The organism is Nocardia otitidiscaviarum NBRC 14405, from assembly GCF_000308635.1.
Taxonomy (GTDB): Bacteria; Actinomycetota; Actinomycetes; order Mycobacteriales; family Mycobacteriaceae; genus Nocardia; species Nocardia otitidiscaviarum.
The window spans coordinates 1-57,671 of sequence record NZ_BAGD01000107.1; the positions used below are offsets into that span (position 1 = coordinate 1).

Genomic DNA, 57,671 nt, shown 5'->3' on the forward strand with positions numbered 1-57,671 from the left:
CTGCCCGTCCTCCCAGCCGGTCACGAAGACCACCGGGAACTCCAGGCCCTTGGCGGTGTGCAGGGTCATGAGGGTGACCACCCCGGTGCCCTCGTCGGGAATCTGGTCGGTATCGGCCACCAGCGACACCCGCTCCAGGAAGGCCGCCAGCGACCCGGGTTCGGGTTCGCCCTCGGCGGCCTCGGGCAGGATGCCCTCGGCCCGCGCCGCCTCCACGTTGTTGCGCGCCTCGGAACTGAATTCCCGTGCCACGCTGACCAACTCGTTGAGGTTGTCGAGCCGCGCCCCGTCCTGCGGATCGTCGGACGCCTCCAGTTCGGCGCGGTAGCCGGTGCGGTCGAGCACCGCCTCCACCACACTGCCCACATCCGGGAAGTCCAGATCCTCCTGCGCGCCCGCCGCCCGGATCTGCTCGAGCAGGTCCAGGAAACCCGCGATGGCCCGCTGCGAGCGGGTGTTGAGCAGCGCCACCTTGCCGTCGGCCGCATCGCGCAGCGCCTGGGCGAAACCGATGCCGCGCTGTTCGGCGTGGACGGCCACGCAGGCTTCGGCCCGATCGCCGATGCCGCGGCGCGGGGTGTTGAGAATGCGCCGCAGGCTCACCGCGTCGTTCGGATTCTCCAGCACCCGCAGGTACGCGACGATGTCACGCACCTCCTTGCGCTCGTAGAACCGGACGCCGCCGACCACCTTGTAGGGCAGCCCCATGCGGATGAAGATCTCTTCCAGCGCCCGGGAGTTGTTGTTGGTGCGGTAGAACACCGCCACATCGGCGTAGTTGGCATCGCCCTGATCCACCAGCCGGTCGATCTCGCGGGCCACGAAGGACGCCTCGTCGTGCTCGTTGTCGGCGACGTATCCGACGATCAGGTCGCCGTCGCCCCGATCGGTCCACAGCTTCTTCTCGCGCCGGTTCTCGTTGCGGGCGATGACCGCGTTGGCGGCGGCCAGAATATGCTGGGTGGAGCGGTAATTCTGTTCCAGCAGAATGGTTTCCGCATCCGGGAAGTCGCGCTCGAACTCCTCGATATTGCGAATGGTGGCACCGCGGAAGGCGTAGATGGACTGATCGGCGTCACCCACCACGCACAATTCGCTGGGCGGCACCTCGGAGTCGGCGGCGAGATGATGGCCCACCAGCTCGCGCACCAGGATGTACTGCGCGTGGTTGGTGTCCTGGTATTCGTCGACGAGCACGTGCCGGAACCGCCGCCGGTAGTACTCGGCCACATTGGGATGCTTCTGCAACAGCGCCACGGTCTCGCCGATGAGGTCGTCGAAGTCGAGGGCATTGGCCGCGCGCAGCCGCCGCTGGTACTCGGCGTAGACGCGGGCGACCACGCGCGGGAACTCGGTGTCGTCGGTCTCGGCGTCGGCGGCGGCCTGATCCGGGTCGATGAGCTCGTTCTTGAGGTTCGAGATGGCGGTGGCGAGCAGGCGCGGGGTGTACTTCTTGGCGTCGATATCGAAATCGCGCCCGACCATGGCGAGCAGGCGGCGCGAGTCGTCGGCGTCGTAGATGGAGAAGTTGGAGTTGAGTCCCGGCACCAGTCCGGCCTGGGTGCGCAGGATGCGCACGCAGCTGGAGTGGAAGGTCGACACCCACATGCTGGCCGCGCGCGGCCCGACCAGACCGGCCACCCGTTCCCGCATCTCGGCGGCGGCCTTGTTGGTGAAGGTGATGGCGAGGATCTGCCCGGGATGCACGTCCCGCGCGGCGAGCAGATAGGCGATACGCCGGGTGAGCACCGCGGTTTTGCCCGAGCCCGCACCCGCCACGATCAGCAGGGGCGACCCGGTGTGCATCACCGCGGCGCGCTGTTGCGGGTTCAACCCCTCGAGCAACCGCTCGGTCTTCTGTTCATCCTCAGCCACCGTCGCGTTCATCGTCTGTCCACGCTACCGGCGGGCACCGACACCACGACATCCCGCTGGCCCAGGTGTCCGAATAATGCCGGTAGCGTGCGCGTCCGCTCAGGTGGCGGCGCGGACCTCCGAACCCGCGTCCGCCCCGGCCCGCGCGCTCCGGCGGGCGAGCAGCCAGGCCGCCACCGCCGCCGGGCCGAACATGACGATCCCGTACATCGCCCCGGGGATCGCCATGGTCTCGTCCTCCAGCACCGAGACCGCCACCGCGATGGCGAGTGTCGCGTTGTGGATGCCGATTTCCATTGCGGAGGCGATGGATTGGCGCGCGTCCACCCGGAACAGGCGTGGCACGAAGTAGCCGATGAGCAGGCTCAGGATCGACAGCAGCAGGGTGATCGCGCCGAGACGGCCGATGTTGTCGGTGAAGGTGCCGAACTCGCTGATCGCCGCGACCACGATGACCAGCACCAGCACCACGATCGACGTGATCTTGACCGGTCGGCGCATGCGCTCGGCCCAGGCGGTGAAGCGGCGGCGCACCACCATGCCGATGGCGACCGGGATCAGCACGATGGCGATCACCTGGAGGAACTTGTCCGGTTGCAGCCCGATGCCGCTGTCGTCGTCGAGGAAGGCCGCCAGCGACAGCGTCACCACCACCGGCATGGTGAACACCGCCAGCACGGAATTGATGGCGGTGAGGGTGATGTTCAACGCCACGTCGCCGCCGGCCACATGGCTGAACAGATTCGCCGAGGTGCCGCCGGGCGAGGCGGCCAGCAGCATCATGCCCACCGCGAGCGCGCCGGTGAGCCCGAACAGGTACACCATCCCCAGGCACAGCAGGGGCAGCACCACGATCTGGCAGACCAGGGCGATGGCGGCGGCCTTCGGATAGCGCAGCACCCGGGCGAAGTCGTCGACGGTCAAGGTGAGACCGAGACCGAACATGACCAGGGCGAGAGCGAGCGGTAGGAATACCGCGAAAATCGAGGATCCCAAGGGTATCTCCTGACAACAGCATGTCCCGGCCGACCGGATGGCACCGGGATACGCCGAATACTGACGGATGCGCGCCCGCCGCGAACTGTGTTCTCCGACGAAGAACCCCGCCCGTATTGTGCCCGGCGACAACCGCGCCGTGGGACAGTGGGCGAACACGGCAACGAGACCGAGGGGTGCGCTTGAACAGGCAACCGGTAGCCGATCCCGTGATCATCGACGGCAGGCCGCTGGCCGACCAGCTGGCGCAGCGCACGCACGCCATCGTGACCGCGACCGTCGAGCACGTCCGCGGGCAGGTGGCGTTCTACCGCACGCTGCCGACCGAGGTGATCCGCCGCGACGTCACCGCGATCGTGCGGCGCAATCTCGAACTCTTCGTCACGACGCTGCACGAGAACCGCGATCCGGAGCCGCACGAACTGCTGCCCATCGAGCAGTCCGCCCGGCGGCGGGCCGAGGAGCGGGTGCCGCTCACCGATGTGATCAGCGCCTACCACCTCGGGGTGCAGCTGTGGTGGCGGACCATCGCCGAATTGGCCGGGCCGGACGACGCCGACGCGCTCGCGCGGGCGGGCGTGCTGCTGCAACGGCACCTGCAATCGGCGACCCGGGCGGTACTGGCCGGATACGGCGCGGATCAGGCCCCGATTCCGCCGCAGGACCACGACCGCCGCCGTCTCTACCGGGCGCTCACCTCGGGTGAGGACGTGGCCGAGGCGGCGCGGTCGGTGGGCCGCACGCTCGCGCCGCGGTACTGGGTGGTGGCGCTGCGGGTGGCCGCGCATCCCGACGAGCGGGTCGAGGGCATCGACGCCACGGTGGCCTCCCGGCGCAAACTGCGGCGGCTGGAGTACGCGCTGGACCGGCTCGGTCGCGGCGAGACACTGCACATGGTCACCGAGCAGGGCGGCGGCGCGCTGGTCCCGGCCCCGGAGGTCGATCCGGAATCGCGGTTCGAGGAGTTCGCCGCACACCTGGCCGAGCTGGGTCGAGATATCGGGGCCGAGACCGTGTGCGCGGTGGATTCGGCTGTACCGCAGGACATTCCGGAGGTCGCCCGGGAGGTGGATGAGCTGCTGGTGGTGGCGCTGCGCTATCACCGGCGCTCGGGTGTGGTGCGTTTCGCCGATCTGGCGGTGGAATACCAGCTCACCCGCCCCACCCGGGTATCGCGGATCAATGCCGCCGCCCTCGCGCCGCTCGCCGGTGATCCGAGCCTGCGGCTGACGCTGGAGACCTACCTGGCCCACGATTCGAGCACCACGGCGACCGCGGCGGCGCTGCACGTGCACTCGAATACCGTGCTCTACCGCTTGCGCAAGATCACCGAACTGACCGGTCTGGACACCACCAAGACCCGGGATCTGCTGCGCATGGCGGCGGCGTTGGCCGCCGCGCCGCGGGAGTCGCCGTGACCGCCGCCGATCGCAGTCATCCGGGAGACCGAGGGGTCCGAATACTGCGAGTGGAGCGAACATCCGGAGGATCGGCGTGCGGAGGAAACTCTCAGGAGATTCCAAACGTATTCGTTTTGCATGACCCCTGGCCCGTGGCAGACTGGCCAGGTGACCAGCGCTCCACGAAGACCAGTTACCTGAGCGCGCCCATTCGGGGGACAATGTAAGACCGACCAGGTCGGCTTTCCACGTTGCAAGTCATGGTGAAGAACCGATCGGTAACGCTGCGGGTCTGCCCGCCGATCGACGTTCTGACCACGAGGAGAAGAAGTATGAGCATCTCGACGACGGGACAAGACAAGCCTGCGACCGGCTCCGACTCCGCGCTGCCCACCGAGGCGGAGATCGACAAGCTCCGCAAGGAGATCGACAAACTCGACGCCGAGATCCTGGCGGCCGTCAAACGCCGCACCGAAGTATCCCGCCTCATCGGCCGCACACGCATGGCAAACGGCGGCCCCAAGCTGGTGCATTCGCGCGAGATGAAGGTGCTCGAGCGCTTCAGCGAACTCGGCCAGGAAGGCCACACCCTCGCCATGCTCCTGCTCCGCCTCGGCCGCGGCCGCCTCGGACACTGAGCTGTGTTTGATTTGCCCTCCGCTTCGCTCCGGGCGGATTCGCGGCGCGAATCGGGAGGGTCGAGGTTAGGGGTCTGGTGGCTGGAGTTGGGTGCTGGTGAGCGGTAGGTAAGACTTCGCGGCGTTCGACGAGCTCCGGGTTCGACGGGCTCCGCGTTCCCCAGGCCGCCCCGGGTGACTATTCACCCCGGGGCGGTCGATTTTTCTGTGCGCGGCTGTCTACGGGAGAGCGATGTACTTGGTGTCGAGGTATTCCTCGATGCCTTCGAAGCCGCCCTCGCGGCCGAAGCCGGATTGTTTGACGCCGCCGAAGGGGGCGGCGGGGTCGGAGATGACGCCGCGGTTGACGCCGACCATGCCGGTCTGCAGGCCCTCGGCGATGCGGAGGGCGCGGTCCAGGTCGCGGGTGTAGACGTAGGCGACCAAGCCGTATTCGGTGTCGTTGGCGGCGGCGAGGCCCTCCTCCTCGGTGTCGAAGCCGACGATGGGGGCGACGGGGCCGAAGACCTCCTCGCTCAGGATGCGGGCGCGCGCGGGGACATCGGTCAGGACGGTGGCCGGGTAGAACCAGCCGGGACCGCCGGGGGCCTTGCCGCCCAGGGCCACGGTCGCCCCGGCCGCGACGGCGTCGTCGACGAGTTCGGTGACCGTGGTCAACTGATCCTCGTTGATGAGCGGGCCGAGGGTGGTCGTGTCGTCGGTGCCGGGACCCAGTTTGGCCTCGGCCATGGCGGCGACCAGTTTCTCGGTGAACTCGCGCCGCACCGAGTTCTGCACGTGGAAGCGGTTGGCCGCGGTGCACGCCTCGCCGCCGTTGCGCAGCTTGGCCAGCAGCGCGCCCTGCACGGCGGCGTCGATATCGGCATCGTCGAACACCACGAAGGGCGCGTTCCCGCCCAATTCCATGGAGGTGCGCAGCAGGCCGTGCGCGGAGGACTCCACCAGCTTCTTGCCCACCGAGGTGGAGCCGGTGAAGGTGAGCTTGCGAAGGCGCGGATCCTCCAGCAGCGGCGCGGTGAGGGCGCTGGAGCGGCTGGTGGTGACGACCGACAGCACCCCCTCGGGCAATCCGGCCTCGGCGCACAGCTTGGCCAGCAGCAGCATGGTGAGCGGGGTCTCGCCCGCCGGTTTCACGATCATGGTGCAGCCCGCCGCCAGTGCGGGACCGATCTTGCGGGTCCCCATGGCGAGGGGGAAGTTCCACGGCGTGATGGCCAGGCACGGCCCGACCGGCTGCTTGTGCACCATGATGCGGCCGGTACCGGACGGAGCGGTCTGGTAGCGCCCGTGCACGCGCGCCGCCTCCTCGCTGAACCACCGGAAGAACTCGGCCCCGTACTTGACCTCGTTGCGGGACTCCGGCAGCGCCTTGCCCATCTCCAGGGTCATGAGCAGCGCGAACTCCTCGGCCCGCGCGGTAATGGCCTCGAACACCGACCGCAGGATCTCTCCGCGCTGCCGGGCGGGCGTCGCGGCCCAGTCGGCCTGCGCCGCCACCGCGGCGTCCAGCGCGCGGACCCCGTCTTCGGGCGTGGCATCGGCGATCTCGACGAGGACCTCGCCGGTGGCGGGATTACGCACCGGGAAGGTGCCGCCACCGGTGGCGTCCACCGGTCCGCCGATCCAGAGCTGGGTGGGAACGGATTGAAGTAGTTCGCTTTCGGACACCATGTCCCCAGCCTAGGCCGGGGTCGAGGTGCCCCGGCCGTGCTTCGCCGAGTTCATGGTTTCGGATTCGAGTCCGGCGATTCGGCGTTCACCTGGTGTTACCTGCGCGTAGGTGCGGAGGGTTGTAGTGTCGGCGGACGTGAGCAGCGACATCACCGCGACGGCGGCCTGGCGGAAACTGCACGATCATCATGCGGCCCTGGCCGACCGTCACCTTCGTGAGTTCTTCGCCGACGATCCGGAGCGCGGGCGTGAGCTGATCGTGCGGGTCGCGGACCTGCACATCGACTACTCCAAGCACCGCGTGACCCGCGAAACCGTGGACCTGCTGGTCGAATTGGCGCACACCGCCGACGTGGAGCGCCACCGCGACGCCATGTTCGCCGGGCGGCACATCAATACCTCCGAGGACCGCGCGGTCGGCCACTGGGCACTGCGCGCACCGGCCGGGCGGCGTGCCGAGATCGACGGCGCCGACGCCACCGCCGAGGTGCACGAAGTGCTCGGGCGCATGGGCGAATTCACCGATGCGCTGCGTTCGGGGCAGTGGCGCGGCGCGACCGGTGAGCGCATCGACACGGTGGTGAACATCGGCATCGGCGGCTCGGATCTGGGTCCGGCCATGGTGTACCGCGCGCTGCGGCATTACGCGGATGCCGGAATCTCGGCCCGGTTCGTCTCCAATGTCGACCCCGCCGATCTGGTGTCCACGCTCGCGGGCCTGAATCCGGCGACCACGCTGTTCATCGTGGCGTCCAAGACCTTCTCGACGCTGGAGACCCTCACCAACGCCACCGCCGCCCGCCGCTGGCTGACGGCCGCGCTCGGCGACGACGCGGTGGCCAAGCATTTCGTGGCGGTGTCCACGCACGCCCAGCGGGTGGCGGAGTTCGGCATCGACACCGCGAACATGTTCGGCTTCTGGGATTGGGTGGGCGGCCGCTATTCGGTGGATTCGGCCATCGGCCTGTCGATCATGGCGGTGATCGGCAAGGAGCGCTTCGCGGAGTTCCTGGACGGCATGCACCGGGTGGACGAACACTTCCGCACCGCGCCGCTGGGGCAGAACGCACCGGTGCTGCTGGGCCTGCTCGGCGTCTGGTACTCGAACTTCTTCGGCGCGCAGTCGCGGGCCGTGCTGCCGTATTCCAATGACCTGGCCCGCTTTCCGGCGTATCTGCAACAGCTGACCATGGAGTCGAACGGCAAGTCCGTGCGCGCGGACGGCACGCCGGTGACCACCTCCACCGGAGAGATCTTCTGGGGCGAGCCCGGCACCAACGGCCAGCACGCGTTCTACCAGCTGCTGCATCAGGGCACCCGGTTGGTGCCCGCCGATTTCATCGGATTCGCCCGTCCCACCGATGATCTGGCGACCATGGACGGCACCGGCAGCATGCACGACATCCTGATGTCGAATCTGTTCGCCCAGACCAAGGTGCTGGCCTTCGGCAAGACCGCCGCGGAGATCGCCGCCGAGGGCACCGACCCGAACCTGGTGCCGCACAAGGTGATGCCCGGCAACCGCCCCACCACCACCATTCTCGCCCCGATGCTGACCCCCTCCGTGCTGGGCCAGCTCATCGCCCTCTACGAGCACCAGGTGTTCACCGAGGGCGCGATCTGGGGCATCGACAGCTTCGACCAGTGGGGTGTGGAACTCGGCAAACAACAGGCCCTGGCCCTCGAACCGCTGCTCACCGCGTCGGAAGACCCCGAGCCCGGCGCGGATTCCTCCACCGACGCCCTGATCGCCTGGTACCGCGCCAACCGCTGACGGCACCCGCCGGTCCGCACCGGCCGTGACGTCGCGCGTACACGCTCCGGGCAGCGCGCCTCCGGGGCTCGCCACCCGTCCGGCTCACTCCGACCAGGCGGTGCGCAGTGTCGCGCGGTCGTCCACGCCGAGCTTCCGGCAGGCCGCGTCCAGGTGGTGCCCAACGGTTCGCACGCTGCGGAACACCTTGGCGGCGATATCCCGTTCCGTGAGTCCGGCGGCGGCCAAGCGCACCACCTGTAGTTCGAATGTGGTCAGCGGCTCCCCCGGCACGCGGTGTGCCTCGGCGACACGGTGCTCCTCGGCGCGCCGGTCCGCGGCGACGCGCTGTACATCGACGACGCGGAGCTCCCCCGGTGGCCGAGACTCTCGCGGCGCGCCGGTCTCGGCCCCCTGTTCCACCAGCCCACGCAACTCCGCGCGGGCTCGATCCGCCCACGGCACCGCCCCGAGCCGCTCGAACGTCTCCAGTGCTTCCACCAGCGCGGCCCGCGCCTGGGCCTCCCTGCCTTCCCTGCGCAGCCATTCCCCATAGAGCAGCCCGGTGCGCGCATGGTCGTACCAGCGCTGCGCCGCAGCGTGCAGCCCGAGCGCCTTGCCGAACAGCTCCCCGTCACCACTCAGCAGTCCCCGGCACCGCAGGGCGATCCCCTCCGCCCACGGCTTGTCCAGGGCCGCCGCCCAGGTGTCGATCTCGGACATGGCGGCGCTGGCCCGATCGGGTCGCCGTGCCCGCACTGCCGCCTCGATCAGGTCCGCGAGCAGGTCGGTCCAGTGCCCGCGCGCCTGCTTCGGCTGCTCGTACAGTTCCCGCAGCCGGTCGAGCGCCTGCCGGTAGCGTCCGTAGCCGAGATCCAGCAGCGCCAGTGCCCAGTGCCCGTGGGTGACGTCGATGGCGTTGAAGTCGCCGGGCTCGTGCCGCAGCGTGCGCCCCGCCAGCTCCCGGCACCGCGCCTCGTCGCCACGCACGGCCGCGATCATGGCGAGCAGCGCCTCCGCCGTCGCCACCCGCCCCGGCTGCCCGGTGTCGGCGGCGACCCGGAGGCTGTGGGCGGCAATGATTTCCGCCTCCCGGAATCGGCCCAGGATGAGTTCCGCATTGGCCAGGACGCAGCCCACCGACGGGCACCAGGTGATCATGCCGCGCTCACACACCAGCCCGGCCAGTTCGGTGAGCTGTTCCCGCGCGACCTCCATATCCCCGATGAGCGCCGATTGCGCCGCGAACGCGTGCCGCAGCGAGATCATCTCCAGCGGCACCGTCCGCCCGAAGGCCACGTTCGCCCGGATCAGCGCGATCCCGCCGACCGGGTCGCCGGTCTGCATGACCATCGGTCCTCGCAGCGCGGACAGCAGCGGCTCCCGCATGGGGCCGAGGGCCAGCTCCGCCAGCCGGTGGTACGCCGTCCGGAAATCCGCGAGATCGCCTGCGGTCCACGCGATCCGGCCCGCGTCGATGAGCAGCCACGCGGCCCGTTGCGGGTCGAGGTCGGCGACGTGTTCGGCGGCGTCGAGCATGATCTGATAGGCCCGGTGCGGTGACCCGACCTCGAATTCGATCGTCGCCCGGACACCGAGTATCCGCGCCCGCTCCCCCGGTGCCAGGCAGAGCTGTTCGGCCGTGTCGGCGAGCCGCAGGGCCTGGTCGGCGCATCCGGCCGCGAGTGCGGTCTCCACGGCGCGGGTGAGCCTGCGGCCCCGTACGACGAGATCGGGCGTGAGCCGGGCGGCCGCTTCGAGGGCGCTGACGGCGCTGGCGTGCGCGGTGTGCGCGCAAGCGTATTCGGCGGCGGCCTCCAGTGCGGCGGCGACGGTTTCGTCCGGTGTGGTGCGAGCGTGGGCCAGCTGCCAGGCGTGGCGTACCGGATCGTGACCGAGTTCGGCGGCGAGGGCGAGGTGCACCGCCGTCCGGTGGGCCGTATCCGCCGCCCGGTATGCGGCCGTGCGCTGGAGCGGATGCCGGAAGGCCACGGTCTGCCCGGATCGGTGCAGCAGGCCGGTGTCCGCCGCGGCGGTGAGCGTGTCCCCGGTGCAGCCGAGGCGACCCAGGACCCGCTCGATCAGCTCGAGATCGCCGGTCTCCTCCGCGGCGACGACCAGCAGCGCGGTGCGCACGGCCGCGGGGTATCCGGCGATGCGATCCGCGTAGCCCGCGCACAACCGCCGCGTCAGCTCCTCCGCATCACCTACCTCGGCAGCAGTGTGCGATGAACCTCCGCCCATCCGATCCGCACGCGACAGCCCTCCGCTCGCCGCATCCCCCTGCGGCAACCCGTCCCCCCGTACCGACCCGTCGGCGGCCATGGCGGGAAATTCCGAGGCCGCCAATGGGTTCCCGGCAGCGGCCCGCACCACCCGGTCGCGCGCGTCCGGGGTGAGATCCGGGAAGCGGTGTGTGAGGAGAGCGGCGGCGGACTCGTGGTCCAGCGGTGCGAGCCGGAGTTCGGGCAATCCGTCGGCGCGGAGTTCGGTATCTCCGGCGAAGAGCAGGGCCAGGTGTTCGGCATCGAGGCGGCGGGCGGCGAACAGCAGGGCGTCCAGGCTGGGGCGGTCCAGCAGGTGGGCGTCGTCGATCAGGCACAGTACCGGAGCGGGCGCGGCGAGTTCGGCCAGCAGCGAGAGCACGGCCAAGCCGACGCAGAAGCGGTCGGCAGTGTCGCAGACCCGATGGCCGAGTGCGGTATCCAGGGCGAGGCGCTGCGGTGCCGGTAGTGCGTCCAGAGCGTTGTCGGCATTCTCCCCCACAGCCCCCAGCAACCGGCGCAGGCCCGCGAAGGGCAGGTCGGAGCCGTTCTCGATACCGGTGCAGCGCAGCACCCGCCAGCCCGCGGCGGCGTCCTCGGCCGCGTCCAACAGCGCGGTTTTGCCCAGGCCCGGGTCGGCGATCACGGTCAGCACACGACCGTGGCCCGCCCGTGCGTCGTCGAGCAGGTTGTGGATGTGCTGTATTTCTTTGACACGACCGAACAGCACATGCGACAACCTATGTCCCGGACCGGGAATCAGCAAATGGTGAACGTTCTGATTTCGCACCGTGCGCGCAGGTCGGCCGCACATACCGAAACGGTCGGTCGGTCCAAAGAGAATGACCGACTATGACCGCGCGAACACTCGACCCACCGACTCCCGACTCGCCGCGTCCCCCGGCGCCGTCCCTGGTCGGCCGCACCGCGGAAATGCACCGCATCGCGGCCCTCACCGCGGCGGCCGCCGCGGGTCGCGGTGGCGGACTCGCCGTGCTCGGCGATCCGGGCACGGGCAAATCGGCGCTGCTCGAGTACGCGGCAGCGGCGGCCCCCGACTCGGTGCTGGTACTGCGCTGCACCGGAGTCGAGAGCGAGTCCGAATTGCCGTTCGCCGGGCTGCAATTGCTCCTCCATCCGTTCCTGCACCGGCTCGATGCCCTCGCCGAACCACATCGCGGCATCCTGCGCCGGGCCTTCGGCCTGAGCGCCGCCGCGGCGAATCCCTCGAACGACCGCATCGCGGTCGGCCTGGCCACCCTGGAACTGCTGGCCGAGATCGCCGCCGAGCAGCCGCTGCTGTGCCTGATCGACGATGCGCGGTGGCTGGACTGCCCCTCGGTGGACGCCCTGCACTTCGCCGCGAATCGGCTCGATGCCGAAGCGGTGGCGCTGATCTTCGCGGCGCGACCGGAGTACCGCACCGCGCTGCCGGTACTGCGATTGGGCCCGCTCGACACCGCGCATTCCCGAACCCTGTTGGATGAGCGGTTTCCGCAGCTCGCCCCCGAACTGCGCGACCGGGTGCTCGCCGAGGCGGCCGGAATCCCGCTGGCCATCCTGGAATTGCCGCGCATGGATCTCGACGCACTGCCGGTGGAGCCCCTGCCGCTGCCCGAACGGCTCTATGCGGGTTACTGCGAACATATTGCGGCTCAGCATGACTCGACGCGGCTGGCACTCCTGGTGGTGGCGGCCGACGAGACCGGGTGCGTCACCGTGGTGCGACGCGCCCTGCGCCGGCTCGGGCTGAGCGATGACGCACTGGTGGCAGCCGAGCACTCCGGCATGGTCGTCGTCTCCGGTACCCGCGTGACCTTCCGGCATCCGCTCAAGCGCTCCGCCGCCTACCGGTTGGCTCCGTTCACCAGTCGCCAGACCGTGCACGCGGCGCTGGCCGAGGCACTGGCCGACGATCCGGACCGCAGGGCCTGGCATCTGGCCGCCGCGACCGCCGCACCGGACGAAACCGTCGCCGCCGCAGTGGAAGCCGCGGCGCTGCGGGCCGCCGACCGCAGCGCCCACGGCGCCGCCGCCACCGCCTTCGAACGCGCGGCGCGACTCACGCCCGATCCGGTGCACGGTGCCCGCCGCCTGATTCGTGCCATGGCGGCACTGGTGGAGGCGGGACGGCCCGAGCATGCGCTCGTGGTCGCCGACCGGCTGGACCCCGCGGTGCTGGATGCGCCGCGTCGGACCCACCTGCACGAACTGCGCGCACAGATCGCCGTCGAATCCGATTCGCTCGGCACGGCCTACGATCTGTTCCGCGCGGCCGCGGCGGAATCCGCTGTCGCGCAGCCCTATCGGGCCGGTCTGCTGCTGCTCGACGCCGCGCGCGCCGCCTGGGTGGCCGGTGATCTGCCGGGCCTGCTCCGCGCCCGAGAGCACCTGGCCGACCTGGCCCTCGGCACCTCCGCCGCACCGCTGCTGGCCGCCGTGGACGGTCCGATCCAGCTGGCGACCGGCGCCCAGTCCGCCGGTGTCGCGCTCATTCGCGCCGCGACGAGAACCGGGCGCTCGGCACCGGATCCCACCGCCCGGTTCACGCTGGCCCTGCTGGCCACCCTCGCCTCCGATATCGAGCAGGCGCACGCACTGCTGACCGATCTGGCCGCCGAGTACAGCACGCTCGGCATGGCCGGGCGGCTGCCCGCGGTGCATGGCGCGCTGGGCACGATCCAGCTGCTGCTCGGTCGTTTTCGTGATGCCGAGGCCACCTGCCTGGAGGCGGCCCGGTTGGCCGACTGCACGGGCACGCCGAGCCGGGCGCGCCAGGCCCGGTCCATCCTGGCCGTCCTGGCCGCGGTGCGCGGCGACACCGATCGCTGCCGGGAGCTGGCCGGCCGGCAGCCGCGGCACCCGCGCCGCGCGGTGAACACCATCGACGCCGCGCACACCGAATGGGCACTGCTGCACCTGGATCTGGCACAGGGCCGATACGAGGCGGCGGTAGCGCGGGGTGAGGCGCTGGCCAGCAGCCCGCACCGGCCGCTGGCCCAGTGGCCGCACCTGCTCGCGGACCGGGTGGAGGCGGCCGTGCGCCAGCGACAGCCGGAGCGGGCCGCCGAACCGCTCGCGGCACTCGTCGAATTCGCCGCCGCGACCAAGAATCCGTGGGTGCGGGGCCTGGCGCTGCGCTGCGGCGCGCTGGTGGACGGCAACGCCGACCGGTACGAGGAAGCGCTGCGCCTGCACGCCAAGGCAGAGCGCAGGTTCGACCACGCGCGCACCGCACTGCTGTACGGCGAATGGCTGCGGCGGGAGCGCCGGGTGCGGGAGGCACGCACCCGGCTGTCGACGGCGCTGGCGGACTTCGAACGGCTGGGCGCGCGGCCCTGGGCGGAGCGGGCACGGGCCGAGTCGCGGGCGGCAGGCGGGGCCGAGTCCACCGATACCGCAGCGCCCGCGCCGAATGATCATCGCGTGGGACTGCTCACTCCGCAGGAACTCCAGGTGGTTCGCCTGGCAGCTCTCGGCGCGACCAACAACGAGATCGGCGCACGCCTGTTTCTCAGCCCCAAAACCGTTGGGCACCACCTCTATCGGGCCTTCCCGAAGCTCGGGGTGCGCAGTCGCGTCGAGCTGGCGCGACTGCTGGCCGACGAACCCTGGTGAGCCGTCGCCGGGCGGAGGAGTGAATTGCGGCCCGATCGCCCGAGCGGCAAAGTGCTGGTAATGCTCTACGGCCGCGCGACCGAACAACATCGCATCCGGACGCTGCTCTCGGACGCCCGCGCGGGGCGCAGCGGGGCGCTGGCGGTGCTCGCCGGTCCCGGCGAGGGCAAATCCGCACTGCTGCGCCGGGCCGCCGAACTCACCGATCCGAGTTGGCGGATCCTGCGCTGCACCGGCATCGAGACCGCGGCCGAACTCCCCTTCACCGCCCTGCGGCAGTTGCTGCAACCCGCGCTGCCCCACCTGGATGTACTGCCGGAGCCGCAGCGGGAGGCGCTGAGCTGCGCGCTGGGACTGCGGCCGCTGGCGAATCCGGAACGGTTCCTGGTGGGCCTGGCGACGCTGTCGCTGCTGACGGAACTGGCCACCGACGCCCCCGTGCTGTGCCTGATCGACGACGCGCAGTGGCTGGACCAGTCGTCGCTGGACGCCCTGCTGTTCACGGCCCGCAGACTGGGCACGGAGAGCGTCGTGCTGCTGTTCGCGGGTCGAGCGCCGTTCCGCGCGCCGGGGCTCGAGCGCCTGTGTCCGGCCCCGCTGGATTCCGAACAGGCGCGAACGCTGCTGGCGGACCACTTCCCGATGCTGCCGGTCGAGGTGCGTGACCGGGTGCTCGCGGAGGCGGCGGGCAACCCGCTGGCACTGCTGGAGCTGCCGGGCATGAATCCCGGGATGTCGCAGGTGGGTCCGCTGGCGCTCAGCGATCGGCTGCTGGCCGGATATCAGCAGCACATCGCGGCCTTGCCGGAGGCGGCGCGGCGGGCCCTGCTGGTGGCCGCCGCCGACGACAACGGTGAGCTGGCCACGGTGCTGCGGGTGCTGGCCGCGCTCGGGGCCGGACCCGATGCGCTCGCGGCGGCGGAGCACGGCGGCCTCGTCGACGTCTCGGGGCAGCGCGTGCTGTTCCGGCATCCGATCATGCGGGCCGCGGCGTACCGCAGCGCGCCCGCCGACGCGCGGCGCGCGGTGCACGCGGCACTCGCCACGGCGCTCGCCGACGATCCGGACCGGCAAGCCTGGCACCTGGCCGAGGCTGCTCGAGAGCCGAACGAAACCGTCGCGGCCGCACTGGAATCGGCTGCGCTGCGGGCGCGGGAGCGCTGTGGGCACGGGGCGGCGGCCAGCACGTGGGAGCGCGCCGCACAGCTGTCACCGGCTCCGCGCGAACGCGCCCGGCGTCTGGTCGAAGCCTTGGAGAACGCTGCCGGCGCCGGGCGTTTCGACAGCGCCGAACGGCTGGCCGACGAGCTCACACCGCTGCCCGTCGATCCGGTGTGGCGCGCCCGGATCGCCAGGGTCCGCGCGTACACGGCGATCGAACGCGGCGCACCGGAGCGGGCGTATCGACTGCTGCGCGCGGGAGCGGCGGCCGTGGCGGCGACCGATCCCGAGCGTGCGGCGGTACTCCTCCTCGAGGCCGGTCGATGCGCCTGGGCCGCAGCCGATCTGGGCGCACTGCGGGAGGCGCGCGACCAGCTGCGGGAGCTGCCGCCGAGCCCGGACCGCGACCGCTTCCTGCTCGCCTACGAGGGCGCGTTGGGTCTGTACGCCGACGATCCGACCGATGGCATCGCGCTGTTGCGCCGCAACCGGGCCACCGCATCCGAGCTGCGGCAGCGGGATCCGGTGGTGCGCCTGGTGCTGTCGACGCAGGCGATCGTGCTCGGCGATACCGACGCCACCCGCGACCTGCTCTCCGAACTGGCCGAGGACTGCCGCGCCCAGGGTGCGGCGGGCTGGCTGGTCACCGTCGAATCACGCGTGGCCCAGGTGGAATTCATGGCCGGTCGGTTTCGCGAGGCGGAGCTGCTGGCCACCGAGGCCGCCCAGCTCGGCGACCATGCCGACCAGCCGGTGCGCGGCACCCACGCGGCCGCGGTACTGGCGCTGACCGCCGCCGCGATGGGCGATGCCGCACGCTGCCTGAAGCTGGTCGAGAGGTACCGGAAGGGGCCACCCATCGCCGCCATGCACCGCACGCAGTTCGATTGGGCGGTGGCAGTACTGGATATGGCCCGCGGAGATTTCGAATCCGCACTGGACCGGATGGAGGCCCTGGACCGCACCCCGATGAATCGGCACGGCCAGTGGCTGTCCGTCTACGCCGACCGCATCGAGGCCGCGGCGCGCACCGGCCGGCCGGAGCGGGCCCGGGAACCGCTGGAAGCCCTACGGATCTGGGCCGCGGCACTGGATGCCCCGTGGGCGCAGGCGCTGCTGCTGCGCGGGCGGGCGGTACTGACGGGTGACCCGGATGCCTACGCCCGAGCCCTCGAGCTGCATACCGCCGCGGGCCGCTGGTTCGACCGGGCCCGCACCGGGCTGCTGTACGGCGAATGGCTGCGCCACCAGCACCGCCTCGCCGCCGCGCGCACCGAATTGCACACGGCCGCTGACTCCTTCGACCGGGTGGGCGCGAACTCCTGGGCGGAGCGGGCGCGCGCGGAGCTGCGTGCCGCGGGTGCGGTGGCGGCCACCGGCCGCGAATCCGTCGCGGCTTTGACACCGCAGGAATTGCAGGTGGCGCGGCTCGCCGCGACCGGAGGCACCAATCGGGAGATCGCGGCCCGCCTGTTCCTGAGCCCGAAGACGGTGGGGCATCATCTGTCGCGGGTCTTCCGCAAGCTCGGGGTCGCCAATCGAGTGGAACTGGCCCGCCTGGAGCTGGATTGAGCCCGTGACGGTCCGGACGGAGCCCGTGGTGACGAGGCGGACGTCGAATTCGGGGGAGGCCGCCTCGCCACACCGGCCGTCCACGACCGGTGACGGTCGCGGACGGATCGGCGGTACAGCGAGGGATGCCGTACCGCCGATCACCAGACTAGGAAGACGGCGGTCGCGCCGGTATCGGGCGAATGCCCTAATCGGCTGCGGCGGCAACCGCCCACAGCGGAGTCGGCAACGCTCAGCGGGGTGGATGCCAGTCGAGCGTGGGCGCCAGTGAGTTCAGCATCACCCGGCCCGGGAGCAGCCGCAGTGCCAGATTCCGGGCCGCGACGGCCGGGCGCGAATGCCGGTGCGCGAGTGCGCCCATGAGATGGGAGCGCTCGGCGATGCCCTGCACGCGGGGACGCCGCGCGCGGTCGTAGGCGGCGAGTGCGGCGGCGGTCTCGGGGTGTGAGTCGAGCGCGGCCGCCAGCGTGAGGGCGTCCTCCAGGGCCTGATTCGCGCCCTGGCCCAGATTCGGTGTCATGGCGTGCGCCGCATCGCCGAGCAGCGCGATCCGGCCGTCGGCGAAGCTGTCCAGATGCGGCAGTTCGAGAATGTCGTGCCGCAGCACCGCCGACTCGGTGGCGGCCGCCAACAGTTCGGGAATGGGGTCGTGCCAGGAACCGAAGCGACGTCGCAGCTCCGCCAGCTCACCCTCGTCGCCGCACTGTCCGGCCGGAACACTCGCGGCGGCATAGAGATAGACCCGCCCGTCCGGCAGCGGCGCGAGCCCGATCCGTTGGCCTCGCCCCCAGGTCTCCCCGCCGGAGCGCACCGGCCGCGGCGGGGAGACAACCAGCCGCCACGCCGTGTATCCGACGTAGCGGGGGCGCGGCGCGTCGGGCCACAGACGCGTGCGGACCGGGCTGTGCAGACCGTCGGCGGCGATCACCAGATCGGCCCGCGCGGTACCGCGGCGGTGCACCACCTCCACTTTGGCTCCGACCGTGCGCACCTCCTCCACCTCGGTGTCCACGTGCAGGGCGTGATCGGGGACGGCGGCCCGCAGGCTGTCCAGCAGATCGGCCCGATGCAGGACGACGAGGGGACCGAAGCGGCGCTCGAACTCGCGGGTGTCGGTGCGCGACAGCCAGCGGCCCGAGGGGGTGCGGATGCCCGCCGTGGTCTCCGCCAATGCGCGCGCCCGGACGACAGCGCCGAGCCCGAGGGCGTCCAAGGCGCGCAGACCGTTGGGGCAGATGGAGATTCCCGCACCGACCGCACCGAAGTCACGGGCCTTCTCCAGCACCGCGACCTCCCACCCTCGCAGCCCCAGCGCGCGGGCCGCCGCCAGCCCCCCGATACCGCCACCGACGACGATGGCTTCCCTGCCCATTGCGACTCCCTCCGACGAACACACCAACGCTAGGGACGGGTGTGCCGTGGCGCTATCGGGCGATCGCCCGTATCCGGTTCAGCCCGGCAGGATTTCGGCCAGAGCTTCGTCGAGCGTCGGATAGCGGAAGCGGAATCCGGCCTGCCGCAGTACCTCCGAGGTGGCATGGCGGCCGGTGAGCCCGAGGGCCGCGTCGGTGCGCAGTACCACCGCGCCGATCCGCAGTACGGCCGCCGGGGTGGGCGGTGCGGGCGGCCGGTGCAGGCGACGCCGCAGCGCGGCCATGAGTTCCCGGTTGCGCACCGGAAAATCGGTGGCGGCCACCAGGATTCCGTCGGGCAGCGTGACCTCCGGGGTCATTCCGAGGGCGGCCCGGACGATGGCCAGCCAGTCCTCGCGGTGGATCCAGCTGAACCACTGCTCGCCACTGCCGACCCGGCCGCCCAGCCCCGCCTTGGTCAGCGCCGCCAGCCTGCGCACGGCGGGGGCGTCGGGATCCAACACGATGGAGGTGCGCAGAATCGTCCGGTGTTCGGCCGCGGCCCCGTCGAAGGCCCGCTCCCACGGTTCGGCGACGCCCGTCATCTGCGGCAGGCCGACCGGTAGCGGCGTGCGCTCGGTGCAGCGGGTCTCCCCCGCATCCGACCAGATGGCCGTGGTGCTGGCCTGCACCCAGTAGTCGAGCGGCCGGTCCAGGGTTTTCGACGCCGCGACCAGTGCGGCCGTGGAATCCACCCGGCTGTCGCGCAGTACGGCGATATTCCGTTCGGTCGGACGGCAGTCCACCAGCTTGCCCGCCAGGTTCACCAGCGCGGTCCGCCCCGGACCGCGCAGCGCCGCGACCCACTCGCCCTGGCTGCGGCCATCCCACTCCACCTGGGTGAACGGCGAGCTCGCGTCCGCGCGCCGGGTGAGTACGGTCACCCGCTGCCCCCGGCACACCAGATCCGTGGCCAGGCTCCGGCCCAGCGCACCGCTGCCCCCGGCGATCACCACCGTGAGCGCGTCCGCGGCGGGTTCCAGTCCGGCGGCCCGAGCCAGGCGCGCGAAACCGACGCGGGCGTCGGCCTCCAGCAGACCGCCGACCACCGTTCGCGCCACCGCCGCCGACGCGCCGACGAAGGTGATCCGCTGCCCGACCACCGTCCCGCCGGCCCGCGGTGTGAGCGTCCACTCCACCCGCATGGTCCCGGCGGGTTCGGGCTGCTCGAGCACCAGGCGTCGGCCCGGCACCATCGTGGTGATCGTGAACGGACCGGCGAAGCGTTTGTGCACCGCCTCGTAGACCGGCCCTCGCGGCAGGTACCCACCTGTCACACCCACCTCGGGCGGCCCCGCCAGCGTCACCGACGTGACCGCCGGATTCCACCGCGGCCACTGTCTCGGGTCCCCCACCACTTCCCAGAGCCGTTCCGCCGGAAGTGCGATGAACTGCGTGTACTCACCCATCGAACGCCGTCCTAACCCCGCATTGCCGCGCTCCCCGTCGAGCGCGTACCCCCAATCTATTGCCGCCCGCGCGGTCGGCACAGCGCCTACGGGCCGTGCTCTTCCTCACCCGGCGAACCGGCCATCGAGGCAGTCCGCGAGGTCTTTGTGCCCTGGTCGGACACGACGCCACCGGGGACGATCGGATCGTGGACACAGCGCCCCACACCTCGAACTTCGATGTGGTGGCCATCGCGTCATCCGCGGGCGGCCCCGCCGCGCTGACCCATGTCATCGGCAGCCTGCCCGCCGACCTGCCGGTGCCGGTGCTGCTGGTGCAGCATCTCGACCCGCGCCATCCCACCCTGCTCACCGGCATTCTCGCCCGCAGGTCCCGGCTGCCGGTCCGGCTGGTGCGCGGTGGGGAGCGGATCGAGCCGGGCACGGTGTATCTGGCTCCGCCCGCTCATCACATGCGGGTGGGGTCGAACGGGGAACTCTCGCTGTCCGACGAGAAACCCGTGCATTTCGTGCGTCCCTCCGCGGATGTGCTGTTCGAATCCGTCGCGGACCGCTACGGATCCCGGGCCATCGCCTGTGTGCTGACCGGTTCGGGCAGTGATGGCGCGACGGGTGCCAAGGAGGTCCGCAACCGCGGCGGCACCGTCATCGTCGAGGATCCGCGCGCAGCGCGCTTTCGCGGAATGCCCGCCGCGACGATCGCGGCGGGCGCGGCCGATCTCGTACTGCCGCTGGACGAGATCGCCGCCACCATTCGGAGACTTGTCGGGCTGGAGTCCACCTGAGCGGAACACCATCGAATCCTGTCCGGCAACGAGAAAGCCGATGCCCGACCGCCTACCGCCCGGATCAGCTCACGTAGGCGCGTTGCAGGATCGCCTCGGTATCGATGCCGGTCGGCAGGGTGCCGAACGCGACGCCCCAGTCACCGCCGAATCGGGTGGCGCAGAAGGCGTCCGCGACCGCGGCGTTGCCGTGCCGCACCAACTGCGCGCCCTGGAGCACCAGCGCCATCGACTCCACCACGCGGCGCGCCCGGTACTCGATATCGGCGAGATCGGTGAGTTCCTTGCCGATTCGGTCGATGGCCGCGTCCAGGTGCGGATTGGCCCCGCGCGCCCGTGACACCTCGTCGAAATACGCCTCGACCGTTTCGGGCTGACGTCCCATGGCGCGCAGGGCATCCAGGGCCGCCACATTGCCGGAGCCCTCCCAGATGGACATGAGCGGGGCCTCCCGGTACAGCCGCGGCATCCCGGAATCCTCCACGTAGCCATTGCCGCCCAGGCATTCCAGCGCTTCGGCGGCATGCGCGGGGGCACGCTTGCACACCCAGTACTTGGTGACGGCCAGGGAGATCCGGCGCAAGGCGGCCTCGGCGGGATCGGTCGCGGCGCGGTCGGTCGCACCCGCCAGCCGCATCATGACGGTGGTGGCGGCCTCGGATTCGACCACCAGGTCGGCCAGCACATTGCGCATGGCGGGCTGGTCGATCAGCTTCTTGCCGAAAGCGTCCCGGTGGCGGGCGTGGTGCACCGCGTGCACCACGCCGGCGCGCATGCCGGTGGCCGAGCCGATCACGCAGTCCAGGCGGGTCATATTGACCATTTCGATAATGGTCTTCACGCCCGCGCCCTCCGCGCCGACCAGCCAGCCGGTGGCGTTCTCGTACTCGATCTCCGAGGAGGCGTTGGACTTGTTGCCCAGTTTGTCCTTGAGCCGTTGCAGGCGAAGGGGATTGCGCGAACCGTCCGGCAGCACGCGCGGCAGCAGGAAGCAGGACAGACCGCCGGGGGCCTGCGCGAGGGTCAGGAACATGTCCGACATGGGCGCGGAGGTGAACCACTTGTGGCCGACGATGCGGTACGTGCCGTCGGATTGCGGTGTGGCCGTGGTGGTGTTGGCGCGGACGTCGGAGCCGCCCTGCTTCTCGGTCATGGACATGCCCGCGATGAGACCGGCCTTGCCGGACGGCTCCCGCAGGCCGTAGTCGTACACCCGTGACGCCAATAGGGGTTCGTACTTCGCGGCGAGTTCCGGATTGTGCCGCAGCGCCGGAATCACCGCGTAGGTCATGGAGATCGGGCACATATGGCCCGCGTCGGCCAGACCCCAGGTGTAGAACTTGGCGGCGCGCGCGACGTGCGCACCGGCGCGGTCGTCCTGCCAGGGCGTGCCGTGCAGGCCGTGTTCCACCGCCACCCGCATCAGATCGTGCCAGTGCGGATGGAATTCCACCTCGTCCACCCGGTGGCCGTAGCGGTCGTGGGTGCGCAGCACCGGCGGATAGTCGTTGGCCAGCCGTCCCCACTCCTGCGCCCGCGCGCCCCCGGCGAGCGCGCCGAGCGCGCGCACCTCGTCCTCGGCCCAGCCCGCGCCCTCGCGGTGCAGGCCCTCGAGCAGCGCGGGATTGCGAGAGTTGTCGAAGGGGACGATGTCCGGCACCTGGTTGAACACGTCGTGGGTGTGCATGGGTGACTCCTATGTCGAGGATGCCCGCACGCCGAGGGCGCGCAGTGCGAAGGCGACGAGATCGGGCAGCACCGTCTCGCGTGGCAGTTCCTGGGCCAGCGGACCGACCAGCACCTCGCCGATCGCGCCGACCAGTGCGGTGGCGCTGGTGCGTGGATCCTGCGGTGGCAGTTGGCCATTGGCGACGCCGTCGGCCACGGCGGTTTCGAAGGTGTCGGCGAAGGCCCGGCGGAAACGCAGGCGCTCGGTGTCGACGGCGGTGTCCACCGGTTCGGCCAGCAGTACGTAGGCGAGTTTGGGATTCTTCAGGGCGCGTCCGGCGAAGGTCTCCACGGCGGCGGTGACCCGCTCCACCACGCCGCCGTCGGCGCTGGCGTCGGCCACTGCGCTGACCTCGCGGGTGACGACCTCGCGGAAGACGGCGGTCACCAGTTCGGCCTTGCCGCTGAAGTTCTTGTAGACGGTGCCGGTGGCGACACCGGCCGCGGCGGCGACGGTGGCCATGGACAGTCCGGCGAATCCCTGTTCGGAGAGCACCTTCATGGCGGCCCGCACGATCGCCCCGGCCTGGGCGTCCAAGCGGGCCTGCACAGCGGGGGTTCTGCGATACGCCACGAAAGAAGTGAAGCACGGATTCATTTCTTCGCGCAAGGGTGTGTGCACGGCCGTGTGTACGGCGTATGGTCGGTCCCGTGAGCGTACGAGTCGAACGCAACGGCCCCGTGACCACCGTGATCCTGCACCGCCCCGAAGCCCGCAACGCCGTGGACGGACCCACGGCCGCGGCGCTGGCCGACGCCTTCCGGGAATTCGACGCCGACCCGACCGCCGCCGTGGCGGTGCTGTGGGGCGAGGGCGGCACCTTCTGCGCCGGGGCGGACCTGAAGGCGCTCGGCACCGAACGGTCCAATCGCGCGGCCGAGGACGGCGACGGACCCATGGGTCCGACCCGCATGCGGCTGTCCAAGCCCGTCATCGCCGCCGTCTCCGGCTACGCCGTGGCGGGCGGGCTCGAACTCGCGCTCTGGTGCGATCTGCGAATCGCCGAGCAGGACAGCACCTTCGGCGTGTTCTGCCGCCGCTGGGGCGTACCCCTCATCGACGGCGGCACGATTCGCCTGCCGCGCATCATCGGCACCGGCCGCGCCATGGACCTCATCCTCACCGGCCGGGCCGTCGGTGCGGCGGAGGCCCTGCAGATCGGCCTGGTCACCCAGGTCGTCCCGCCCGGCGAATCCCGCCGCGCCGCAGAGGAACTCGCCGCCCAGCTCGCCACCCTCCCGCAAACCTGCCTGCGCTCGGACCGCATGTCGGTGCTGGAACAGGACGGCCTCGACGAGACCGCCGCCCTCCGCAACGAGTTCCGCCACGGCATGACCGCCCTCGCCGACGGCGCGCTCGACGGAGCCCAGCGCTTCGCCGCGGGCGCGGGCCGCGGCGGCCGCCCGGCCTGACCGACCGCGCCGTGCACCGCCCCGGCCACCACCGACCGACGGCGCCCAGTCCAGGCAAACCGACGCGGACGCGCCGGGCGAGTGCGTGACCGCGAGGCGATCCGACACCCTCCGAAGAAGCCATGCACGGCGAACACACCAGCACCACACCCCGGGCGCACGCCGATCCGCTGCGACGGCCCCGCCGACCGATGCGACTACCGAACGAACCAGCGCGCGAACCAGCCAACCACCGCACCAACGGGTGCGGCCACCGTGAACCGACGCGCGAACCCACGTGGTCGCCGCGCCAATCGGTGCGGAGATCACACCGACAGGCACCGTCGGGCTAGTCGGACACGCCGACGTCATGTGGGCCGGTGCGATCGGGGTTCGGCGGCACCGATCGGCGCGGCCGGAATCGAAGCTCGCCGGTTGTCGGTACCGGTCGGTACGCTGCCTGCGATGAACCGGCTGACCGTGGTGGACGAGATGTTCCTGCGGGCGCATCGGGGTATGGGTACGCCGATCGCGCTGCAGGGGATTTGGCGTACCGCCGACCGGGTGGGGTCGGAGTTGCTGCGGGATGTGCACGAGGCGTTGCGGACGGGGCCGCTGGGGCGGCGGGTGGTGCGGTCGCGGATTCCGGGGGCGCGGCCGCGCTGGCAGGTGACCGGTTGGGCGCATCCGCTGGTGCTGGCCGGGGAGCCGCTGGCCGCGCACACCCTGCTGGAGTGGGCCGACGGTCAGGGCGCGGACCTCGATCCGGAATTCGGTCCGGGCTGGCGGCTCTCGGCCGCACCGCTCGACGACGGCGGATCCGTTGTCGCCCTGACGTGTTCACACGCCCTGGCCGACGGCCGCGCCCTCACCCTGGCCGTGGACAACGCGCTGGCGGGCACACCGCTGGCGACACCCGCGGCACCCCACTCGGATTGGGCGGACGCCCGCCGTCAATGGTCCGTCGTGCTGGGCGGCACCGCCCGCGCACTGCGCCGCGGCATCCCCCGCCGACCACCGTCTCCCCCGGCGCGAGAAACACCGTCCGACCACCCGGACGCCGCGCCGCGCAGCGCCGTACTCCAGATCCCGGCCCGCGACTGGAACCGCGTTGCCGTCGCCCACGGCGGCACCGCCAACAGTCTCTTCGTGCACGCGGTGGCGAATATGCTGTGGTCCACGGGCTTTCCCGAGCCCGAGATCGCCGTCAGCCTCCCGGTGGACACCCGCGACGAACCCCGGGTGGACAACGACCTCGCCATGACCGAGATCGCCGTGCGCCGCACCGACACTCCGGCCACCATCCGCCACCGCGCCCGCGCCGCCTACGAACACCGCATGACCAGCCCGGGCGGTATGCCCGAGGAACTGCTCCAGGTGCTCCCGGACCGCTGGGCGCACGCGCTGGCCCGCGGCGCGGGCGAGCGAGACATCCTGTGCTCCAATATCGGAACCCTCCCGGACTCGCTGCTCACCCTCGGCCCACACCAGTGCACCGGCGTGGCGGCCCGCGCCATCCACCCGGGCCTGCGCGCCGACGCCTTCCCACGCACCCGCCTCTCCGCCTACTTCACCCGCATCGCCGACACCTACACCCTCGGACTGGTCGGCCTCGACCCCCAACGCATCCCCACCGCCGCGGACCTACGCGACCTCGCCGGCACCACTCTCGGCCGACTCGGCCTCACCGCCACACCCTGGTAACACCCGACCGAACCCACTGCGTCCCAGCCCGATTCACCCTGAGCCCCTGTGTCACGGACCGGTCCGCCCCGAACTCGCGCAGCTCGGTCGCATTGGGCTTCGGCTGATCACCTCGGCTCCGCACCGCGGCACCTGCCAGCTCTATGACCTCGCCCGCACCACCGCGCGCGGCTCAGCCTCGCCACCACGTCCTTGGCCGCGCGACCGAGCCGACCGGGCCGCACCCGGTGCACCGGGCCGATTGCGCCGCAACGCGTTCCAGCGCCCCGGCACGGGTGCGGCGACCCCACGGGGCCGCGCGCCGTGACCTCAGCCCACCTCGTTGATGTAGAGCGAGTACAGGTACTCACCGAACTGCGCGACCGTCCGGATATCGGGCGGGGCGGTGAGGTAGTAGCGCCGCTCGTACTCCGCGACATCGGCCGCGGTGAGCGGCCGGGTACCCAGATCGAGGGTGAGGTCGTAGGCGGCGCGCAGGGCCTCCAGGCTGAACGGCTCCTTTCCGGAGCCGATTCGGGCCGCGGCCAGTGCGGCGGCGGACTCGGCCTCCCGCCGCGCTATGAAATCCAGCAGGCGCGTCGGCCCGCCCTCGGCGTCATCGCTATCGGGATCCATGGGGACCTCCCGGCACTAGATCGAATCACCTTCAGTGTGACCGTGATTCGATCTTTCGGCTACCCCGCCACCGGCGACCCCGCGATCCGGGCCAGCACATGGTCGGGTACCGGCACTCCCGGCTCCAGGTCGTCGGCCGGTACGGGGGCGTCCCACAGCTGCCGCAGCGGCAGCACCCCGGCCCACACCCCGCCGACGGCGACGTCCTCCGGTTCGTCGATCGGCCCGCCCTCACGCACCTTCACCGACGCCTCGGTGAGGTCGAGCGCCAGCACCAGCGTGCCCGCGAGCTCCTTCTTGGTCGGCTGCCGCACCGCGGGCCAGGCGCCGGGCGTGACATTGTCGACGACGATCCGCATGGCCCGCAGCTGCTCATCCGGATCGGTGACCGTGGTCGGCCGACCGTGGATCACGGCCGATCGGAAGTTGATGGACAGGTGCATCGCGGCACGCGCGTACACGATGCCGTCCACATGGGTGACCGATACCGACACCCCACCGGTGCTCGCGGCGCGCAGATTGCCCGATCCGGTGGAGCCGTGCAGGTAGAGCGTGTCCCCGTCGCGCCCGTAGATGGTGGGCACCACCAGCGGCGCGCCGTCGATCACCACGCCGAGATGGCAGAGGAACCCGGCGTCCAGCACGGCGTCCAGGACCGCTCGATCGCTCCGAGCACGGTGCCGGTAGCGCGTCGGAGTGCTGCGCGGCGTGGGCGACAAGGGGGTCCGATTCGACGCTGTCTGACTCATATGACCAGCATGGCCGCGCCAATGGACCAGTAGAATATCCATTTCTGGATGATTTCGACAGACCACTTTCGAGGCGGATTCTTGATGGCGACCACACCCGACGGCGCGGCACACCGCCCGACCGCCGCCGACGACCTCCCGATCACGCTCGACCGCGCGGCATCGACGCCGCTGTCGGCACAGATCGCGGACCGACTGCGCGACGCCGCCGCCACCGGGGTCCTGCACCGCGGCGACCGCCTACCCTCCTCACGGGCACTGGCGCTGCGCCTCGGCGTGAGCCGCACCGTGGTCACCGCCGCCTACGACCAACTGCACGCCGAAGGCTGGCTCGGCGGGCGACACGGATCCGGCACCTACCTGACCGCCGCCCCACGGCTGGCCCCGGAGTGGTCACCGGCCGCCTCCGATGCGGACGAGGCGACGGATCTGGCCGATCTGGCCCCCGGCGCACCGTGCGTGGAGGCCATCGACCGCGCGGCGTGGCGACGGGCCTGGCGGGCGGCCGCCGCCCCGATGCCCCTGGTCCGCCGCAACCGCGCCGGTGACCCCGGCTACCGCGCGGCGGTGGCCGAACACCTGCTGCGGCATCGGGGATTGGGCGCGTCCGGCGGCAGTGCGGTACTGGCCACGTCGGGCACCAGCGCCGCGGTGAGCGAACTGGCGGCCGCGGTGCTGCCCCCGGGCGCGGCGGTGGCCATCGAAGACCCGGGTTACCGCCGGGCCGCGGGCGCGTTCCGGGCGGCCGGAATCGAGTTGGTGCCGATTCCGGTCGATGACCACGGCCTGCGGGTGGACCTGCTGCCGGACGGCGTGAGCGCCATGTATTGCACTCCCGCGCACCAGTTTCCGCTGGGCGCACGGATGCCCGCCGAGCGGCGGGTGCGGCTCGTCGAATTCGCCCGCCGCACCGGCGCTCTGATCATCGAGGACGACTACGACGGCGAATTGCGTTACGACACCGCGCCCTTGCCGCTGCTGGCCACCCTCGCCCCCGATGTGGTGGTGCATCTCGGCACCACCAGCAAGATCCTCACCCCCGCGCTGGGCATCGGCTGGCTCGTCGCCGCGCCCGCCGTCGCCGACGCGGTGCTCGCCCATCGCGAACACACCGGCACCGGTCCGGCCGCGGCCGGGCAGCTGGTGCTGGCCGAACTGGCCGCACACGGCGATCTCGCCCGGCATCTGCGCCGACTCCGCCGCGAAATGCAGACGCGGCGCGCCATGGTGGTGGCGGAACTGCGCCGACACGGGCTCGGGGTGATCGGCGACGCCGCCGGATCACACGTGGTGGTGCCGTTGGCCTCGGCCACCGCCGAGGCGGCCGCGGTGGCGGCGGCGGAGCGGCGCGGCGTGCACCTCGGCCGCCTCGACACCCATTACGTCGGGCCGCGACGGCTGTTCGGCGTGGCGCTCGGTTACGCCGCCCTGCCGCGCGCGGACCTGGCGGCGGCGCTGCGGACCGCCGGGGAGTGCCTGGCCGCGCCGTAGCATGGACGCGTGACCCGGCCCGGGTCGCGCTGCAACCGTCGCGGAGTGGAGGCTTCATGACCGATCAGGACATTCTCGCGCGTATCAAGACACTGGTGGATCGCGAGCACGAGCTGCGGTCCAAGACCACCGGCGGTGAGCTGGACCCGGAGAGCGAGCGCGCCCAACTGGCCGAGCTCGAGGTGCAGCTGGACCAGTGCTGGGATCTGCTGCGGCAGCGCCGGGCCCGGCTCGATCAGGGGCGCGATCCCGATTCGGCCCAGCCGAATTCCGCCCAGCAGGTGGAAGGCTATCTCCAGTAGGTTTTTTCGGCCCCCGATCGGGGGCCGATTTTTTTGGGATTTGACTTATCCGAATTCGTGCGACACCATTGTCGACGTTCATGCACCTCGATAGGTGAGGCTCCTACGCGAACACAGGCCACTGATCTGACGACGTCGAGAGACGCCCAAGGTTAGGACAGGTCTTCCCGGATTAAGGGATGTACCCGAAGTGGCTTCCCGGCTCGATGCCGAGACACGTCGCGTAGTGCCGAAACTCTGACGAGAGGGGTGCTCACCAGGGAAACGTCCCTGGCCCGCTCCCTGCTGTGCTTTCGATTCGGCGTCCCCGCACGCCTCGGCCGCAAGGAGGTGAGATCCGCAGGATGACACCCGGTGGAAGTCCGTATCCGTCTCGATCACTCTGCATTGTCTCGCCCGGTCGCGGCATTCCTTCGAACTGACCGTTCGGCGAATTCAGCGCATTCTCAGGCAATTGTCATGTCCTCGACAATTGTCCATCCCAGTGTGCGCGAATTCGGTTGTAAAGAGTTCGAAGCGATGAATCGCGGCCCTGTCACCGAGGAGTTCGCCATGACCTTCATCGCACGTCGTACCCCATCCCCCCTGACCACCGCCCTGCTCGGCGGCTGCCGCCGCGGCGCGCACCGCCTGTGGGCACGCCGGAATCTCACCCCGCAGGAACGGGCCAACCTGCTGGCGGGCTACACGCCACCGGCAGTGGTCAGCGCCTCGCTGGGCTGCCACCCGAAGCGGTAGGCGGCCACGCACCGACACCCCACAGTCCCGATGCGGCTACCGCGCGAGGAGTACCTCATGACCATGTCCACTCCGCTATCCCTCCAGCGGCCGGAACCACCCACCCACCGTCCGTCCCGCCGGGAACGCCGAGCCGCCGAGCTGGAGGACCGCACCCGCGCGGTCGGCGCGAAGCTGGTCGGCATCAGTGCCCGACCCGCGAAACAGGTGCTGCACGACCTGGATTCGGTGCGTGCGGGCCTCGACCACGCCGACGCCGATCAGCGGCTGGCGCAGTACGGCCCGAACAAGATCGCCCACGAATACGTTCCGCACTGGCTGGTGCAGCTGGTGCGGGCGTTCGGGAATCCGTTCATCCTGGTGCTGGCGGGCCTGGCCGTCGTGCTCTACCTGACCGGCGATGCCGAGGGCGTCATCACCATCGGCATCATGATCACGATCAGCACGCTGATCCGGTTCTGGCAGGAGTTCCGTTCCAACCGCGCCGCCGAAGCGCTGACCCGGCTGGTCACCACCACAGCGGCGGTGGTGCGGCGCGACGCGGGCGCACCGCGCGGCCGTGCCCGGGAGATCCCCATGGCCGAGGTGGTGCCCGGCGATATCGTGCACCTGGCCGCCGGTGACCTGGTGCCCGCCGATATGCGGCTCATCGCCGCCAAGGACCTCATGGTCGCCCAGGCCGCCCTCACCGGTGAATCGCTGCCGGTGGAGAAGGCCGACACCACCACCGGCGACACCCGGCGGCACACCCGCCCCGACCCCGCCGAGGCCGACAACCTGGTGCTGATGGGCACCTCCGTCACCTCCGGCACCGGTACCGGGGTGGTGGTCGCGACCGGTTCGGACACCTACTTCGGCTCCATGGCCGACATCATGGTCGGCGCGCATCCGGAGACCGCGTTCGACACCGGGGTGAAGCGGGTCGCCTATCTGCTCATCCGGTTCATGCTGGTCATGGTGCCCGTGGTGTTCGTCGTCAACGGCTGGAATCAGGGCGATTGGACCTCGGCGTTCCTGTTCGCGGTGGCCGTGGCGGTGGGCCTCACACCGGAGATGCTGCCGGTGGTGGTGACCGCCAATCTGGCCAAGGGCGCGGTCGCCATGAGCAAGCGCAAGGTCGTGGTCAAGCGGCTGAGCGCGATTCAGAATCTGGGCGGCATGGATGTGCTGTGCACCGACAAGACCGGCACCCTCACCGAGGACCGGGTCGTACTGGACCGATACCTGGACATGCACGGGCGGCCGAGCGACGAGGTGCTGCGGTTGGCGTATCTGAACAGCCACTTCCAGACCGGATTGCGCAATCTGCTGGACCGCGCCGTCATCGACCGAATGGACGAGGCCGAGGAGGTCGTCGTCGACAGCCGCTATCGGCTCGCGGACGAGATCCCCTTCGATTTCGTGCGCCGCCGGATGTCCGTGGTGCTCAGCGACCGATTGGGCGGCCCCGCGGAGAACCAGCTCGTCTGCAAGGGGGCGGTGGAGGAGGTCGTCGCGCTGTGCCGGTTCGCACGCGACGGCGACCGCGAGATCGCCATGTCCCCCGAACTGCGCGAACGTGTGATCGACGTGGCCGAGCGGACCAATCGCGAGGGCCTGCGGGTGGTGGCCGTCGCCACCCGGGCGGTGCCGATTCGCGACCGCTACACGGCGACCGACGAGACCGAATTGACGCTGGTCGGCTTCCTCGCCTTCCTCGATCCGCCCAAGCAGGACGCGGCCGCGGCGCTGAAAGCCCTGGCGGACAACGGCGTCGAGGTGAAGGTGATCACCGGCGACAGCGAACTGGTGGCGGCGCGGGTGTGCGCGGGCGTCGGCCTCGCGGTGGGCGAACCGGTCACCGGTACCCGGCTCGAGCTGACCGATGACGCGGATCTGCCCGAATTGGTGGAACGCACCACGCTGTTCGCCAAGATCGACCCGGCGCAGAAGGCGCGCATCGTACGCACCCTGCACGCGCGCGGCCACACCGTCGGCTTCCTCGGCGACGGCATCAACGACGCGGCGGCGCTGCGTGAGGCCGATGTGGGCATCTCGGTGGACACCGCGGTCGATATCGCCAGGGAATCCGCGGACATCATCCTGCTGGAGAAGGACCTCATGGTGCTCGAACGCGGCGTCATCGAGGGCCGCCGCACCTTCGGCAACACCATGAAGTACATCAAGATGACCGCGTCGTCGAATTTCGGCAATGTGTTCTCGGTGCTGGTGGCCTCGGCGTTCCTGCCCTTCCAGCCCATGCTGGCGGTGCACCTGCTGGTGCAGAACCTGCTCTACGACATCTCACAGCTCAGCATTCCGTGGGATCGCATGGACGAGGAGTATCTGCGCAAGCCGCAGCAGTGGAACGCCCGGGATCTCGGCCGGTTCATGCTGTGCATCGGCCCGACCAGCTCGATCTTCGATATGAGCACCTTCGCGCTGATGTGGTTCGTGTTCCAGGCCAACAGTCCCGAACACCAGACGCTGTTCCAATCCGGCTGGTTCATCGAGGGGCTGCTCTCCCAGACCCTCATCGTGCATTTGATCCGCACCCGGAAGCTCCCGTTCCTCCAGTCGCGGGCGGCCCTGCCGGTGCTGCTGACCACGGGCACGATCATGGCCGTCGGCATCTGGCTGCCCTTCTCGCCGCTGGCGGACGTCCTCCGGATGCAGGCCCTGCCGCTGGCGTATTTCCCCTGGCTGGTGCTGACGCTGCTGAGTTACTGCCTGGTGGCGCAGCTGGCGAAGACGCTGTACATCCGGAAGTTCGGCCGTTGGCTGTGATCGGTTCGATCCGGCCACGTATTGGCAACAAGTCAGTAGGGTCTAGCGGGCGGGTGGGTCGCGCCTATACCGTTTTCCAATGGTGGCAACGATCGATATCACTACTGCCGACGGCGTCGTCCGCGGTTCCCGGGGCCGCCGCGTGGCGCGCTGGCGGTCCGTCCCCTATGCGGCGCCGCCCGTGGGAGAGCTGCGATTCCGGGCGCCGCAGCCGGTGCGGTCCTGGGCCGGGGTGCGCGACGCCCGGGAATTCGGCCTCGCCGCGATGCAGCATCGCAGCGGCGCTCGCATCGGGCCGCGACAGCAGCAGCCGACCGGCGAGGACTGTCTGACACTCAATATCACCGCGCCCGTTGGGCATTCGGCGACGCCGCGCCCGGTCATGGTGTTCATCCACGGCGGCGGATACATGATCGGCACCTCGGCGCTGGGACTGTATTCCGGGGCGCGGCTGGCCGTGCGCGGTGATGTGATCGTGGTGTCGCTGAACTACCGGCTGGGCGGATTCGGCTATGTGGACTTCAGCGAATATTCCACGCCCGAGCGGCGATTCGATTCGAATCTGGGGCTGCGCGACCAGGTGGCGGCGCTGGAGTGGGTGCGGCGCAATATCGCGGCCTTCGGCGGCGATCCGGACAATGTCACGATCTTCGGCGAATCCGCCGGGGCGCACGCGGTATTGAGCCTGTTCGCGACCCCGGCGGCGGAAGGTCTGTTCCACCGGGGTATCTCGCAGAGCCCGCCCGCGGCGTGGGCGGCCAGCCCGGACGACGCCAAACTCTTCGCCCGCCGCTGCGTGGAGGGTCTCGGGGCCAGCCCGGAGGAGGCATCGCGTGCGCTGATCTCGGCCGGTGCCAATGACATTCGCCGCGCGGTGGACCGGGCCGTCGCCAGGGTGCTGCGGGAGCAGCCGGGACTGTTTCCGGCCGTGCCCATGGTGGACGGCGACTTCCTGCCGCGCTCCCCGCTGGACGCGCTCACCGAGGGCAGCGCGCACCGGCTGCCGCTCATCATCGGCAGCAATCGCGATGAGGGGACGCTGTTCGCGCGGCTGTCCGATACGCTGCCGACCACGCCGGAACGCATTCGCAAGGTGCTCGCGCATTCCGGCGCCGAGGCCGCGGCCCAGGTGGTCGCCGCCTATCCGGGCTTCCCGGACCCGAAGGTCGCGGTGCGCATGGGTGGGGATTTCGTGCTGTGGCGGTCCACGGTGACGGCCATGGAGGGACACAGCCGCTACGCGCCCACCTACGGCTACCGCTTCGATTTCGCCCCGCGCGCACTGCATCTCGCCGGATTCGGAGCCACCCACGCCTTCGACCTGATCCCGGTGTTCGGGGCCAGCGACACCCCGTTCGGACGCGCGCTCACGGTGGCTGGCGGCCAGCGCGGCATGCGCTCGGTGACCCGGCAGTTCCAGGACAACTGGCTGTCCTTCGCCCGTGACGGCGCACCCCTGCCGTCCTGGCCGCAGTACACCGAGGACCGGCGCACGACCATGATCATCGACTACCCGCCGCGACTGGAGGACGATCCCGACCGCGCCAAACGCCTCGCCTGGCAGGGAATTACGGTACCGACCCTGATCTGAACCGACCTCAGTGTGCGAGACCGCTCGACCGTGGGCACCTTCGACCGGGCCCGCAACCGCGACCGCCGCCTGTGCTCGGCCACCAAATCCAACGGCAAGCCGTCATGGGTGCCGAGCCGACCCGGCTGAGCCCAGCCCACGCGAGGTCGCGGATGGCCGCGCCGAGAGCGATGGCGGCGGCGAGCACCGACCGGCGCATACGGCCAGCCGCAGCGGTGCGCCAGCGGCGCATTCGCGGCGGACACACCTCCCCACGACGGTCGGCAGCAGGCCCACCGGCGGGTGCGCGCCCGACACGCCACCGTGGCCCGCAGGGTCGCCGCCCTACTTCAGCAGGCGCGACATGCGGCGGTCGGCGAGGATCTTGCCGCCGGTCTGGCAGGTGGGGCAGTACTGGAAGGACTTGTCCGCGAAGGACACCTCGCGGACGGTGTCGCCGCAGACCGGGCACGGCATGCCGGTGCGGCCGTGCACCCGCATGCCGGAACGCTTCTCGCCCTTGAGCCGCGCGGCGTCCTGACCCACGGACCGCTCGACCGCGTCGCGCAGTTCCGCGCGCATGGCCGCATAGAGCCGGGACAGCTGCTCCGCGTCCAGAGTTCCGGCATTCGCGAACGGCGACAGCCGCGCGGTGTGCAGGATCTCGTCGGAGTACGCATTGCCGATACCGGCGATGACGGTCTGATCGGTGAGCGCGTTCTTCACCCGCTGCGAGGTGCCGTGCAGCAGTTCGGCGAATTCGGGCTCGCTCACCGCCAGCGCGTCCGGACCGAGGCGGGCGATACTGGGCACCGCGAGCGGATCGGCGGTCAGCCAGACCGCGAGCCGCTTCTTGGTGCCCGCCTCGGTGAGGTCGAAGGCCGGGGTCGCGCCCTCCGGGGTGAACAGGTGCACGCGCAGGGCGAGCGGCCCCTTCCCCGGTTTGGGCGGGGCGGCGCCGGGCTCGTCGAGCCAGCGCAGCCAGCCCGCCCGCGACAGGTGCGTGATCAGCCACAGCCCGTCACAGTCGATGCCGAGATGCTTACCCCAGTGCCCCACCCCCGTCACATCACGCCCGGACAGCGCGGTCACCGGCGGATCGAAGGTTTTGAGCACGCTCAGCGCCGCCACATCGACCCGACCCACGACCGCGCCCACCGCATGCTCGGCGAGGAATTGCTCCAGCGCCACGATTTCGGGTAACTCGGGCACACCCGCAGCCTACCGGCACCCACCGACATGGCGCCCGATGTGAACACGCCCTGGTCAGACAAGCGAGCGGCCCGCCAGCAACCCCTCGCGCGCCTCGCCGACCAACTCCGCCCACGGCCGCTCCCCGAGTTCGGTCACGCCGGACTCGCCCAGGAAGGCGCTGGAGACCACCACGTCCGGAGTCAGCTCGGCCAGCACATCCAGGCTGGCGACCAGCGTGTCCTTATCGCTGAAGCCCTCCAGGTAACCGGCCCACCAGCGGCCGTCCTCGCCTCGGATGATGGTGTCGCCGGTGAACAGGTAGCGCTTACCCGCGATGGTGGCCAGGTAGTTGGTGCTGCCCACGGTGTGGCCGGGGGTGGGAATGACCTCCAAACCCTCGAACGCGGTGTGCCGCGTCGTGAACGGATCGTCCACGGTGGTGGCGGTGACCAGGTCCGCCTCCGACTCGTGCAGGTGCAGTCGGGTACCGAACCGCTCCTTCAGCGTGGCCAGGGTGGAGGTGATCTCGTCCTGGTGGCTGAGGTACTGGTCGGCGACCCCGCCGAGTTCGGCCATGCGGTCGAACTCGCTCTCGATGCTGGTGTTGTAGAACAGCACGTTGCCCTCCGGGCGGGTCCACAGGTAGGCGCGGGTGGTCAGGCCAGGCGCCGGGTTCTGGGTTTCGGTGACCCACAGGTCGGTGGCGATGCGCTCCATGATTCGCTCCTTCGGTCCGGGCCGTTCGGCGGCCGTTCGGTGCTTTCACCCGGAAGGCGCGAGACCGAATCCAGCGCCGCGAGATTCGGCAATTCCCGCGCGACACGGACCGCGAGACAATGTCCGGCACGAAATGTCAGCGGTGCGGGCACAAATGTCATAGTTGTCCAGACGTTTGCCCCCATAAGGTTTCGCGCTGTCGGCCAATTGCGAACGCCCCCTTTTGTAGGGCCGACAGTGTGGAAGCTCCGCCCGGGTGGCCCACCCCGCTCGGACGGGGCTTCCAAAAACGGCGGTAGTCGGACCGCGCGGCTAATCGGTACGCAGCGGCTAATCGGCACCCAACGGCTAGTCGGTACCCAGCGGCCGGTCGGTACCCCAGCGGATCTCGCGCTGCGGCTGATAGCGGCAGACCAGGCCGAGGGATACGCAGGCGCGCAGGTGTTCGGCCAGCTCCGGATGCGCGTGGTCCAGGCGGCGCAGGGCGTCGCGGACGCGGGCGGAGACGGTTTTGCGGGCACGTTCGGCATCATCGCCGAGGCGGCGGGTGCGACCGCCCAGTCCGGCGGCGCGGCGGAGTTCGTCCAACAGGGCGGCGCGCTCGGTATCCAGTTCAGCAGCGCGATCGTCGTCGGAGCGGGCTGTGGCGCGGTCGATTTCGTCGTCGAGCCGCTCGAGTCGGCGGCGGAACTCGGCCTTGGCGCGCTCGTCGAGCACGGTGTCGGCGCCCAGTCCGCGGGCGGCCGACGCGGTGGCCGCGGCGGTGCCGGTACCGGTACCGGTGAGCAGTTCCATCGACGAGATGTCGTGCCCCGGATTCGCGATGAGCGTGTGCAGATCCCGCAGCCCCTTGATATCGGGCAGGTGCGCCGTCTTTCCCGCGAACCGCAACGTCCAGACCCCGTCGGCGAGCCGGAAGACATTGGTGGCCGGTTCGATCGCGGTATGCGCCCGCAGCACGGCGGCCCGCGTCGGCGCCGTGCCCAACCGCCGCAATTCTCGCTCCGCCGCCTCCCGCCACGGCACCGACCGCATGCGGCGCGCCGCCGCCGCGGCCGCCTCCAGCTCGACCGCGGCGCTGTCGCGATCGCCCGCCGCCGCGTCGAGCCGCCCCAGCCAGTAGGCGTACGGCCCGTACACCGCGCCACCCCCAGCGGTCACCGCCCACAGCTCCCGCAGCGGAGACAGCCGCTCCCGCACCGACTTCCGCAACTCCGCGTCCCCGAGCGCCACCGCCGCCTCCACCAGCGCGATCAGCGCCCCGGCATGGAAGTGCCGTGGATACGTCTCCAGCAACACCCGCACCTCATCCACCCCGCGCCGCACCGCATCCACCAGCCCGGCCTCGTCCTGCCCCCACCACGGATCACCAGCCCCGGGAGACGCGGCGTCGGCCCCGGGAGACGTGATGTCGCCCCCGGACCCAGCGGCGACCCCGAAAGAGGCCGTGTCAGTCCCGGATGCAGCACCGGCCCCGAGACACGCCGAGTCAGCTTCGAACGCAGCAGCGGCATCGCGAGACATGCCGTCGGCCCCAAACGTGGGGACATCCGAGGGAGACGCCGTGTCAGCCTCGGACACAGCACCGGCCCGGAAAGACGCCGAATCAGCCTCGAACGCAGCGGCGGCCCCGGACGACGCCGAGCCCGCCCCGGACCCAGCGGCCGCCCCGGACAACGCCGAGCCCACCCCGGACCCAGCAGCCGCCAGGCGGCGCGCCGCGGCGAGTAGGAGCGGTGCTACGGCGTAGGCGCTGGGCAGCTGCCGGTAGCGGGCGGTGAGGCGGGCGATAGCGGGCTCGTCGGCGGCGGTCAGCGCCAGTGCCCAGCGCTGTTCGAGCCACAGTGGCAGGCGGTCGACCTCACCGCTGCGCTCGCCGAGGGCGTACGCGTCGTCGATGGCCGCCGCGGCGGCGTGGCTGCCGGTGACGGTGGCCAGTGCGCCCGCGCGGGAGCGGGCGATGAAGCGGGGGCGGGGCAGGCGGGTGCGGTCGGCGTAGGCGGTGAGGGCCGCCTGTTCGGAGTGTGCGCGCGGATCACCGAGTTCCAGCAGGGCCGCGATGCGCAGCACATACCCCTGAATCCGCAGGTCCTCATCGCCCACGCAGTCGGCGACGGTATGGATCTCCGCCGCGAGCGCCAACCGTTCGGCGGCCGTCCCCGGCCGCCAGACGGCATCGTGTCGCGCCAGCAGGCTCGCCCCGATCGTATGGGCATCCCCGCAGGCCCGCGCCAGCCGCAGCGCCCGCGCGCTCATCTCCTCCGTGACCACCTCACCCCGGCGCGCCCGCCGCGACCACCCCGTATGCACCCGCACCCGCGCCGCCGCCGCCAACACCCGCACCGCCAGCGCATCCCCCTCCGCCCGCTCCCGCACCAGCCTCCGATGCGCCTCGTCGATGAGCTCGACCTCCCGCGCGGCCGCCCCCTCCGGATCCGTCATCCCGAGCCCCTGCAACCCGAGCACCGCCCGCGCGAACAACTCCGCCGCCACCCGTGGCACCGAATTCACCGCATCGGGAACCGAATTCATTGCACCGGGCACCGACCCCACTCCATCGGGAGTGGACTCCATGTCACCGGGACACCACTCCGCCCGTACATTTGCCGACTCGCCCGCGCCGGGACACGACTGAATCGCTCCTTTTGCCGACTCACCCCCGCCGGGACACGGCTCCACCCCAGCGGACACCGACTGCGGCCGCATGTCGCCAGTGGTCTCTCGCCTGTCACCCGCGGGTGCCAGCCCCCCGTCAGCCGGAGCATCGTCCGCTCGGTCCGCGCCGGTACGCGCTCCACCTCCACCGCTCCCGCACACACGCGCGCCGTACCCGAGCTCCGCCGCGCCGCGCCTTCCTGCCGCATCCATCTCAACGTCCGTACCCTCGCCGCGACCTCCACCGAACTCGCGGTCCGTGTCCAGCTCTCGCCCGTACCTGAACCCTTTCCGATCGGGCTGGTCAGCCGATTCGCGGTGTGCCGCACGGGATTCGATGAGGACGGTTTCGTATGCCGCGCGGGCTTCCGGGAGTTCGCCCGCGCGGTGGGCGGCGGCGGCCAGGGCGAGGCCGAGGTGGCCGCGGCGGGGGAGGTTGTCGGGGGGTAGCAGGGTGAGGGCTCGGCGGTAGTGGTGGGCGGCTTCGCCGGCGGCCGAGCGGGTGTCGGCGTCGGCGGCCGCGCTGAGCAGGTAGTGCAGGGCGCGGGCGGCCGCGGCGGGGTCGCCGGATCGGGTCAGTTGGTAGGCGTGGTGGGCGAAATCGCTTGCGGTCGCGTCGGTTACATCGCGGGGCAGGCGCTCCAGGGCGGCGAGGACGTCGGCGTGCCGCCGGTGCAGGTCCGCCGCGTCCAGCCGCGCCAGCAGGGTTTCGCGAATCAGGTCGTGTACGAAGACGAATCGGTCGCCACTCGGCCCGCCGAGCGCGGTGCCGGTGCGGCCGACCAGGCGTGCGCGCACCGCCTGGGCGAGAGTGTCGGCCAGTTCGGCCGGGGTGGTGTCGAGTGCGGCGGCGACCACGGGAACGGCGAATTCGCGTCCCACCACCGCCGCGACACCGAGCGCCACCACCACTCGCTCCGGGAGCGGGGCCAGTCGCGCGTCCAGGGTCTGGCGCACGCCCGGAGTCAGGGTGTCGATGGACCCGCCACCGTGCCACAGCCGCGTGGCCTGTTCCGCCAGAAAGGGATTGCCGCCGCTGGCGCTCGCGATACGCCGCGCGATCTCGGGCGGCGGTGTGCTCCCGGTCAGCCGGGCGGCCAGGGCGGCGGTCTCGGCCCCCGACAGCCCGGACAACTCCACCGTCTGCGCGGCAGCCCACACCTCCGGGAAAACCTCACGCAGCGGGTGCTTTTCGGCGGCGAGCTCGGTATCGCGCACCGCGGCAACCACGGCAATCCGCTCGAACCAGGCATGGCGCGCGAAAAAGGTCAACACCCGCACCGACTCCGGATCGGCATGGTGCAGATCATCGATCACCACGAAGACCGGACGCCGCCGCGCCGCGCTCACCAGTGCGGCGGTGACCGCATCACCGATCTCGAACAGCGCCCAATTCCCCTGCACCGCTTGGCCCGAGCGCGTGCCGCCAAGACCAGCGACATCCGCGGTCACCGCAGTGTCCGAAGCCTCCGTAACCCCCGATCCGGCAACGCCTGAAACTCCGTCGCCCTGAGCAGGTCCCACCTCGTCCGAGGCTCCTACCACGCCAAAGGCCCCCGCGACGCCCGAGGCTCCCGCCCCCTGCCAGGCCCCCGCATCGCCCGAGTCCGCTGCCCCCTGCGAGGCCCTCGGAGCGCCCGAGGCTCCCCCAGCCCCTGGCCGCACGGCAGCAACCGGACGGCTCCTGGCACCCGGCTGTCCCCTGACAACATCCGCTCCGGGCGTCCCCTCCGTCAGCGCGATCAGCGCCGCTCCGGCGGAATCGACGACCGCGGCCCACTCGTCGGCGTCACAACGATCCCGCAGTCGCCGCAGAATCTGCACCCACGGCCAGTATCCGGGCACGCCGTCCCCGCTCCAGGCAGTGGCCGCCAGCACCAGCGCCGCATCGGTGAACTCCCCCAGCACCTGCGTCATGAGCGCGGTCTTGCCGATTCCGGCCTCACCGGCGACGAGGATCAGCCCGCCGTGGCTGGTCAGCGTGCGGCGCAGGTGCTCGCGCAGCACCGCCGCCGACTCCTCCCGGCCGATGAGCGTCACCGGACCCGCACCACCTTCCGATCCCACCACCGGCAGCCTAACCCAGCGGACCGTTCCCGCAGGTCGGGAGCTCGTCGCCGGGCAGCTCGGCGGATGATTCAGCCGCGGCGCAGCAGATAGATGTCCATGATCCAGCCCTTCGCCGCACGCAGCTCCGCGCGCCGGGTCACGATCTCCTGCTCCACTTTTCGCAGCGGCCCCGAGATGAGGGTCTCATCGGGCATACCGAGGTAGGCCCCCCACCAGATGTACACGTCGTCGCCCGGTACGGACGTGAAGGAGCAGTCGCCGTCGAGCATGACGAGGGTGGATCGGTCAAAGGGCAGGCCCTCCTCGCGCAGCCGACGACCGGTGGTGATCTGCACGGGTGCGCCGATCTCGTGCAGCACCATGCGATGTCCGGCGGCGAGCGCCTGCGGGCTGGTGATGCCGGGAATGACCGTGTACTCGAACCGCACCCGCCCCCGGTCGAGCACCCGTTCGACCATGCGCAGCGTGCTGTCGTAGAGCGAGGGGTCGCCCCAGACCAGGATGCCGCCCACGCCCTCGGTCGCGGCGAAGGCCGCCTCCAGCAGTTCGCTGCGCCGTTCGTGCCAGTCCGCCACCACCCCGCGATAGGCGTCGTCCGCACCGGCGGCGGGCACCGACCGGTCGCGCGGCGGGTCGGGGATCTCCACGATCCGATACGGCCGTCGCGCGTGTTCTTCGAGGATGGTGGTGCGCACTTCCACCAGTTCCCGCTTCTCGGCTCCCTTGCCGATGACGAAGAACACGTCCACCCGACGCAGCGCCTTGATGGCCTGCACGGTGACCTGGTCCGGATCCCCGGCGCCGATTCCGATCACATAGAGCTGCCGCACACTGCGTAAGCTTGCCAGGCGTGGACGCTCCCCGAGACACCCAGTACGAGGACCTGCTGCGGCTGGTGCTGGAGCGCGGCACCCCGAAATCGGATCGGACGGGCACCGGCACCCGCAGCATCTTCGGCCATCAGCTGCGCTACGACCTGTCGCGTGGCTTTCCGCTGGTCACCACGAAGAAGGTGCACCTCAAGTCCATCGTCTACGAGCTGCTGTGGTTCCTGCGCGGCGACTCCAATGTGCGCTGGCTACAGGAGCACGGCGTCAGCATCTGGGACGAGTGGGCCGATGCGGACGGCGAGCTGGGCCCGGTCTACGGCGTGCAGTGGCGTTCCTGGCCGACCCCGGACGGCGGCCATATCGACCAGCTCGCGCAGGTGCTCGAGACGCTGCGCACCGATCCGGATTCGCGCCGCATCATCGTCTCGTCCTGGAACGTGGCGGAGCTGAACCGCATGGCGCTGGCCCCGTGCCACGCCTTCTTCCAGTTCTACGTGGCCGACGGCAAGCTCTCCTGCCAGCTGTATCAGCGCAGCGCGGACCTGTTCCTGGGCGTACCGTTCAATATCGCGAGTTACGCCCTGCTCACCCACATGGTGGCGCAGCAGGCCGACCTGGAACCGGGTGATTTCATCTGGACCGGCGGCGACTGCCATATCTACGACAACCACGTGAACCAGGTGCGCGAGCAGTTGGGCCGGGAACCGTATCCGTTCCCGCGGCTGCGGCTGCGGCAGGCCCCGACCCTGTTCGAGTACCGCTACCAGGATGTGGAAGTGCTGGACTACCAGCATCATCCGGCCATCAAGGCCCCGGTGGCGGTGTGAGCGCGGACAGCGCGGTGCGGGTGCGGACCGTCGGGCTCATCTGGGCGCAGACCCTGGACGGCGTCATCGGGGTGGACAACACCATTCCCTGGCGAATTCCGGAGGATATGGCGCATTTCAAGGAGGTGACCTGGGGACACCCGGTGGTCATGGGCCGTCGCACCTGGGATTCGCTGCCCGCGCGCTTCCGCCCGCTGGCGGGCCGCCGCAATATCGTGGTGACCCGCGATCCGGAGTGGGCGGCGGCGGGCGCCGAGCGCGCTGGGTCGCTGGAGCAGGCGTTCACCCTGGCCGGCGACGAGCCGGTGTGGGTGATGGGTGGCGGTGAAATCTACCGTGCCGCACTGCCTTCGGCGACCGAACTGATGGTCACCGAGGTGGATGCGGATATCGCCGGCGACTGCTACGCCCCCGCCATCGGCCCGGAGTGGTCGGCCGAATCCGAACCGTGGCGCGAATCCACCACGGGTCTGCGGTATCGCTTTCGGCGTTATACGCGGTAACACGGATCACGCGAATATCGCGTGTACGGCAATTCCCGCACACGAACCGGCGAAATAGCCGAGCGGTTCGAGGCCGTCGGGCATACTCACGGATACCAGCCCGGCGAAAGGCAGTCCATGGACAAGAAATCGCTGACAGCGGTCGCCCGCCAGCAACTGAAGATCGCCGCCACCGCCTCGAGCGGGCGCAGTTCGCAGACGATCTACGGTGGGCACGCCCACTCGCTGCGCCAGACCGTGATCGCCCTGACGGCCGGTCAGAGCCTGGCCGAGCACGAGAATCCGGGTGAGGCCACCATGGTCGTGCTCAGCGGCACCCTGACCCTGATCAGCGGAGCCAACGAGTGGAAGGGTTCGGCCGGTGACCTGCTGGTCATCCCCGACGCCCGGCACAGTGTGAAGGCCGTGGACGATGTGGCCTTCCTGCTCACTGTGGCGAAGTAGACGCCAGAGCAAACCTGCTGGTCGGTACAGGCGGCTGGCAGACACGGGGCAACCGGAGGACCGCCGCACCCGATCGTGGTTCTAGGCTGGAGCCCATGGGTGAGCCGCAGCCGATACTCGACCCGCTGACACCCGCCGCGATCTTCCTCGTCGCCACCATCGACGAGGGGGGCGAGGCGGTGGTGCGCGATCTACTCGCAGACCTGCCCGGGTTACGCCGGTCCGTCGGATTCCGGGTACCCGGCTCGGGTCTGACCTGCGTGGCCGCCATCGGGTCCACCGCCTGGGACCGCCTCTTCGCCGGTCCGAAACCCGCTCGGCTGCACGAATTTCCGGGATACGAGGGCGACAAGCACCAGGCCCCGGCCACGCCCGGCGATCTACTGTTCCACCTCAAGGCCGAGAATCAGGACGCCTGCTTCGAGCTCGCCATGAAGATCGGGGAACGGCTCGCCGGGGCGGCCACCATCGTGGACGAGACCCAGGGCTTCCGCTACTTCGAGCAACGCGACCTGCTCGGCTTCGTGGACGGCACCGAGAATCCCGAGGGGCAGCTGGCCCGCGCCGCCACCCTGGTCGGCGCGGAGGACGCCGAATTCACCGGGGGCAGTTACGTGTACGTGCAGAAGTATCTGCACGACATGGACGCCTGGCGGGCGCTGTCGGTCCCCGAACAGGAGCGGGTGATCGGCCGTACCAAGGTCGACGACTTCGAACTCGACGACGCCGACAAACCCGCGGATTCCCATATCGCCGTGAACGATCAGGACGACCTGGGTCAGATCACCCGGGCCAATATGCCGTTCGGCAGTGTGGCCGCCGGAGAGTTCGGCACCTACTACATCGCCTACGCGGCCGACCCGACCGTGATCGAGACCATGCTCGAGCGCATGTTCCTCGGCAGCGACGAGGCCGCCTACGACCGCATTCTCGATTTCTCCACGGCCGTCACCGGTACCGCGTTCTTCGCGCCCGCCACAAGCTTTTTCGATGAGCTACCGGACGCACCCGCACCGGCGGAGCGGGAATCTCCGGAGGCGGACGATGTTGACATATCCGGTAACGGTTCCCTCGGTATCGGCACGTTGAAAAGGAGCTAAGGCATGAACAACCTCCATCGCGAACTCGCGCCGATCACCTCCGCGGCCTGGGCGGCCATCGAGGAGGAGGCGACGCGAACCTTCAAGCGGCACATCGCCGGTCGCCGCGTGGTCGATCTGTCGGGTCCGCACGGGGCCGACTTCAACGCGGTCGGCCTGGGCCGCACCACCGTCATCAACCCGCCCGACGAGGGTGTGCAGGCGCGGCAGCGGCTGGTGGCTCCGCTGGTGGAGCTGCGCGTGCCGTTCAGCCTGACCCGCGAGGAACTCGACAATGTGGAACGCGGTGCGAACGACACCGACCTGGACGCGGTGAAGGACGCCGCCAAGAAGATCGCCTTCGCCGAGGACCGCGCCATCTTCGAGGGCTACCCGGCCGCCGCCATCACCGGCATCCGATCCGGTACCTCCAATGAGCCGGTGAAGCTGCCCGGCGACCCGCGCCTGGTCCCGGAGACGATCGCGCAGGCGCTGAGCAAGCTGCGCCTGGGCGGTGTGGACGGCCCGTACTCGGTGCTGCTGTCGGCCGACCTGTACACGGCGGTCAGCGAGACCTCCGACCACGGCCACCCGATCCGCACCCATATCGAACGCCTCATCGACGGCCAGATCATCTGGGCCCCCGCCATCGACGGCGCTTTCGTCCTGACCACCCGCGGCGGCGACTTCGACCTGCAACTGGGCCAAGACCTCTCCATCGGCTACCTGTCCCACGACGCCAATACGGTGGAGCTGTACTTCCAGGAGAGCCTGACCTTCCTGGTGTACACCGCCGAGGCCGCGGTCCCACTGGAAGCCTGAGCATCGGGGTACCGCGGAAACCGGTCAGCCGGGTGGGGTGAATACCCGGTACGGTGGCGCGGAACGATGGATGCGGGAGGCGCGATGACCACGGTGGTGCGAGCCGGGGTGGTACCGCGTCGGCGCGCGGCGACGTACGGGTCGATGGGTGCGCTCGCCCTGGTGGCGGTCTGCGGGGCGACGGTGGCGGCGTTCGGGGTGAACCGGGTGTTCACCGGTATCGCGGTGGGAGCCGTCGCGGCCGTCGCCCTGCTGCTGGCGCTGTTCAAGCGCGACGGGGTGGCGCTCGGCGAGGACGCCATCGTGCGGCGGACGCCGTGGTCGGCGGAGACCATCGCCTGGGATCGGGTGGTGGCGGGCCGCTTCGCGCTCGACGAGCACGGCCGCTGGGCGCTGGCGCTGGATCTCAACGGGGGTGGGGAGCCGCACGGTGAACTGGTGTTGCTGTCGATTCCCCCGGTGGTGCGGCCCATTGCCAACGCCTACGACATGCGCAAGCGCGAGCAGGTCGGCGAGATCCGGACCATGCTGCGGCACAAGCGTATTCCGGTGACCGTCCTGCCCGAGATCGCCGACGCGCTGACCCGGCACTGGAAGTTGGCCCCGCCCACGCACTGAGCCGTCGGCGCTCCCTAAGCTGGTTCGGGTGATTCGCACCGCTGCCCTGGCTCATATCCGCGATCGCCGTCTCATTCAGGCCCGATCGGTCGGCAAGGACGTCTTCTACATGGCGGGCGGCAAGATCGATCCGGGCGAGACGCCGGAGGCCGCGCTGCACCGCGAGATCCGCGAGGAACTCGGTGTGGGCGTGACGGCGGTGAACGAACTCGGCGTCTTCCGCGCGGAGGCGTACGGCCACACCCCGGGCACCCGGCTGCACATGACCTGCTTCACCGCCGAACTCACCGACGATCCGCGGCCCAGCAGCGAAATCGCCGAGATCCGCTACTTCACGGTCGCCGAATACGCCGCCATGCCGCACGTCGCCCCCGGCTCCCTCATGGTCTTCCACCACCTGCGCGACCTCGACCTCATCGACTGACCGGAGTCTCGGGCGGCCGGTGCGGGATCCGGGTGGCGGCGGCCAGGCCCAGCAGCAGGAAGATCGTGGCGGCCAGCAGGGTGGTGCGGGTGGCGTCGGTGAAGCCTTGGAGCAGGGCGTTCAGCACCTCGGTGACACCTTCGTGTTCGCGGACGCCCGCGATGGCGCCGCCCGCCGATTCCCGGGTGGCGGTGGCGATCGTGTCGGCGGCCTCCTCGGGCAGGTTCGGCACCGCGGCCAGCCGTTCGGCCAGATCGTGGCCGAGCGCCACCGACAGCAGACCGCCCACCACGGCCGTGCCGAAGGCCGAGCCGACCTGGCGCACCGTGCTCTGGGTGGCCGATCCCTGCCCGGAGTTCTCCGGCGGCACCTCCCCCAGCACCGTCCCGGTGAGCTGCGCCGACGCCATACCGAGCCCGATGCCGTAGACGGCGAGCATGCCCGCCAGCCACCACGCCGAAATATCCGGCGTCACGAACAACGCGGTCGCCGCCACCGCGACCGCCTCCAACCCCAGCCCGATCTGCACCACCCGCACCGGTCCGTACCTGCGCACCAGTCCTTCGGCGATCCCGGCGGCCAGGAACGCGCCGGCCGCCATGCCCGCGAGCACATAACCGGCCTGGAGCGTGGACAGCCCCAGCACATTCACCATGAACAGCGGCAGCACGAACAGCAGACCGAATTCGCCCAGCGCCACCGCGAAGGCGGCGACATTGCCCCACCGGAAACTCGGAATGCGGAACAGCGCGGGGTCCAGCAGCGCCGAGCGACCGATCAGGATGCGATGCCGCTCCCAGCGCACGAAGAGCCCCAGCGCCAGCACGCCCAGGGCCAGCAGCACCGGAACCGGTGATATCGGCGCATCGGCCGACCAGGTGAACCCCAGCAGCGGGAACTCTCGCAGCGGCTGCCACCACCCGTAGCTCTGTCCTTCGATGAGGGCGAACACCACGAGCGCGAAACCCGCTGCGCTGAGCAGGAAGCCATCGACGTCGAGACCGGGCGCGGCCTTGCCCATCCGGGTCTCGGGAACGAACAGCAGCAGCCCGACCAGCACCACCGCCCCGAACGGGATGTTGACCAGGAAGATCCACGGCCAGGTGTGGTCGGTGGTCAGCCAGCCGCCGAGCAGCGGCCCGATGGCGGCCACTCCGGAGATGACCGATCCCCACACCGCGAACGCGATCACGCGATCCCGCCCACGGAAGATCGCGTTCATGGTGGCGAGGGTTCCAGGCAGCACCGCCGCCGCGCCGACACCCTGCACGATGCGCCCCCAGATGAGCGGCCCGGCGCTGGTCGCGGCGGCGGCGAGCAGACTGCCCGCCACGAAGATCACCACGCCGAGGGCGAAGAGCCGTCGACGGCCGAGCCGGTCACCGAGCCGTCCGCCGGTGATCAGCAGCGCGGCCAGCACCACCGCGTAGACGCTGGTGATCCATTGCGCCTGAGTGAAATTCAGGTGCAGATCGGCGATGATCACCGGCAGTGAGACCGCCACGATGGTGCCGTCCAGCACCACCATGGACAGTCCCAGCGCCAGCACCGCCAGCGCCAGCCATTTCCGCGCACCCGCTGGCGTCGCGGCCTCCAGCTCCACTTCCGACATTCGTCGCTCCCCAGGGTCGGGCAAGTCGTGTAGTCGTGCTGATGGTTCGCCACTCACTCCAGGCGGCGACGGAACCCGGTCCAGTGTAGCGGCGAAAAGTCCCATTCAAGAGCTTCGATAACGATTCCGAACACGTTGTGCTGCACATTTGCCAGAACACCCACCGACGGGTCGGAATGATGCCGGGAGGTTGCGCCCGACTTCTCCAGGGACAGCGCACCCGTCGATCGGATACGTTGAGAGACGTGTCGATGATGAAGGGCGCCAATGTTCCGGTGCCGAGTTCCGCGGTCCGCGTGGAGTTGGGGTGGCAGTCGGGTCCCGGGGTTCCGGATGCCGACGCATCGGCCCTGCTCCTGATGTCATCGGGCAAGGTGCGCTCCGATGCCGATTTCGTGTTCTACAACCAGCGGCAGCATCCGTCGGGTGCGGTCAACCACGAGGGCAAGCAGCAGGGGACGCAGGTCACCGATGTGCTCTCGGTGCGGCTGACCCAGGTGGAGCCGCAGATCGAGAAGATCGTCATCGCCGCCTCCTCCGACGGCGGCACCTTCTCCCAACTGCGCGGCCTGCACGTGCGGGTGGTGGACGCCGATTCCGGTGCGGAGGTGGCCCGTTTCGACAGCACCGACGCCACCTCCGAAACCGCCTTCGTCCTCGGCGAGCTCTACCGCCGCCAGGGTGCGTGGAAGTTCCGCGCGGTCGGCCAGGGTTACGCGTCCGGACTGGCAGGTCTGGCAACGGATTTCGGCATCTCCGTCGACGATGCCCCGGCGCAACCGCAACCGGGCACCCCGCAGCCGCAACCGACTCCGACACAGCCACCACCGATCCCGACACAACCGCAACCGGACCCGGCATCCCAGTCCGGACTTCCCCCACAGCCGTCCCAGTTCAACACCCCACCGCCCCAGCCGTTTACGCCCGCCGCGGCTCCGGGCTACCCACCGCCGGGCCAGCAGCCGGTACCGCCTGGCCAGCAGTACCCCCCGCCGCCCAGCCACGGCCAGCAGTACCCATCGCCTCCGCCACCGGGCTACCCCTCCGACCCGCACGGACAGCCCGGCCAGGCCCCCGGCTATCCGCCGCCCGGCCAGCCCGGCTACCCCATGCCGCCGGGGCAGCATCAGTCCGGCCCACAGGGCTACCCCGCACCGCCCGGCCAACACCACACCGGCCCACAGGGCTACCCGACACCCCCGGGCCAGCAGCAGACCGGCCCGCAGGGCTATCCGGCCCCGCCCGGCCAGTACCCGCCGCCGAATTCCGGCCAGCACCAACCACCGTCGGCACCGGCCCCCGGTCAGTCCGCGCCCACGCCGCCGGTCAACCTGGGCAAGATCTCGCTGACCAAGGAGGCACCGGCGGTCTCGCTCACCAAGCAGGGTGCGAATTCCGGTGTGATGCGGGTGAATCTGAACTGGACCGTGCCGAACGCGCCGACCGGGCTGTTCGGCCGTCGTCGCGGCGGCAGCGGCGGCCTGGATCTGGACCTGTGCTGCTTCTGGGAGCTCACCGACGGTTCCAAGGGCTGCATCAGCCCGCTCGACACCATGGGCAACCTGCACCGCGCGCCGTTCATCGAGCTGGATCAGGACGACCGCAGCGGCGCGAGCGCCGGTGGGGAGAACCTGTCCATCAATCTCGACCACACCGCCCAGTTCCGCCGCATTCTGGTGTTCGCCTCGCTCTACGAGGGCGCGAACGACTTCCGCGGCGTGCACGCCACCGCCACCCTCTACCCGGTCGGCTCCCAGCCGATCGAAATGACGGTGGACGGCTGCGTGGACGATTCCCGCGAAATGGTGCTCGCTCTGATCGAGAACATCAACGGCGAGTTGGTGGTTCGCCGCGAGGGCGTCTTCGTGCGCCCGCCACAGGGCCGCAAGTACTGGGGCAAGCTGGCGGTGGATCAGGCCTACCGCTGGGAACTCAAGTGGGGCACCTCCAAGGGCAAGTCCTGAGTCAGGGCTGCTCGACCAGGTCGATGGCAGCGGCGCGGATCTCGCCCGCGTCGCCGTGCCAGCCCAGCAGATGCAGGATGGCGTCGGGGATCAACCGCTCGGCGTAGGCGGGTGGCGCTCCTTCGTCGGAGCGGATATTGATCACCGATTCGACGAGTCGGAAGGGCAGCAGTTCGCTGCCGGGTGCGGCGTCGCCCGATTCCGACACCACGCGCGCCGCCAGTGCCTCGTAGTGGCGGCGCAGCTCGTCGCGGCGCTCCCGGAAGGCCGCGAACCGAGGCGATCGCAGTTCCGGCAGCAGGTACAGCGCCCCCAGATTCCATCGCGCCGCGCACAGCTGTCGCACGTCGAACCAGGCCAGCGCGTAGAGCCGCACCACTGCGGGCTCCGGCCGCCGCGCCAATCGGTCCGCGAGTTCCAATGCCGCCGTGATGGTTTCGGCCAGCAGAGCGTCGAGGATGTCGTCCTTGGCGGCGAAGTGGTGGTACAGCGACGCCTGCCTGATCCCGACCGCGTCGGCGATACCCCGGGTGGAGGTGCTGCCGTAGCCGTTGGCGGTGAACAGCTCGGCGGCGGCGTCGAGGATCTCGGCGCGCGGCGTCGTGCCCTGTCGGCGGCGGGGCTCGAGGCGGGGACGCCCGGGTCCGATATTGGTCACGACCTCATTCTGTCCTACCCGGACTCATAGCCCATTTCACCAGGTGAGAGGTTTCTGTCATTCGATAGAAATATGCGCAACGCAGAAGTTACCGGCGGCCACGAGACGGATACACCGCCGTCACCACCGATGCCATCGCACGGCGAAAACTTTCAGTCGATAGGTATTCGCCTCGATGAAGGACCCGCCGATGGCCGCCCGATCGCTCCCAGAGCCACCCCATCCGTCCTGCGCCCCGTCCACCGGAGGGGGCCGAGCATGATCGTCACCGGTATCGCGATCAGCGTGGTCGCCGTCATCGCCATCGGCCTGTTCGTGGCCCGCAAGGTGGACGGCGACAGCACCAACTTCCTGGTCGCCGGACGCTCCCTGGCACTGCCCCTGGTGGCGGCCGGCCTGATGGGCCAGGCCGTCGATTCCAATGCGACCCTGGGCAATACCGACCTCACCAGTTCCCTGGGCTTCTGGGCCGGGGCCTCGCTGCCACTGGGGCTGGGCCTGTGCCTGCTCATCACCGGCATCTTCTTCGCCGCACCGATGAACCGCATGGGCCTGCTCACCCTGCCCGACTTCTTCCGCATCAAATACGGCCGCGGCATCGAGCTGACCTCGTCGCTGCTGATGATCTTCAGCTTCTGCATTCTGCTGGCGGGCAACCTGGTGGCGGGCGGCTACATCTTCGAGCGGTTCCTCGGCATCCCCTACACCGCGGGCGTGCTGCTCATCGTGACCATCGTGCTGTCCTACACCGTGGTCGGCGGCATGTTCAGCGACGCCTACACCGCGCTGGCACAGATGCTGATCACCATTTTCGGCTCGCTGGCCCTGCTCATCTGGGTCGGCTCCACCATGGGTATCACCATTCCGGAGGGCATGGGCCCCTTCGACTTCGGCCAGCTGACGAACACCTCCGAAGGCGCGCCGATCAACTGGGCGACCCTGATCTCGCTGGGCATCGGCGATATCGTCGCCATCGACTTCATGCAGCGCATCTTCTCGGCGCGGTCGCCGCAGATCGCCCGGCGGGCCTGCTTCGTCGCCGCCGCGGGCACCGCCGTCGTCGGCGTGCCGTACGCCATTGTGGCCCTGTCCATCTCGGGCGTGGTCGGCGACGGCGACGGGCCAATCCTGCTGCGCCTGCTGGCCGACCAGGCTCCGGCCGGACTCGCCATCCTGGTGCTGTCGGCCATTGTCGCGGCCTCCTGTTCGACGGCGAACGGGGCCATCCTCGGCACCGCCTCGGTGGCCACCCGCAATGTGGCCGGTCGACGCCGGGCCACCGACGCGGCCGGACACGACACCCTGCTGCGCCATGTGCGCTTCACCATGATCCCGGTGGTCGCGGTGGCGGTGCTGTTCGCGGTGCAGGTGCCGCAGACCGGCATTCTGCTGACGCTCGCCTTCGATCTCATGCTGGCCGGACTGATCGTGCCGTTCGTGGCGGCGCACATCACCGATCGGGTGAGCAGCGCGGCGGCGGCCGCGTCCATCATCGTCGGCCTCGGCACCCGGCTGGTGCTGTTCGTGCTCACCCCGACCGTGTACGGCGCGGAGAACACGCTGTGGCATATCGACAACAGTCTCATCACCGCGAGTTTCGACGGCTGGCCGACCTTCATCGCCTTCCTGGCGGCGCTGGTGACCTTCCTGGTAGCCCTGGCGGTCTTCCCAGCCCGCCGGGAGCCGGTTGCCGCGGCGACCGCACCGCATCCGGCAGACCCGCGACCGGCCGACTCGCCGCCGGTCCCGGCGGACGCGGCCGCGCAGCCCGCCACGGTGCCGACGACATGAGGCGCGTGAGCACGCCGGACAGCGCCCTGCCGGGCCGCCCCGCCCGCGCCGTCATCATCACCGCGCTGCTGGAGCGGCTGCTCGTGTGGGCGGTCCACCGGGCGTCGGGCACGCCGCCGTCGGAGCGGCGACATCCCAGACACACCAACTGATTCCGCCCACCCCGGCTGTCGTCCGGGGTGGGCAGCCATCCCGACTTGCGAAGGGAACCGATATGACAGGCACCGCATCCACCACCGAGGCACGGGCACACGCCAGATCACAGGCGGCGAGCGCGGCCATCGCCGGACCCGACCTGCCGGAAGGGATCGACGGCAGGACAGTCACCTTCGCCGCGCGTATTCCACCGGGCGGATACGCCACGGCGGTGCTCGGCCGGGGCACCCGCCTGCGACTGGCCGATCCGGCGGGCGCGGCCTGTGCGCACCTGTTCCTGCTGCGCGCCGAAGCACCTTGGGAGCGGCTGAATGTCGCGGATACGGTGAAGGTGCCGTGGCAGGCGTACCTGAGGGCCGGGCATCCCCTGCTGTCGGACCAGGGCCGGGTGCTGGCGACCGTCGTATCCGACAGCTCCGGCCACCACGACACCCTGTGCGGACCGAATGACGCGGCGCGGCAGCAACTTCGCCTCGCGGCGGCCAAGCACGGCCTGTCCCCGCGCGATCTCGGCCCCACGGTGTCGTTCTTCCGGGGCGTGCGTGTGGAAGCGGACGGCGCGTTGACCGCCACCGGCGGCGCGGGCGCGGGCGCGGCCGTCGACCTGCTCGTCCATCTGCCGGTGACGCTGTTGATCGCCGCCGCCGCGCATCCGCTGGACGACACCCCGGTCACCGACCTGGATGTCGTCGCCTGGTCGGCCCCCGACGAGCTGACCCGGGTCCACAACCCCGACCCGGAATACCGGCGCGCGGTGGAGAACACCGAAACCGCCTGGCGCGCCGCACATCCACGGGAGGCGATCGCATGAGCGGCCGGGTGAGCAGCCGACTCGGCGCGACCACACAGCGCCCCGATCATGCGCGAAAGGACACAGCATGAGCACCCTCGAACGCACCGTCGTCCTGGACGAGACCGTCCCCGCCCGCGTCGGCTGGTCCACGGTGGTCCGCGCCGGTGACCGGCTCGACATCGTCGACCTGCACGGCAATCAGGCGGTGGACTGCCTGCTGTACTCGGCGTCCGATCACACCGAGCGCTACAGCGCCCAGGCCACCCTCGCCGCCCAGCGCAACATCTTCCTCACCACCGGCAGCGCCCTGCGCACCGATTCCGGCACCACGCTCATGACCGTCGTCGCCGACGAGGTGGGCAATCACGACACCGTGGCGGGCGCCTGCTCCCAGGAATCAAATACACTGCGCTACGGCCACCACACCCGCCACCAGCACGCCTGCGTGGAGAACTTCCTCGCCGAGGGCATGAAGTGGGGGCTGGGCAAGCGCGACCTGGTCTCGAATATCAACTGGTTCATGAATGTGCCGGTGGAGGCCGACGGCACGCTGGGCATCGTGGACGGGCTCTCCGCGCCCGGGAAGAAGATCAGCCTGCGCGCCGAGATCGACACCCTGGTGCTGGTCTCGAACTGCCCGCAGATCAACAACCCCTGCAATGGTTTCGACCCCACCCCGGTGCGCATGGTGGTGAGCCGATGACGGCGGCGGTGACCCACACGACGGCCGCACCGGCCGCATCCGGTCACCCAGCCGAAACGGCGGCATCCGGTCGCCGGGCCGAAGCGGCGGATTCCTCACCGGTACAGCCGGATTCGTTCATCCCGGGTGCCGCGACGGTGCTGCGCCCCGGCATGCAGTCCACGGTGCAGGACTGGCCGGGGCGGGTGGGCTACTGGCACGTGGGCGTACCGCCTTCGGGCCCCATGGACGATCTGTCGTTCCGCCTGGGCAACCGGGCACTGGGCAATCCCGAGGGTGCGGCCGGACTGGAATGCACACTCGGCGGCCCCGCTCTGCGCTTCGACGCACCGACCCGAGTGTGCATCACCGGTGCACCGGTGCCGGTGACGGTGAACGGCCAACCGGTCCGGCAGTGGCGCAGCATCCGGGTGCCCGCCGGAGGAGTCCTGGACATCGGTGCGGTGCGCGGGCCCGGCATGCGCAGCTATCTACTCGTCGCGGGCGGCATCCAGGCGCCCGAATACCTCGGCAGCCGTGCGACCTTCACCCTCGGCAAGTTCGGCGGACCGCGCGGCCGCGCGCTCGCGGCCGGTGATGTGCTCACCTTCGGCGCACCGACCGGCCGCGGGAGCGCGGGCGTGCCGGGCGACGAACAGCCGGTGCTCACCCGCCGCTGGGAACTCGCGGTCACCGAGGGGCCGCACGGTGCGCCGGAGTTCTTCACCCGCGCCGATATCGACGCCATTGTCGGCACCGACTACGAGGTGCATTTCAACTCCGACCGCACCGGCGTGCGCCTCATCGGCCCCAAGCCGCAATGGGCGCGTCTGGACGGCGGTGAGGCCGGGCTGCATCCGTCCAACATCCACGACACCGCGTACTCCGTCGGCGCCCTGGATTTCACGGGCGACACCCCGATCCTGCTCGGCCCCGACGGCCCGAGCCTGGGCGGCTTCGTCTGCCCGGTGACCGTGGTGGCCGCCGACCGCTGGAAGCTGGGCCAGCTCACCCCGGGCGACACCGTGCGCTTCGTTCCGGTACGCGCCGACCGGGCCGCCTCGCTGCACGCGATCGGGCCGGGCCGCCGGGCCGACTGGCCCATGGTGCTCTCCGGCGGCGGCGACGGCGATGACGGCGTCCTGGCTCGGCGGGAGAGCGAGGACGGCACCGCCATCACCTACCGGCGCGCCGGAAACGACGGCGTACTCATCGAATACGGCGAGATGACCCTGGATCTCGGGCTGCGGGCGCGGGTGCACGCCCTGCACGAACACCTGCTCGAGCGCGCCGAACCCGGCATCACCGAACTCACCCCGGGCATTCGCTCCCTCCAGGTGCGTACCGACCCGGACCGGCTGCCCACGGCCGCGCTGCTGGACCTGCTCGGCGAGGCCCAGGCGGTGCTGCCGGCCGCCGAGGAACTCGTGGTGTCCAGCCGCACCGTGCACATGCCGCTGTCCTGGGACGATCCCGCCACCCGGGAGGCCATCACCCGGTACATGCACGGCGTGCGCGCCGACGCGCCCTGGTGCCCGTGGAATATCGAATTCATCCGGCGCATGAACGGATTGGCGTCGGTGGACGAGGTTTTCGATACGGTCTTCGCGGCGGAGTATCTGGTGCTCGGCCTGGGTGACGTGTATCTGGGCGCGCCCGTGGCCACCCCGACCGATCCGCGTCACCGCCTGGTCACCACCAAATACAACCCCGCCCGCACCTGGACACCGGAGAACGCCGTCGGCATCGGCGGTGCCTACCTGTGTGTCTACGGCATGGAGGGGCCGGGCGGCTACCAGTTCGTCGGCCGCACCACGCAGGTGTGGAATCACGCCTCGTCCGGTATCGGCGAGGAGCCCTGGCTGCTGCGCTTCTTCGACCGCATTCGCTGGTATCCGGTCTCGGCGGCGGAACTGCTGGACCTGCGCGCGGATTTCGCGGCCGGACGCGGAGCGCTGCGCACCGAAGCGGGCGAGTTCCGGCTCGCCGACCATCGCGCCTTCCTGGACGAGAACGCCGACTCCATCGCGGATTTCCGGGCGCGTCAGGCGGAGGCGTTCGCGGCCGAACGCGAATCGTGGCGTGCGGCGGGAGAATTCGCGGAGACGAAGGAGACCACGACATGACGGTGTGGATTCGACGGCGTACCGAGGTCGAGATCGCCGCCGACCCCGTGCCGGAGGGCCCGCTGCGCGGGCTGCGGCTGGCGGTCAAGGACAATGTCGATGTCGCCGGACTGCCCACCACGGCGGGCTGCCCCGACTTCGCCTACACGCCCGCCGCCGACGCACCCGCGGTCGCGGCCCTGCGGGCGGCCGGTGCGGTGGTGGTCGGCAAGACCAATCTCGATCAATTCGCCACCGGGCTGGTCGGCACCCGCTCCCCCTACGGCGCGGTGCCCAATGCGCTGCGGCCCGAATTCATCTCGGGCGGTTCGAGTTCCGGCTCGGCGGTGGCCGTGGCCCGAGGTGAGGCGGATATCGCCGTCGGCACCGATACCGCGGGCTCCGGCCGGATTCCCGCCGCGCTCAACGGGATCGTCGGCATCAAACCGACCGTGGGCGTGGTGTCCACCGTGGGCGTGGTGCCCGCCTGCCGCTCCTACGATTGCGTGACCGTCTTCGCCGCCGATCTGGACCTGGCGAATCGCGCCATGGCGGTGATGGCGGCCGATGCACCGGACCGGCCCTGGCCCAGCGATATCCGGCTGGCCGCGCCGCCCGCGCCCGTGGTCGCGGTCTTCAGCGAGCTGCCGGAACTCGACGAGGTGTGGCTGGCGGCCTTCGCACGCACGGTCGCGGCGCTGCGGGAGCGCGGGGTCACCATTGTCGAGATCGATCCGGCCCCGTTCCTGGCCGCAGCCCGCCTGCTGTACGACGGTGCGCTGGTGGCCGAAAGATACTCCGCTGTCGGAGAATTCGTGGACACGCACCCCGAGTCGACCGATCCGACGGTGGGCTCCATCATTCGCGCCGCCCGCGACCTGCCCGCCCACCGGCTGGTTACCGACCTGGCCGAACTGGAGCGGCTGCGCGGGCTCGCCATGGCGAGTATGGCCGGAGCCGATGCCCTGCTCATCCCCACCGCGCCCGACCATCCCAGTATCGCGGAGGTGGCCGCCGACCCGGTCGGCGTGAACTCCCGGCTCGGCACGTACACCAACTTCTGCAATCTGTTCGACCTGTGCGCGGTGGCCGTTCCGGCCGGGACGGCGGGCGCGGCCCAGTTCGGCGTATCGGTGGTGGCGCGCGCCTTCGAGGACGCGGTGGCCCTGGATATCGCCGCCCTGGTGCTGAACCGGCGGCCGCCCGAATCCGCCTGGCCGCTGGCGACCGCGGCCAGCACCGAACTCGTGGTGTTCGGCGCGCACCTGCGCGGTCAGCCGCTCGCATTCCAGCTCGACGCTCTCGGTGCGCGCTGGGCCGGACCGGTGCGGACCGCCCCGCGCTATCGACTGGCCGCCCTGGACACCACCCCGCCCAAGCCCGGGGTGACCCGCCTGCCCGAGGGCGAGGCGGGGGTCGCGGTGGCGGGGGAACGGTGGTTGCTCGCTCCCGCCGCCCTGGGCCGTTTTCTGAGCGCCCTGCCCGCACCCATGCAGCTCGGCGCGGTGGAACTCGAGGACGGTTCCTGGACAACCGGTTTCGGCTGTGACGCGGCGGCCGCGGCCGACGGCAAGGACATCAGCGAGTACGGGGACTGGCGCGTGGCCCTGCGCGCGGGCGCGGTCGGCTGACTCCGGGCCGCTCACCGCAGGCCGCGGAAGAACTCCCGGATATCGTCGGTCAGCAGTTGCGGTTCCTCCATGGCGGCGAAGTGCCCACCGCGATCGGCGACGTCCACCCAGTGCGTGATCGTGTGCTCGGCCTCCGCGTACTTGCGGATGCCGATATCGTGCGCGAACACGATCGCGCCGGTGGGCACGCCGGAGTTGACCGGCTGCCGACCCCACGCCTGATCCTGCGCGTATCCGACATAGGCGGCCGATCCCGCGGTGCCGGTCAGCCAGTAGATCATCACATTGGTGAGCAGCCGATCCCGGTCGATGATCTTGTCCGGTGCCACGGCCCGCGGATGCGTCCACTCCCGGAATTTGTCCATGATCCAGGCCAGCTGCCCCACCGGGGAGTCCACCAGCCCGTACGCCAGCGCCTGCGGGCGCGTGGACTGGATCGCGATATAGCCGAATTCTTCGCGCATGAACGCCTCCACCCGGCGGATGC

The 57,671-nt window shown here is 70.5% G+C and carries 44 protein-coding genes and 1 riboswitch (1 of these 45 running past the window's edge); of the genes, 27 read left to right on the forward strand and 17 right to left on the reverse strand.

Going from position 1 to position 57,671, the window contains the following annotated elements:
* The coding region (locus ON31_RS25285; protein WP_373283023.1) for a UvrD-helicase domain-containing protein at positions 1–1,875 on the reverse strand (1,875 nt) is incomplete at its 3' end.
* Positions 1,876–1,974: 99 nt separating this feature from the next.
* Complete coding sequence (locus tag ON31_RS25290; protein ID WP_039817261.1) at positions 1,975–2,871, reverse strand: bile acid:sodium symporter family protein; 897 nt, start codon at positions 2,869–2,871, stop codon at positions 1,975–1,977.
* Between the two features lie 182 nt (positions 2,872–3,053).
* Here ON31_RS25290 and ON31_RS25295 point away from each other — a divergent pair, with 182 nt between their 5' ends.
* Both ON31_RS25295 and ON31_RS25300 read left to right on the forward strand, forming a co-directional pair.
* Positions 3,054–4,289, forward strand: a complete 1,236-nt coding sequence (locus ON31_RS25295; protein WP_039817293.1) for a PucR family transcriptional regulator — start codon at positions 3,054–3,056, stop codon at positions 4,287–4,289.
* A 314-nt stretch (positions 4,290–4,603) separates the two neighbouring features.
* Positions 4,604–4,909: a chorismate mutase gene (locus tag ON31_RS25300; protein ID WP_029931136.1), complete on the forward strand. Its 306-nt coding sequence runs from the start codon at positions 4,604–4,606 to the stop codon at positions 4,907–4,909.
* A 219-nt stretch (positions 4,910–5,128) separates the two neighbouring features.
* Here ON31_RS25300 and ON31_RS25305 read toward each other — a convergent pair whose 3' ends face one another.
* Positions 5,129–6,580: an NAD-dependent succinate-semialdehyde dehydrogenase gene (locus tag ON31_RS25305; protein WP_039817262.1), complete on the reverse strand. Its 1,452-nt coding sequence runs from the start codon at positions 6,578–6,580 to the stop codon at positions 5,129–5,131.
* Positions 6,581–6,716: 136 nt separating this feature from the next.
* On the opposite strand from ON31_RS25305, the gene pgi reads away from it, so the two are divergent.
* Complete coding sequence (gene pgi, locus ON31_RS25310; RefSeq protein ID WP_039817263.1) at positions 6,717–8,354, forward strand: glucose-6-phosphate isomerase; 1,638 nt, start codon at positions 6,717–6,719, stop codon at positions 8,352–8,354.
* A gap of 84 nt (positions 8,355–8,438) precedes the next feature.
* On the opposite strand, the gene ON31_RS25315 is transcribed toward pgi, so the two are convergent.
* Complete coding sequence (locus ON31_RS25315) at positions 8,439–11,327, reverse strand: helix-turn-helix transcriptional regulator (RefSeq protein WP_051037732.1); 2,889 nt, start codon at positions 11,325–11,327, stop codon at positions 8,439–8,441.
* A gap of 122 nt (positions 11,328–11,449) precedes the next feature.
* Here ON31_RS25315 and ON31_RS25320 point away from each other — a divergent pair, with 122 nt between their 5' ends.
* Positions 11,450–14,215 carry a helix-turn-helix transcriptional regulator gene (locus tag ON31_RS25320; RefSeq protein ID WP_051037733.1) on the forward strand — a complete coding sequence of 922 codons (2,766 nt, stop codon included), beginning with the start codon at positions 11,450–11,452 and terminating at the stop codon, positions 14,213–14,215.
* 24 nt (positions 14,216–14,239) lie between these two features.
* A complete protein-coding gene (locus ON31_RS25325; RefSeq protein ID WP_157533772.1) occupies positions 14,240–16,948 on the forward strand; it encodes an ATP-binding protein in 2,709 nt (902 codons plus the stop codon).
* A 232-nt stretch (positions 16,949–17,180) separates the two neighbouring features.
* On the opposite strand, the gene ON31_RS25330 is transcribed toward ON31_RS25325, so the two are convergent.
* Positions 17,181–18,320, reverse strand: coding sequence for an FAD-dependent monooxygenase (locus ON31_RS25330; protein WP_039817266.1), 1,140 nt, complete (start codon positions 18,318–18,320; stop codon positions 17,181–17,183).
* 78 nt (positions 18,321–18,398) lie between these two features.
* Positions 18,399–19,769 (reverse strand): DUF1731 domain-containing protein, encoded by a 1,371-nt coding sequence (locus ON31_RS25335; protein ID WP_081592726.1) that lies wholly within the window; start codon positions 19,767–19,769, stop codon positions 18,399–18,401.
* Between the two features lie 188 nt (positions 19,770–19,957).
* Between ON31_RS25335 and ON31_RS25340 the strand changes: the two genes are divergently transcribed.
* Positions 19,958–20,554 carry a chemotaxis protein CheB gene (locus tag ON31_RS25340; protein ID WP_039817267.1) on the forward strand — a complete coding sequence of 199 codons (597 nt, stop codon included), beginning with the start codon at positions 19,958–19,960 and terminating at the stop codon, positions 20,552–20,554.
* A gap of 64 nt (positions 20,555–20,618) precedes the next feature.
* Here the strand turns inward: ON31_RS25340 and ON31_RS25345 are convergent, their stop codons facing one another.
* The gene (locus tag ON31_RS25345; protein WP_039817268.1) at positions 20,619–22,241 is read right to left on the reverse strand and encodes an acyl-CoA dehydrogenase family protein; all 1,623 of its coding nucleotides are present in this window, start codon (positions 22,239–22,241) and stop codon (positions 20,619–20,621) included.
* Between the two features lie 9 nt (positions 22,242–22,250).
* On the reverse strand, positions 22,251–22,856 hold the full coding sequence (locus tag ON31_RS25350; RefSeq protein WP_029931129.1) for a TetR/AcrR family transcriptional regulator: 606 nt from the start codon (positions 22,854–22,856) through the stop codon (positions 22,251–22,253).
* A gap of 65 nt (positions 22,857–22,921) precedes the next feature.
* Here ON31_RS25350 and ON31_RS25355 point away from each other — a divergent pair, with 65 nt between their 5' ends.
* Together ON31_RS25355 and ON31_RS25360 are read left to right on the forward strand one after the other, a co-directional pair.
* A complete protein-coding gene (locus tag ON31_RS25355; RefSeq protein ID WP_039817269.1) occupies positions 22,922–23,695 on the forward strand; it encodes a crotonase/enoyl-CoA hydratase family protein in 774 nt (257 codons plus the stop codon).
* 444 nt (positions 23,696–24,139) lie between these two features.
* On the forward strand, positions 24,140–25,378 hold the full coding sequence (locus ON31_RS25360; protein WP_039817296.1) for a hypothetical protein: 1,239 nt from the start codon (positions 24,140–24,142) through the stop codon (positions 25,376–25,378).
* 309 nt (positions 25,379–25,687) lie between these two features.
* Here the strand turns inward: ON31_RS25360 and ON31_RS25365 are convergent, their stop codons facing one another.
* Both ON31_RS25365 and ON31_RS25370 read right to left on the reverse strand, forming a co-directional pair.
* On the reverse strand, positions 25,688–25,993 hold the full coding sequence (locus ON31_RS25365) for a hypothetical protein (protein ID WP_039817270.1): 306 nt from the start codon (positions 25,991–25,993) through the stop codon (positions 25,688–25,690).
* A gap of 59 nt (positions 25,994–26,052) precedes the next feature.
* Positions 26,053–26,742 (reverse strand): pyridoxamine 5'-phosphate oxidase family protein, encoded by a 690-nt coding sequence (locus ON31_RS25370; protein WP_081592729.1) that lies wholly within the window; start codon positions 26,740–26,742, stop codon positions 26,053–26,055.
* 84 nt (positions 26,743–26,826) lie between these two features.
* On the opposite strand from ON31_RS25370, the gene pdxR reads away from it, so the two are divergent.
* From pdxR to ON31_RS25395, 5 genes are all read left to right on the forward strand, one after another.
* Entirely contained in the window at positions 26,827–28,233 is a 1,407-nt protein-coding gene (gene pdxR / locus ON31_RS25375; RefSeq protein WP_051037735.1) for a MocR-like pyridoxine biosynthesis transcription factor PdxR, read from the forward strand.
* Positions 28,234–28,289: 56 nt separating this feature from the next.
* A complete protein-coding gene (locus ON31_RS25380; protein WP_029931123.1) occupies positions 28,290–28,535 on the forward strand; it encodes a DUF2630 family protein in 246 nt (81 codons plus the stop codon).
* A gap of 79 nt (positions 28,536–28,614) precedes the next feature.
* Positions 28,615–28,791: riboswitch (M-box (ykoK) riboswitch) on the forward strand.
* Positions 28,792–29,087: 296 nt separating this feature from the next.
* A complete protein-coding gene (locus tag ON31_RS25385; protein ID WP_147287001.1) occupies positions 29,088–29,273 on the forward strand; it encodes a hypothetical protein in 186 nt (61 codons plus the stop codon).
* 57 nt (positions 29,274–29,330) lie between these two features.
* Positions 29,331–32,039 (forward strand): magnesium-translocating P-type ATPase, encoded by a 2,709-nt coding sequence (gene mgtA / locus ON31_RS25390; protein ID WP_255222253.1) that lies wholly within the window; start codon positions 29,331–29,333, stop codon positions 32,037–32,039.
* Positions 32,040–32,118: 79 nt separating this feature from the next.
* Positions 32,119–33,630 carry a carboxylesterase/lipase family protein gene (locus ON31_RS25395; protein WP_039817272.1) on the forward strand — a complete coding sequence of 504 codons (1,512 nt, stop codon included), beginning with the start codon at positions 32,119–32,121 and terminating at the stop codon, positions 33,628–33,630.
* 324 nt (positions 33,631–33,954) lie between these two features.
* Here the strand turns inward: ON31_RS25395 and ON31_RS25400 are convergent, their stop codons facing one another.
* The 4 genes from ON31_RS25400 to cobF all read right to left on the reverse strand — a co-directional run bounded on the left by ON31_RS25400 (position 33,955) and on the right by cobF (position 41,075).
* Positions 33,955–34,821 (reverse strand): Fpg/Nei family DNA glycosylase, encoded by an 867-nt coding sequence (locus ON31_RS25400; RefSeq protein ID WP_029931120.1) that lies wholly within the window; start codon positions 34,819–34,821, stop codon positions 33,955–33,957.
* A 54-nt stretch (positions 34,822–34,875) separates the two neighbouring features.
* A complete protein-coding gene (locus ON31_RS25405; RefSeq protein ID WP_029931119.1) occupies positions 34,876–35,520 on the reverse strand; it encodes an MBL fold metallo-hydrolase in 645 nt (214 codons plus the stop codon).
* Positions 35,521–35,868: 348 nt separating this feature from the next.
* On the reverse strand, positions 35,869–40,242 hold the full coding sequence (locus ON31_RS38415) for an ATP-binding protein (protein ID WP_169335039.1): 4,374 nt from the start codon (positions 40,240–40,242) through the stop codon (positions 35,869–35,871).
* Positions 40,243–40,313: 71 nt separating this feature from the next.
* On the reverse strand, positions 40,314–41,075 hold the full coding sequence (cobF, locus tag ON31_RS25415; RefSeq protein WP_039817273.1) for a precorrin-6A synthase (deacetylating): 762 nt from the start codon (positions 41,073–41,075) through the stop codon (positions 40,314–40,316).
* A gap of 20 nt (positions 41,076–41,095) precedes the next feature.
* On the opposite strand from cobF, the gene ON31_RS25420 reads away from it, so the two are divergent.
* From ON31_RS25420 to ON31_RS25450, 7 genes are all read left to right on the forward strand, one after another.
* Positions 41,096–41,902, forward strand: a complete 807-nt coding sequence (locus ON31_RS25420; RefSeq protein WP_039817274.1) for a thymidylate synthase — start codon at positions 41,096–41,098, stop codon at positions 41,900–41,902.
* Complete coding sequence (locus ON31_RS25425; protein ID WP_370450343.1) at positions 41,899–42,405, forward strand: dihydrofolate reductase; 507 nt, start codon at positions 41,899–41,901, stop codon at positions 42,403–42,405. Before ON31_RS25420 ends, ON31_RS25425 begins: the two co-directional genes overlap by 4 nt.
* 117 nt (positions 42,406–42,522) lie before the next feature.
* Positions 42,523–42,849, forward strand: a complete 327-nt coding sequence (locus ON31_RS25430) for a cupin domain-containing protein (protein ID WP_039817302.1) — start codon at positions 42,523–42,525, stop codon at positions 42,847–42,849.
* 95 nt (positions 42,850–42,944) lie between these two features.
* Positions 42,945–43,949 carry a Dyp-type peroxidase gene (locus ON31_RS25435; RefSeq protein WP_039817275.1) on the forward strand — a complete coding sequence of 335 codons (1,005 nt, stop codon included), beginning with the start codon at positions 42,945–42,947 and terminating at the stop codon, positions 43,947–43,949.
* A 3-nt stretch (positions 43,950–43,952) separates the two neighbouring features.
* The gene (locus ON31_RS25440) at positions 43,953–44,750 is read left to right on the forward strand and encodes a family 1 encapsulin nanocompartment shell protein (RefSeq protein ID WP_039817276.1); all 798 of its coding nucleotides are present in this window, start codon (positions 43,953–43,955) and stop codon (positions 44,748–44,750) included.
* Positions 44,751–44,834: 84 nt separating this feature from the next.
* Entirely contained in the window at positions 44,835–45,368 is a 534-nt protein-coding gene (locus ON31_RS25445) for a hypothetical protein (RefSeq protein ID WP_039817277.1), read from the forward strand.
* A 28-nt stretch (positions 45,369–45,396) separates the two neighbouring features.
* On the forward strand, positions 45,397–45,792 hold the full coding sequence (locus tag ON31_RS25450) for an NUDIX hydrolase (RefSeq protein ID WP_081592728.1): 396 nt from the start codon (positions 45,397–45,399) through the stop codon (positions 45,790–45,792).
* On the opposite strand, the gene ON31_RS25455 is transcribed toward ON31_RS25450, so the two are convergent.
* Complete coding sequence (locus ON31_RS25455) at positions 45,782–47,404, reverse strand: DHA2 family efflux MFS transporter permease subunit (protein ID WP_039817279.1); 1,623 nt, start codon at positions 47,402–47,404, stop codon at positions 45,782–45,784. The two genes, ON31_RS25450 and ON31_RS25455, sit on opposite strands and share 11 nt — an antisense overlap.
* Positions 47,405–47,655: 251 nt before the next feature.
* Here ON31_RS25455 and ON31_RS25460 point away from each other — a divergent pair, with 251 nt between their 5' ends.
* Entirely contained in the window at positions 47,656–49,368 is a 1,713-nt protein-coding gene (locus ON31_RS25460) for a TerD family protein (RefSeq protein ID WP_051037742.1), read from the forward strand.
* A 1-nt stretch (position 49,369) separates the two neighbouring features.
* On the opposite strand, the gene ON31_RS25465 is transcribed toward ON31_RS25460, so the two are convergent.
* A complete protein-coding gene (locus ON31_RS25465) occupies positions 49,370–50,026 on the reverse strand; it encodes a TetR/AcrR family transcriptional regulator (RefSeq protein ID WP_039817281.1) in 657 nt (218 codons plus the stop codon).
* A 258-nt stretch (positions 50,027–50,284) separates the two neighbouring features.
* On the opposite strand from ON31_RS25465, the gene ON31_RS25470 reads away from it, so the two are divergent.
* The 6 genes from ON31_RS25470 to atzF all read left to right on the forward strand — a co-directional run bounded on the left by ON31_RS25470 (position 50,285) and on the right by atzF (position 57,184).
* The gene (locus ON31_RS25470; RefSeq protein ID WP_039817282.1) at positions 50,285–51,817 is read left to right on the forward strand and encodes a high affinity choline transporter 1; all 1,533 of its coding nucleotides are present in this window, start codon (positions 50,285–50,287) and stop codon (positions 51,815–51,817) included.
* Positions 51,814–51,969, forward strand: coding sequence for a hypothetical protein (locus tag ON31_RS36935; protein WP_157533774.1), 156 nt, complete (start codon positions 51,814–51,816; stop codon positions 51,967–51,969). Before ON31_RS25470 ends, ON31_RS36935 begins: the two co-directional genes overlap by 4 nt.
* A 62-nt stretch (positions 51,970–52,031) precedes the next feature.
* Entirely contained in the window at positions 52,032–52,784 is a 753-nt protein-coding gene (locus ON31_RS25475; protein WP_039817283.1) for a DUF1989 domain-containing protein, read from the forward strand.
* A gap of 67 nt (positions 52,785–52,851) precedes the next feature.
* Positions 52,852–53,469 (forward strand): urea amidolyase associated protein UAAP2, encoded by a 618-nt coding sequence (locus tag ON31_RS25480; protein ID WP_039817284.1) that lies wholly within the window; start codon positions 52,852–52,854, stop codon positions 53,467–53,469.
* Positions 53,421–55,574: a 5-oxoprolinase/urea amidolyase family protein gene (locus ON31_RS25485; protein WP_370450441.1), complete on the forward strand. Its 2,154-nt coding sequence runs from the start codon at positions 53,421–53,423 to the stop codon at positions 55,572–55,574. The genes ON31_RS25480 and ON31_RS25485 overlap by 49 nt, the downstream gene beginning before the upstream one ends.
* A complete protein-coding gene (gene atzF, locus ON31_RS25490; RefSeq protein WP_039817285.1) occupies positions 55,571–57,184 on the forward strand; it encodes an allophanate hydrolase in 1,614 nt (537 codons plus the stop codon). The genes ON31_RS25485 and atzF overlap by 4 nt, the downstream gene beginning before the upstream one ends.
* An 11-nt stretch (positions 57,185–57,195) precedes the next feature.
* On the opposite strand, the gene ON31_RS25495 is transcribed toward atzF, so the two are convergent.
* Positions 57,196–57,671 carry the end of an epoxide hydrolase family protein gene (locus ON31_RS25495; RefSeq protein ID WP_039817286.1) on the reverse strand. The gene runs 688 nt beyond the window's last position, so 476 of the gene's 1,164 nt are visible here — the last part of the coding sequence; its start codon lies beyond the right edge, outside the window; it ends in the stop codon at positions 57,196–57,198.

Excerpts from the sequence above, each read along its gene's own strand:
- ON31_RS25300 (WP_029931136.1), top strand. The coding sequence starts at position 4,604 with ATGAGCATCTCGACGACGGGACAAGACAAGCCTGCGACCGGCTCCGAC.
- ON31_RS25305 (WP_039817262.1), bottom strand. The coding sequence starts at position 6,580 with ATGGTGTCCGAAAGCGAACTACTTCAATCCGTTCCCACCCAGCTCTGG.
- ON31_RS25320 (WP_051037733.1), top strand. The coding sequence starts at position 11,450 with ATGACCGCGCGAACACTCGACCCACCGACTCCCGACTCGCCGCGTCCC.
- ON31_RS25330 (WP_039817266.1), bottom strand. The coding sequence starts at position 18,320 with ATGGGCAGGGAAGCCATCGTCGTCGGTGGCGGTATCGGGGGGCTGGCG.
- ON31_RS25335 (WP_081592726.1), bottom strand. The coding sequence starts at position 19,769 with ATGGGTGAGTACACGCAGTTCATCGCACTTCCGGCGGAACGGCTCTGG.
- ON31_RS25345 (WP_039817268.1), bottom strand. The coding sequence starts at position 22,241 with ATGCACACCCACGACGTGTTCAACCAGGTGCCGGACATCGTCCCCTTC.
- ON31_RS25355 (WP_039817269.1), top strand. The coding sequence starts at position 22,922 with ATGGTCGGTCCCGTGAGCGTACGAGTCGAACGCAACGGCCCCGTGACC.
- ON31_RS25360 (WP_039817296.1), top strand. The coding sequence starts at position 24,140 with ATGAACCGGCTGACCGTGGTGGACGAGATGTTCCTGCGGGCGCATCGG.
- ON31_RS25365 (WP_039817270.1), bottom strand. The coding sequence starts at position 25,993 with ATGGATCCCGATAGCGATGACGCCGAGGGCGGGCCGACGCGCCTGCTG.
- ON31_RS25370 (WP_081592729.1), bottom strand. The coding sequence starts at position 26,742 with ATGAGTCAGACAGCGTCGAATCGGACCCCCTTGTCGCCCACGCCGCGC.
- pdxR (WP_051037735.1), top strand. The coding sequence starts at position 26,827 with ATGGCGACCACACCCGACGGCGCGGCACACCGCCCGACCGCCGCCGAC.
- ON31_RS25380 (WP_029931123.1), top strand. The coding sequence starts at position 28,290 with ATGACCGATCAGGACATTCTCGCGCGTATCAAGACACTGGTGGATCGC.
- ON31_RS25385 (WP_147287001.1), top strand. The coding sequence starts at position 29,088 with ATGACCTTCATCGCACGTCGTACCCCATCCCCCCTGACCACCGCCCTG.
- mgtA (WP_255222253.1), top strand. The coding sequence starts at position 29,331 with ATGACCATGTCCACTCCGCTATCCCTCCAGCGGCCGGAACCACCCACC.
- ON31_RS25395 (WP_039817272.1), top strand. The coding sequence starts at position 32,119 with ATGGTGGCAACGATCGATATCACTACTGCCGACGGCGTCGTCCGCGGT.
- ON31_RS25405 (WP_029931119.1), bottom strand. The coding sequence starts at position 35,520 with ATGGAGCGCATCGCCACCGACCTGTGGGTCACCGAAACCCAGAACCCG.
- ON31_RS25430 (WP_039817302.1), top strand. The coding sequence starts at position 42,523 with ATGGACAAGAAATCGCTGACAGCGGTCGCCCGCCAGCAACTGAAGATC.
- ON31_RS25435 (WP_039817275.1), top strand. The coding sequence starts at position 42,945 with ATGGGTGAGCCGCAGCCGATACTCGACCCGCTGACACCCGCCGCGATC.
- ON31_RS25440 (WP_039817276.1), top strand. The coding sequence starts at position 43,953 with ATGAACAACCTCCATCGCGAACTCGCGCCGATCACCTCCGCGGCCTGG.
- ON31_RS25445 (WP_039817277.1), top strand. The coding sequence starts at position 44,835 with ATGACCACGGTGGTGCGAGCCGGGGTGGTACCGCGTCGGCGCGCGGCG.
- ON31_RS25455 (WP_039817279.1), bottom strand. The coding sequence starts at position 47,404 with ATGTCGGAAGTGGAGCTGGAGGCCGCGACGCCAGCGGGTGCGCGGAAA.
- ON31_RS25460 (WP_051037742.1), top strand. The coding sequence starts at position 47,656 with ATGATGAAGGGCGCCAATGTTCCGGTGCCGAGTTCCGCGGTCCGCGTG.
- ON31_RS25470 (WP_039817282.1), top strand. The coding sequence starts at position 50,285 with ATGATCGTCACCGGTATCGCGATCAGCGTGGTCGCCGTCATCGCCATC.
- ON31_RS36935 (WP_157533774.1), top strand. The coding sequence starts at position 51,814 with ATGAGGCGCGTGAGCACGCCGGACAGCGCCCTGCCGGGCCGCCCCGCC.
- ON31_RS25475 (WP_039817283.1), top strand. The coding sequence starts at position 52,032 with ATGACAGGCACCGCATCCACCACCGAGGCACGGGCACACGCCAGATCA.
- ON31_RS25480 (WP_039817284.1), top strand. The coding sequence starts at position 52,852 with ATGAGCACCCTCGAACGCACCGTCGTCCTGGACGAGACCGTCCCCGCC.
- atzF (WP_039817285.1), top strand. The coding sequence starts at position 55,571 with ATGACGGTGTGGATTCGACGGCGTACCGAGGTCGAGATCGCCGCCGAC.